The 57,272-nt window shown below is 73.9% G+C and carries 47 protein-coding genes, 1 tRNA gene and 2 pseudogenes (1 of these 50 running past the window's edge); 24 read left to right on the forward strand and 26 right to left on the reverse strand.

The window, feature by feature from the left end:
• From amrb99_RS03615 to amrb99_RS03645, 7 genes and pseudogenes are all read right to left on the reverse strand, one after another.
• Positions 1-646: pseudogene (locus amrb99_RS03615) on the reverse strand (hypothetical protein); the annotation flags it as partial.
• 423 nt (positions 647-1,069) lie between these two features.
• Positions 1,070-3,385 carry a protein kinase gene (locus amrb99_RS03620; RefSeq protein ID WP_190852201.1) on the reverse strand — a complete coding sequence of 772 codons (2,316 nt, stop codon included), beginning with the start codon at positions 3,383-3,385 and terminating at the stop codon, positions 1,070-1,072.
• 181 nt (positions 3,386-3,566) lie between these two features.
• Positions 3,567-5,483 carry a serine/threonine-protein kinase gene (locus amrb99_RS03625; protein ID WP_190852205.1) on the reverse strand — a complete coding sequence of 639 codons (1,917 nt, stop codon included), beginning with the start codon at positions 5,481-5,483 and terminating at the stop codon, positions 3,567-3,569.
• Positions 5,484-5,536: 53 nt separating this feature from the next.
• Positions 5,537-6,361 carry a serine/threonine-protein kinase gene (locus amrb99_RS03630; RefSeq protein ID WP_190852208.1) on the reverse strand — a complete coding sequence of 275 codons (825 nt, stop codon included), beginning with the start codon at positions 6,359-6,361 and terminating at the stop codon, positions 5,537-5,539.
• A gap of 156 nt (positions 6,362-6,517) precedes the next feature.
• On the reverse strand, positions 6,518-7,468 hold the full coding sequence (locus amrb99_RS03635) for an acyl-ACP desaturase (protein ID WP_190852210.1): 951 nt from the start codon (positions 7,466-7,468) through the stop codon (positions 6,518-6,520).
• A gap of 206 nt (positions 7,469-7,674) precedes the next feature.
• Complete coding sequence (locus amrb99_RS03640; RefSeq protein WP_190852214.1) at positions 7,675-8,442, reverse strand: SDR family oxidoreductase; 768 nt, start codon at positions 8,440-8,442, stop codon at positions 7,675-7,677.
• Positions 8,443-8,625: 183 nt separating this feature from the next.
• The gene (locus tag amrb99_RS03645; protein ID WP_190852216.1) at positions 8,626-9,297 is read right to left on the reverse strand and encodes an NAD(P)-binding domain-containing protein; all 672 of its coding nucleotides are present in this window, start codon (positions 9,295-9,297) and stop codon (positions 8,626-8,628) included.
• An 83-nt stretch (positions 9,298-9,380) separates the two neighbouring features.
• Between amrb99_RS03645 and amrb99_RS03650 the strand changes: the two genes are divergently transcribed.
• Positions 9,381-9,800 carry a helix-turn-helix domain-containing protein gene (locus amrb99_RS03650; protein WP_190852219.1) on the forward strand — a complete coding sequence of 140 codons (420 nt, stop codon included), beginning with the start codon at positions 9,381-9,383 and terminating at the stop codon, positions 9,798-9,800.
• On the opposite strand, the gene amrb99_RS03655 is transcribed toward amrb99_RS03650, so the two are convergent.
• The gene (locus amrb99_RS03655) at positions 9,787-10,569 is read right to left on the reverse strand and encodes an enoyl-CoA hydratase-related protein (protein WP_190852778.1); all 783 of its coding nucleotides are present in this window, start codon (positions 10,567-10,569) and stop codon (positions 9,787-9,789) included. The two genes, amrb99_RS03650 and amrb99_RS03655, sit on opposite strands and share 14 nt — an antisense overlap.
• A gap of 160 nt (positions 10,570-10,729) precedes the next feature.
• Between amrb99_RS03655 and amrb99_RS03660 the strand changes: the two genes are divergently transcribed.
• A complete protein-coding gene (locus tag amrb99_RS03660) occupies positions 10,730-13,759 on the forward strand; it encodes a DEAD/DEAH box helicase (RefSeq protein WP_190852222.1) in 3,030 nt (1,009 codons plus the stop codon).
• Positions 13,759-14,541 carry an SWIM zinc finger family protein gene (locus amrb99_RS03665; RefSeq protein WP_190852224.1) on the forward strand — a complete coding sequence of 261 codons (783 nt, stop codon included), beginning with the start codon at positions 13,759-13,761 and terminating at the stop codon, positions 14,539-14,541. Before amrb99_RS03660 ends, amrb99_RS03665 begins: the two co-directional genes overlap by 1 nt.
• Before the next feature lie 27 nt (positions 14,542-14,568).
• Here the strand turns inward: amrb99_RS03665 and amrb99_RS03670 are convergent, their stop codons facing one another.
• A complete protein-coding gene (locus amrb99_RS03670) occupies positions 14,569-15,411 on the reverse strand; it encodes a M55 family metallopeptidase (protein ID WP_190852227.1) in 843 nt (280 codons plus the stop codon).
• 12 nt (positions 15,412-15,423) lie between these two features.
• On the reverse strand, positions 15,424-16,602 hold the full coding sequence (locus amrb99_RS03675; protein WP_190852229.1) for a histidine kinase: 1,179 nt from the start codon (positions 16,600-16,602) through the stop codon (positions 15,424-15,426).
• Positions 16,603-16,719: 117 nt separating this feature from the next.
• Here amrb99_RS03675 and amrb99_RS03680 point away from each other — a divergent pair, with 117 nt between their 5' ends.
• Genes amrb99_RS03680 through amrb99_RS03695 form a run of 4 tightly spaced genes read left to right on the forward strand, consistent with a single transcriptional unit; the run spans position 16,720 to position 19,343 of the window.
• Positions 16,720-17,646 (forward strand): ABC transporter ATP-binding protein, encoded by a 927-nt coding sequence (locus amrb99_RS03680; protein ID WP_206699778.1) that lies wholly within the window; start codon positions 16,720-16,722, stop codon positions 17,644-17,646.
• Positions 17,643-18,497, forward strand: a complete 855-nt coding sequence (locus amrb99_RS03685) for an ABC transporter permease (RefSeq protein ID WP_190852231.1) — start codon at positions 17,643-17,645, stop codon at positions 18,495-18,497. The genes amrb99_RS03680 and amrb99_RS03685 overlap by 4 nt, the downstream gene beginning before the upstream one ends.
• 25 nt (positions 18,498-18,522) lie before the next feature.
• Complete coding sequence (locus amrb99_RS03690) at positions 18,523-18,768, forward strand: helix-turn-helix transcriptional regulator (RefSeq protein ID WP_151600480.1); 246 nt, start codon at positions 18,523-18,525, stop codon at positions 18,766-18,768.
• Positions 18,768-19,343: a hypothetical protein gene (locus amrb99_RS03695; protein WP_190852233.1), complete on the forward strand. Its 576-nt coding sequence runs from the start codon at positions 18,768-18,770 to the stop codon at positions 19,341-19,343. Before amrb99_RS03690 ends, amrb99_RS03695 begins: the two co-directional genes overlap by 1 nt.
• On the opposite strand, the gene glgP is transcribed toward amrb99_RS03695, so the two are convergent.
• Positions 19,340-21,985: an alpha-glucan family phosphorylase gene (glgP, locus tag amrb99_RS03700; RefSeq protein ID WP_190852235.1), complete on the reverse strand. Its 2,646-nt coding sequence runs from the start codon at positions 21,983-21,985 to the stop codon at positions 19,340-19,342. The two genes, amrb99_RS03695 and glgP, sit on opposite strands and share 4 nt — an antisense overlap.
• A gap of 55 nt (positions 21,986-22,040) precedes the next feature.
• A complete protein-coding gene (locus tag amrb99_RS03705; RefSeq protein WP_190852237.1) occupies positions 22,041-22,550 on the reverse strand; it encodes a VanZ family protein in 510 nt (169 codons plus the stop codon).
• Between the two features lie 238 nt (positions 22,551-22,788).
• Between amrb99_RS03705 and amrb99_RS03710 the strand changes: the two genes are divergently transcribed.
• The 4 genes and pseudogenes from amrb99_RS03710 to amrb99_RS03725 form a co-directional block, all read left to right on the forward strand.
• Positions 22,789-24,807: an alpha-1,4-glucan--maltose-1-phosphate maltosyltransferase gene (locus amrb99_RS03710; RefSeq protein WP_190852239.1), complete on the forward strand. Its 2,019-nt coding sequence runs from the start codon at positions 22,789-22,791 to the stop codon at positions 24,805-24,807.
• Positions 24,808-24,896: 89 nt separating this feature from the next.
• A complete protein-coding gene (treS, locus tag amrb99_RS03715; RefSeq protein ID WP_190852783.1) occupies positions 24,897-26,660 on the forward strand; it encodes a maltose alpha-D-glucosyltransferase in 1,764 nt (587 codons plus the stop codon).
• Positions 26,661-26,662: 2 nt separating this feature from the next.
• On the forward strand, positions 26,663-28,120 hold the full coding sequence (locus amrb99_RS03720) for a phosphotransferase (protein ID WP_347256517.1): 1,458 nt from the start codon (positions 26,663-26,665) through the stop codon (positions 28,118-28,120).
• An 18-nt stretch (positions 28,121-28,138) separates the two neighbouring features.
• Positions 28,139-28,579, forward strand: a pseudogene (locus amrb99_RS03725) (SDR family NAD(P)-dependent oxidoreductase); the annotation flags it as partial.
• A 56-nt stretch (positions 28,580-28,635) separates the two neighbouring features.
• On the opposite strand, the gene amrb99_RS03730 reads toward amrb99_RS03725, so the two are convergent.
• Positions 28,636-29,394 carry a UTRA domain-containing protein gene (locus amrb99_RS03730; RefSeq protein WP_190852243.1) on the reverse strand — a complete coding sequence of 253 codons (759 nt, stop codon included), beginning with the start codon at positions 29,392-29,394 and terminating at the stop codon, positions 28,636-28,638.
• Between the two features lie 198 nt (positions 29,395-29,592).
• On the opposite strand from amrb99_RS03730, the gene amrb99_RS03735 reads away from it, so the two are divergent.
• The 3 genes from amrb99_RS03735 (at position 29,593) to amrb99_RS03745 (ending at position 32,821) form a co-directional block, all read left to right on the forward strand.
• A complete protein-coding gene (locus amrb99_RS03735) occupies positions 29,593-29,802 on the forward strand; it encodes a hypothetical protein (protein WP_151540147.1) in 210 nt (69 codons plus the stop codon).
• A gap of 389 nt (positions 29,803-30,191) precedes the next feature.
• Positions 30,192-32,423, forward strand: coding sequence for a 1,4-alpha-glucan branching protein GlgB (gene glgB / locus amrb99_RS03740; RefSeq protein WP_190852245.1), 2,232 nt, complete (start codon positions 30,192-30,194; stop codon positions 32,421-32,423).
• Between the two features lie 20 nt (positions 32,424-32,443).
• The gene (locus tag amrb99_RS03745) at positions 32,444-32,821 is read left to right on the forward strand and encodes an ACT domain-containing protein (protein WP_190852247.1); all 378 of its coding nucleotides are present in this window, start codon (positions 32,444-32,446) and stop codon (positions 32,819-32,821) included.
• Here amrb99_RS03745 and amrb99_RS03750 read toward each other — a convergent pair.
• Positions 32,796-33,662: an NUDIX domain-containing protein gene (locus tag amrb99_RS03750; RefSeq protein ID WP_190852249.1), complete on the reverse strand. Its 867-nt coding sequence runs from the start codon at positions 33,660-33,662 to the stop codon at positions 32,796-32,798. The genes amrb99_RS03745 and amrb99_RS03750 overlap by 26 nt on opposite strands.
• An 89-nt stretch (positions 33,663-33,751) precedes the next feature.
• On the opposite strand from amrb99_RS03750, the gene amrb99_RS03755 reads away from it, so the two are divergent.
• The 4 genes from amrb99_RS03755 (at position 33,752) to amrb99_RS03770 (ending at position 38,269) form a co-directional block, all read left to right on the forward strand.
• Entirely contained in the window at positions 33,752-35,314 is a 1,563-nt protein-coding gene (locus tag amrb99_RS03755) for a serine/threonine-protein kinase (protein ID WP_190852251.1), read from the forward strand.
• An 88-nt stretch (positions 35,315-35,402) separates the two neighbouring features.
• Entirely contained in the window at positions 35,403-35,894 is a 492-nt protein-coding gene (locus amrb99_RS03760) for a PaaI family thioesterase (RefSeq protein WP_241755221.1), read from the forward strand.
• 120 nt (positions 35,895-36,014) lie between these two features.
• Positions 36,015-37,718 carry a signal peptide peptidase SppA gene (gene sppA, locus amrb99_RS03765; protein WP_190852255.1) on the forward strand — a complete coding sequence of 568 codons (1,704 nt, stop codon included), beginning with the start codon at positions 36,015-36,017 and terminating at the stop codon, positions 37,716-37,718.
• A gap of 53 nt (positions 37,719-37,771) precedes the next feature.
• Positions 37,772-38,269 carry a flavin reductase gene (locus amrb99_RS03770; protein ID WP_190852258.1) on the forward strand — a complete coding sequence of 166 codons (498 nt, stop codon included), beginning with the start codon at positions 37,772-37,774 and terminating at the stop codon, positions 38,267-38,269.
• A gap of 27 nt (positions 38,270-38,296) precedes the next feature.
• Here amrb99_RS03770 and hutI read toward each other — a convergent pair whose 3' ends face one another.
• From hutI to hutH, 5 genes are read right to left on the reverse strand one after another with little or no spacing between them, the layout of a single operon-like run.
• Complete coding sequence (hutI, locus tag amrb99_RS49830) at positions 38,297-39,472, reverse strand: imidazolonepropionase (protein WP_206699779.1); 1,176 nt, start codon at positions 39,470-39,472, stop codon at positions 38,297-38,299.
• On the reverse strand, positions 39,469-40,824 hold the full coding sequence (locus amrb99_RS49835) for a formimidoylglutamate deiminase (protein WP_206699780.1): 1,356 nt from the start codon (positions 40,822-40,824) through the stop codon (positions 39,469-39,471). The genes hutI and amrb99_RS49835 overlap by 4 nt, the downstream gene beginning before the upstream one ends.
• Before the next feature lie 10 nt (positions 40,825-40,834).
• Complete coding sequence (locus tag amrb99_RS03780; protein ID WP_190852260.1) at positions 40,835-42,031, reverse strand: allantoate amidohydrolase; 1,197 nt, start codon at positions 42,029-42,031, stop codon at positions 40,835-40,837.
• A complete protein-coding gene (gene hutU, locus amrb99_RS03785) occupies positions 42,031-43,689 on the reverse strand; it encodes a urocanate hydratase (RefSeq protein ID WP_190852262.1) in 1,659 nt (552 codons plus the stop codon). The genes amrb99_RS03780 and hutU overlap by 1 nt, the downstream gene beginning before the upstream one ends.
• A gap of 11 nt (positions 43,690-43,700) precedes the next feature.
• Entirely contained in the window at positions 43,701-45,245 is a 1,545-nt protein-coding gene (hutH, locus tag amrb99_RS03790; protein WP_190852264.1) for a histidine ammonia-lyase, read from the reverse strand.
• 92 nt (positions 45,246-45,337) lie between these two features.
• Here hutH and amrb99_RS03795 point away from each other — a divergent pair, with 92 nt between their 5' ends.
• Positions 45,338-46,099 (forward strand): IclR family transcriptional regulator, encoded by a 762-nt coding sequence (locus tag amrb99_RS03795; protein ID WP_190852276.1) that lies wholly within the window; start codon positions 45,338-45,340, stop codon positions 46,097-46,099.
• A gap of 33 nt (positions 46,100-46,132) precedes the next feature.
• Here the strand turns inward: amrb99_RS03795 and amrb99_RS03800 are convergent, their stop codons facing one another.
• Positions 46,133-48,301, reverse strand: a complete 2,169-nt coding sequence (locus tag amrb99_RS03800; protein WP_190852278.1) for an FUSC family protein — start codon at positions 48,299-48,301, stop codon at positions 46,133-46,135.
• 240 nt (positions 48,302-48,541) lie between these two features.
• Here amrb99_RS03800 and amrb99_RS03805 point away from each other — a divergent pair, with 240 nt between their 5' ends.
• The 3 genes from amrb99_RS03805 to amrb99_RS03815 all read left to right on the forward strand — a co-directional run bounded on the left by amrb99_RS03805 (position 48,542) and on the right by amrb99_RS03815 (position 49,953).
• Positions 48,542-49,039 (forward strand): FBP domain-containing protein, encoded by a 498-nt coding sequence (locus amrb99_RS03805; protein WP_190852280.1) that lies wholly within the window; start codon positions 48,542-48,544, stop codon positions 49,037-49,039.
• A gap of 284 nt (positions 49,040-49,323) precedes the next feature.
• A tRNA-Leu gene (locus amrb99_RS03810) sits at positions 49,324-49,396 on the forward strand.
• Between the two features lie 245 nt (positions 49,397-49,641).
• The gene (locus amrb99_RS03815) at positions 49,642-49,953 is read left to right on the forward strand and encodes a hypothetical protein (protein ID WP_190852282.1); all 312 of its coding nucleotides are present in this window, start codon (positions 49,642-49,644) and stop codon (positions 49,951-49,953) included.
• 19 nt (positions 49,954-49,972) lie between these two features.
• Here the strand turns inward: amrb99_RS03815 and amrb99_RS03820 are convergent, their stop codons facing one another.
• Positions 49,973-51,289, reverse strand: a complete 1,317-nt coding sequence (locus amrb99_RS03820) for a prolyl oligopeptidase family serine peptidase (RefSeq protein WP_190852284.1) — start codon at positions 51,287-51,289, stop codon at positions 49,973-49,975.
• Between the two features lie 162 nt (positions 51,290-51,451).
• Between amrb99_RS03820 and amrb99_RS03825 the strand changes: the two genes are divergently transcribed.
• Positions 51,452-52,249 (forward strand): class I SAM-dependent methyltransferase, encoded by a 798-nt coding sequence (locus amrb99_RS03825; RefSeq protein WP_190852286.1) that lies wholly within the window; start codon positions 51,452-51,454, stop codon positions 52,247-52,249.
• Between the two features lie 13 nt (positions 52,250-52,262).
• On the opposite strand, the gene amrb99_RS03830 is transcribed toward amrb99_RS03825, so the two are convergent.
• From amrb99_RS03830 to amrb99_RS03850, 5 genes are all read right to left on the reverse strand, one after another.
• Positions 52,263-52,925, reverse strand: coding sequence for an isochorismatase family cysteine hydrolase (locus amrb99_RS03830; protein WP_190852288.1), 663 nt, complete (start codon positions 52,923-52,925; stop codon positions 52,263-52,265).
• Positions 52,926-52,993: 68 nt separating this feature from the next.
• Positions 52,994-53,920: an ABC transporter substrate-binding protein gene (locus tag amrb99_RS03835; protein WP_190852290.1), complete on the reverse strand. Its 927-nt coding sequence runs from the start codon at positions 53,918-53,920 to the stop codon at positions 52,994-52,996.
• Between the two features lie 26 nt (positions 53,921-53,946).
• Positions 53,947-54,633, reverse strand: coding sequence for an ABC transporter permease (locus tag amrb99_RS03840; protein ID WP_190852293.1), 687 nt, complete (start codon positions 54,631-54,633; stop codon positions 53,947-53,949).
• Entirely contained in the window at positions 54,630-55,277 is a 648-nt protein-coding gene (locus amrb99_RS03845; protein ID WP_190852295.1) for an ABC transporter permease, read from the reverse strand. The genes amrb99_RS03840 and amrb99_RS03845 overlap by 4 nt, the downstream gene beginning before the upstream one ends.
• Positions 55,277-56,443, reverse strand: coding sequence for an ATP-binding cassette domain-containing protein (locus amrb99_RS03850; RefSeq protein ID WP_190852304.1), 1,167 nt, complete (start codon positions 56,441-56,443; stop codon positions 55,277-55,279). The genes amrb99_RS03845 and amrb99_RS03850 overlap by 1 nt, the downstream gene beginning before the upstream one ends.
• A 159-nt stretch (positions 56,444-56,602) precedes the next feature.
• Between amrb99_RS03850 and amrb99_RS03855 the strand changes: the two genes are divergently transcribed.
• A protein-coding gene (locus tag amrb99_RS03855) for an aromatic amino acid lyase (protein ID WP_190852307.1) crosses the window boundary here: on the forward strand, positions 56,603-57,272 show its 5' end (the start). It continues 794 nt past the right edge of the window; the window shows 670 of its 1,464 coding nt (coding positions 1-670); it begins with the start codon at positions 56,603-56,605; its stop codon lies beyond the right edge, outside the window.

Genomic DNA, 57,272 nt, shown 5'->3' on the forward strand with positions numbered 1-57,272 from the left:
CGGGCCGCGCCGGGCGCACCACCAGCCGGGACGCCTCCTCCGCCAGCCGCTCCGCGTCCGGCCGGGCCGCCGGGTCCGGGTCCGCTGCCGCCTCCACCAGCGGGCGCAGGTCGGCGGGCAGCGCGTCCGGCGGCGCCTCGTACCGCCCGGTCGCCGCGAACGCCACCGTCGCCGCCCAGGCGTGCACGTCGCCGGGCCCGTGCGCCCCCGCCGCCAGCCCGAAGTCCACCACGACCGGCGCGCCGTCCACCACCAGCACCGTCCCGGGCCCCAGCTCGCCGTGCGCCAGCCCCGCCCGGTGCACGGCGGCGAGCGCCTTCGCCAGCCCGGCCGCCATGCGCCGCAGCGCGTCGCCCGCCATCGGCCCCTGCTCCGCGACGACCTCCGCCAGCGGACGGCCCGGCACGAACCGCGACACCACGTACGGCCGCCGCCCTCCGGACTCCCCGTCCAGGACGTCCGCCGCATAGGGGCTGGCCACCGCGCGCATCCGCTCGATGTCCGGCGCGGCGCCCGGCGGGAGCAGCCTGATCGCCACATCGCGCCCGTCCGGCCCGGTGGCCCGGTGCACGCCGGACGCACCGGCCGGCCGCGCCAGCAGCCGGTACGGCCCGATGTGCTCCTGGTGGCTCGTCTCGCCGCTCATATGGCCCGCCACCCTACCCACCGCCCCACCGCCCCCGCAGCGATCCGCCACCACCCCCACATGCAGGCACGCGAAGCGAGCACAGCTGGCAGGCGCGCCGGTCGAGCCCCCCGGGGGTTTGAACCTCAACCACCGCGCGGGCAGGCACGCGGAGCGAGTGCAGCGAGCGCAGCGGGCCTGCCCGGCGGTCGGCAGGCTGTTTCGCGCGGAGCGCTAGCGGAGCGGGAAACAGCCTGCCGACCGTGACGGGGGTTCCAGGGGGTCGCCCCCCTGGGCAAAACGGGCAGGCACGCGGAGCGAGCGCTAGCGAGTGGAGCGGGCGTGCCCGACGACGGACAGGCTGTTTCGCCGCGGAGCGCCAGCGGAGTGGGGAAACAGCCTGTCCGTCGTGACGGGGGGTTCCAGGGGGTCGTCCCCCCTGGGCTACACGTAACCGGTGCGGCGGAGTTCGGTTTCCAGGGCGGCGAGGAAGGCGTCGACCTCGTCCTTGTCGTAGGTCTCGCGGAGGCGCCGGAGGGTGAACGAGCGGGCGCGGACGTCGTCGGCGCCGATGACCTCGGCGAGGCCGCGGCGGTCGCCCTCCAGCCAGTCGCGGACGCGGGCGAGGAACCCGTCGACCTCGGCGGGGTCGTACCCCTCCTTGAAGCGGGCGCGGGTGAAGCGGGCGGTGCCGAGCAGCGCGATGGCGCGGCGGACGTCGGCGAGCCGCCCCGGCATCACCGGGCGGCCCTGGAGGAGGCCCTGCGCGTGCCTCGCGTAGAGGCTCGCGGCCTGGTAGATCTCGGCGAGGCGGGGGGCGTTGGCGGGGACGCCGGTGCCGGTGCGGGCGTCGCGGGCCGCGCGGGTCGCGGCGTCGAGGGACTTGCGGGCGTGGCCGGCGGCGTGCTCGGACCAGGTGCCGCCGATGGCGTGGCTGCGCTCGGCGGCGACGAGCTCCCGCTTGGCCTCGGCGAGCGACACCTCGATCACCGAGACCGTCAGCGCGAAGCCGGCCTGCGCGAACGCGGCGCGGCCCGCGACGACCCGGTCCGCCGGCGGCGCCGGCTCGGGCGGCGGGGGCGGCTCCGGTTTCGGGGCGGGCTTGAGCCGCAGCCGGGGCGCGATCGAGCCGGGGTTGGCGAACCGCGCGGCCAGCTCCGCCGCGTCGGGCCGCTGCCCGGGGTCGCGGGCCAGCGCGTCCTCCAGCACCTCGCGCAGGTCGGGGTCGATGCCGGCGAGGTCCGGCCACCCGGTCAGGACGCGGCGGACGAACGCCGCCGGGCTCGTCGCCTCGTAGGTGCGGCGCCCGGTCGCGGCGTAGGCGATCGTGGCGGCCCAGCCGAACACGTCGGTGGGCGGCCCGGCGGGCCTGCCCTCCAGCACCTCGGGCGAGACGTAGCCGGGCGTGCCGACGGGCCCCTGGGTCAGCCGCGACGCCCCGGACAGGGACGCGATGCCGAAGTCGATCAGGATCGGGTCGCCGGACACCATCATCACGTTGCCCGGGTTGACGTCGCGGTGGACGCTCTCGGCCTCGTGGACGGCGGCGAGCGCGCCGGCCAGGCCGCCGGCGAGCCGGAGCAGCCCGTCGCGGGGCAGCGGGCCGCGGCGCTTGACCGTCTCCAGCAGGGAGGTTCCCTCGACGTAGCGGGTGACGATGTAGGGCGGGTCGGCGTCCACGTCGTGGTCGACGAGCTCGACGACGTTGCGGCTGCGGATCCGGCGCATCGCCTCGACCTCGCGGCGCAGCCGGTCCTTCGCCTGGAACTCGGCGGGCAGGAACGGGTGCAGCGTCTTGATCGCGATCATCCGGCCGTCGTCGGCGCGGGCGAGGAAGACGTCGCCCATGCCGCCGCGGCCGAGCCGCTGCAGCGGCCGGTACGGGCCGATCGGCGCCAGCGGGCGGGGCCGTTCGCCGATTTCGCGGGCCCCGGTGGACCCGGCCGGGCCGCCGCCGGTGGACACCCTCAGCCCGGCGGAGTCGGGGCGGAGCGCCCGCAGCCGCTTCACCAGCGCCTCCGCGGACGGGCGGGCGGACGGGTCGGCGGCGAGCGCGTCGGCGAGCAGCGGGCGCAGCTCGTCGGGGACGGCGCTCAGGTCGTGGTCGCCGCGGATGATCCGGACGCAGACCGCCGCGTCGTTCGGGGCGTCGTAGAGGTCGGCGCCGGTCGCGGCGAACGCCACGGTCGCGGCCCACGCGAACACGTCCGCGGACGGGCCGGCGTCGGCGCCCTCCAGCAGTTCGGGCGCGAGGTAGCGCCAGGTGCCGGACCGGCCGCCGCCGGTGTGGGTGAGCCGGGTGTCGTCGACGCCCTGGGAGATGCCGAAGTCGATCACGACCGGCTCGCCGGCCTCCAGCAGCACGTTGCCGGGCTTGATGTCGCGGTGGACGACGCCGGCGCGGTGCACCGCCTCCAACGCCTCGGCGGTGCCGACGGCGATCCGCCACAGCGCCGCGCCGGTGATCGCGCCGCCGCCGCGGACCTCGTCCAGCAGCGGCCGCCCCTCGACGTACCGGGTGACGATGTAGGGGACGCGGGCGTCCACGTCGAACTCGACGATCTCGGCGACGCGGGGGCTGGTGACCCGGCCCATCGTCTCGACCTCGCGGCGCAGCCGGGCGCGCGAGTCGGGGGCGTCGACCAGGTGGGGGTGCAGGGTCTTGACGGCGAACGTGCCGCCGCGCGGGTCGCGGGCGCGGAACACCTGCCCCATGCCGCCGGAGCCGATCAGCTCCACCGGGCGGTACGGGCCGATCATCTCCCCGCCCGCGTCCGACGGTTCGGCGGGGGGCGACCCCGGGGGCGGGGCTGCGGCGGGGCCGGTGGCGGGCGGTTCGGCGGGGAGCGCGTCCTGCGGGAGCGGCGGCGCGGGGACCGGGGCGGAGAACGGCGGCGGACCGCCCGGAGCCCCGCGCGGCGGCGGGGGGAGCCAAGCCCCGTCAGACGAACGGGAACCCGGTGACGAGGTCGTGGACATCGCTGCGCAGGCTCTCCAGGTTCTGGCTCATGCCGTCCAGCGGGGTGGTGTCGGGGGGCTGCTTCTGGGAGAGGCCGACCAGCACCGCCGCGAAGATCCCCAGGATGAGGGCGGCGGCGAGGGCGGCCTCGGTGCGCGGGAGCAGCGCCCCCCAGATCCGGGCGAGCTGGCGGCGCGGCGCGCCGCTGCCCGGCGCCAGGCAGAGCAGCCCGATCACCGCCATCGCCGAGTACGCGATCGCCCGGGACGCCGTCATGTCGGACTTGGTGAAGATCAGCACGCCGAGCAGGACGAGCCCGGCGAACACGCTGAGCGCCGCCAGCAGCGCCGTGACCATCACCGCGCCGGGCAGGTGCAGCGGTGTCCGGAACGCGGCGGCGACCGCGTCGCCCGAGCGGGGGCCGCGCCGGGTCCGCTTGCCCTCCATGCCCTGGGCGGCCTTGTCGGCGCTGCGCAGCACGAGCACGCCCACGATCGTCACGCCGACCGCGAGCAGCGGCGCGATGTTGGCGAAGCCGAGGAGCGCCACCAGGACGAGGAAGCCGAGCACCCGGTACCACCCGTAGGGCTTGCGGGCGTCCTTGTCGCGGTCGTCGCGGGCGGGTTCGGGACGGCGGTGCTGCGTGTCCTGCTGCTGCGGGTCATAGGGGCCGCCCTGCTGCGGGCCGCGCTGCAGCGCGTTCGGCGGCGGCTGGTTGGGGGGCGGCTGGGTCGGCGGCTGGTTGTAGGGGCCGTAGTTCGTCGGCTGGTACGTCCCCTGCGTGCCGTAGTTCTGCGGCCCGTACCTGGGCGCGGCGTCGTAGGGGCCGGGCGCGGGCGGCGGGACGGGCGGCGGCGCGGCGGGCGGGAGCTGCCCGACGAAGTCCTTCGGCTGCGCCGGGACGGGCGCCGGCGCCGGGAGCGGCGCGGGCGCGGGGGTCGGCCCGCCGGCGAGCCCGTCCGTGCGGCCGGGCGTCTCGTCCGGCGGCATGGCGAACTGCCGGGCGTGGTCGGGCGCGGGCCGCCCGACCGGCTGGGACGTCGCGTCCGGGCGGGTGTAGTGCTGGTCGATCCGCGTCTGGTCAGTGATCGTCGCTTCGAGGTGGATGCGCCGGGCCAGCTGGACGAGGTTCACCGCGGTGGGCCGCTCGGCCGGGTTGCGGGCCATCGCCGAGCGCAGCAGCGGCAGCAGCGCCTCCGGCACGCCGTCCAGGTCGGGCGTGCCCTGCATGATCTTGTAGAAGATCGACTCGAAGGTGCCGGAGCCGAACGGCGGGCGGCCGGTCGCGGCGTAGGCGACCGTGCCGGCGAGCGCGTGCACGTCCGACGGCGGCCCCGCGTCCTCGCCCTCGATGATCTCCGGGGCGAGGTAGCCGGGGGTGCCGATGACCATGCCGGTGGCGGTCAGCCGGGTCGCGTCCGCGCCCTGCGCGATGCCGAAGTCGATCACGACCGGCTCGCCGTCCACGATCATGACGTTGCCCGGCTTGAGGTCGCGGTGCACGATCCCCGCGCCGTGGATGGCCGACAGCGCCGACGCCAGGCCGACCGTCAGCCGCTGCAGGCCCGGCCCGTAGATCGGGCCGCCCTCCTCGACGACCTCCTCCAGCGTGCGGCCGGGCACGTACTGGGTGACGATATAGGGCTGGTCGGCGGTGACGTCGGCGTCGAGGATCTCCGCGACGTGGGGGCTGTGCACGCGCCGCATCGAGTCGACCTCGCGGGCCAGCCTGCGGCGCGCCGTGGCGTCGCCCGCCACCGCCGGCCGCAGCACCTTGATGGCCACGTTGCGCCCCTCGGGGTCGGCGCCGAGGTAGACGACGCCCATGCCCCCTTCCCCGAGGGTCTGGAGCACGCTGTAGTGGCCGATACGGTCCCCGGACGTGACTGCTCCCTCCATCGTTTCCGAAACCCTACCTTCGCCGCCCCGGCGAGAAGGATTCAACGGTCATCTCAGGCCGCCGCAAACCGGCCGCGAACCGTGATAGGGTCGTCACTTTGCGCGAGCGCCCCCGCGATCCAGCGGGCGGTCGGCCGGTCCGCCGGGTCCCGCGCCAGCGCGCGGCGCACCACCCCGAGCAGCGGCTCCGGCACCCCGTCCAGATCCGCCTGGCCGCGCAGGATCCGGAAGCACACCCCGTGCAGCGAGCCCCGCCCGAACGGCGGGCGGCCCGTCGCCGCGAACGCCGTGGTCGCCCCCCAGGAGAACGCGTCCGACGCGGTCGTGGCGCGCTCCCCCTCGATCAGCTCCGGGGCCAGGTAGGCGGGCGTCCCCACGACCATCCCGCGCCGGGTGATCTGCTCCATCCCCTCGTGGTGGGAGATGCCGAAGTCGATCAGCGTCGGCCGGTCGCCCAGCACGATCACGTTGCCGGGCGAGACGTCCCGGTGCAGCACGCCCGCGTCGTGCACGTCGGCGACGGCCAGCGCCAGCCGCCGCGCGAACCGGACGAGCCGGTCCCCCGCGAGCGGCCCGTACGCGTCGACCAGCGCGTTCAGCGGGCAGCCCGGCACGTACTGCATGACGACGTACGGCCGCTCCGCCGATACCCGGCCGTCCAGCAGCCGCGCGACGTACCGGCTGTTCACCCGCGCCTGCACGGCCAGCTCGCGGGCCAGCCGCGCGAGCGCCTCCGGCTCGCCCGCGACCTGCGGGCACAGCTCCTTGACCGCGACCTCGCGGCCCTGCGCGTCCAGGGCCAGGTGCACGATCGCGGTGCTCCCCCGGCCGATCTCGTCCAGCAGCCGATACTCACCCAGGCGCCGTTGGGTCCCCATGAACACTGAGACGCCGGAAACCGCGATCACGTTCCGGCGAAACCCGATCGGACGCCGGCGGCGGCGCGGCCGTTCCCGCGAGAAGATCACGAAACGGCCGCGACGCGGCGCGGGGCGGTGCGCTCCCGGCGCGGGCGGGCGCGGCTCGGTGCGGGCTCAGCCCTTGCGGGCGGCCTGGCGGGCGCGGCGCTCCTCGCGGCGGGTCTCGAACTTGGTCGCGGCGGCGTCGAGCTGCTCCATGAACTCGGCGAGCTCCTCGCGGGCCTTCTCCCCGTCGCCCGTCAGGTCGGTGCGGTCGAAGACCCCCCACTTGCGCAGCACGGGGCTGAGGACGTCGTCGTGGTGCAGGCGCAGGTCGTAGATGCCGGCGTTGGCGATGACGACGGACTTGCGCAGGAACCCGTCGATGCTGTGGCCCGGCATCTGGAACGCCTTGACGACGTCGGTGATGGCCCGCATCGTCTCGTTCGGGGCGGCCTCCAGCGCGGCGCCCATCAGGTTCCGGTAGAAGATCATGTGCAGGTTCTCGTCGGCCGCGACGCGCGCCATCATCTGCTCGCAGAGCGGGTCGCCGGACGCCTTGCCGGTGTTGCGGTGCGACACGCGGGTGGCCAGCTCCTGGAACGACACGTAGGCGGTGCCGTGCAGGAACGATTCGCCGTGGTCGGCCTCATAGCCGGCCTCCATGTGGTGCATCCGGGCCCGCTCGAGCGCGACGGGGTCGACGGCGCGGGTGACGGTGAGGTAGTCGCGGATGACGATGCCGTGCCGGTTCTCCTCGGCCGTCCACCGGTTGACCCAGGTGCCCCAGGCGCCCTCGCGGCCGAACACGGTCGCGATGGCGCGGTGGTAGCCGGGCAGGTTGTCCTCGGTCAGGAGGTTGACGATGAGGGACTCGCGCGCCTCCGGGGTCACCTTCGACTGCTCGATCGACCAGGGCTCGCCGTCGAGCGGCCCGTCGAAGTCGCGGCCCTCGCTCCACGGCACGTACTGGTGCGGGAACCATTCCTTGGCCATGGACAGGTGCCGGTTGAGCTCCGTCTCGACCACCGGCTCGAGGTCGAGCAGGAGGCCGGTCTGGAACTTCTCTTCGGGGGTCACGGACATGCGTTTCCTTCGCTGGACGAGTTGGAGTGCCGGACGGTGCCGCCGCGCCCGCGGCACGTTCTGGGGCGCCCGGCAGGCCGAACCTCAACCTACTCAAGCGTAGGTTCGATGGTCGCCAGTCCACCTGACCCGCGTCAAGTCACCCCCGTGACAATCAACCACGGGAGTGTTTTGTAGACCTGAGCGAAACCGGCGGCTTCCTTTTGTCACTGCGTGTCGGCCGCCTGGTGCCACATCCGGTTCACCGCGGCGCGGAGCAGCGGGCGCGGGACGAGCTTCAGCGCGGGCAGCGCGGCCTTGTACTGCGCGCCGGGAACGCAGAGCGCGCGGCCGGCCGCCACCGCGTCCAGCCCGGCCCTGGCCACGTCGTCGCGGCGCAGCCACAGCAGGTTGGTCGGGGCGTCGTCCTCGGTGCGGGTGAACCCGGGGCACAGCGCGGTCACATGGACGCCCTTGGACGCGACCTCCGCGTGCAGGCTCTCGGAGAAGGACGCGACGTACGCCTTGGTCGCGCCGTAGGTGGCGCTGCCGGGCGACGGTGTGAACCCGGCCATGGACGCGACGTTCAGCACACCGCCGCGGCCGCGCAGGATCATCCCGGGGATCGCCGCGTGGGTGAGCCGCACCAGCGCGGTGACGTTCAGCTCCATCTGCCGCAGGTGGTCCTCCACGGGCAGGTCCGCGAACGCTCCAAACGCGCCGTGGCCCGCGTTGTTGACCAGGAGCTCGACGGGTTCGGCGCGCAGCCGCCGCTCGATCTCGCCGCGCTGCGCGGGGTCGGTGAGGTCGGCGGCCAGCACCTCGACCGCGACCCGGTACCGCTCGACCAGCTCGCGGGCGAGCCCGTCCAGCAGGTCGCCGCGGCGGGCCACGATGACCAGGTCGGTGCCGCGTGCGGCGAGGAGGCGGGCGAAGCTCTCGCCGATCCCGCTGGACGCGCCGGTCACGAGCGCGGTTCGGTACGCGTGTCGCATGGCGGCAGATGCTATCGGCGATCTTCGTCCGGACCGGGCCGCCCGCCGAAATCGCATGGCGTCCGGATCCGGCGGCCCCCGCAAGCGCGCGCGGTGCCCGCCCTCAGCCAGCCCTCAGCTCGCCCACGGCCGCCCTCGGTCCGGACGCGGGACGGCCCCGGGCCGGGGCCGTCCCGCAGGCCGTCAGCGGGCGGCGGTTTCGGACGTCCGCATCGGCTCGACGTCCGCCACAACGGCGGCCGGCGGCAGCATCGCCACCGGGTCCTCCCCCGCCATCCAGAGGCCGACGAGGAACGCCGTCGTCGCCTCCAGAAGCCCGGCCCGCGCCAGCCCGCCGCCGTTCATCGGGACGCAGCCGATGTCGGACACCAGGCGGCGCGCCACGGCCAGCGCGTCCGGGTCGTCCCCGCACAGCGGGACTCCGAGGGGCCGCCCGCCGAACTCCGGCGGCGCCATCCGCCACACCGTGTCCGGGCACGTGTTGAACGCCTTCACCACCCGCGCGCCGGTCAGGTCGGCGATGCGGCGCGCCGCCGAGGGGCCGCCCTCGGTCTTCATCCGCTCGAACGGCGGCTCCATCGGGTTCGTGCAGTCGAGGAGGACGCGTCCCGCGAGGGGGCCCGCCTGCCGCAGGGCGTCCTCGACGCCCTCATGGGTGACGGCCAGCAGGACCGCCTCCCCGAACGCGGCCGCCTCCCGCAGCGTCCCGCCTACCGCGCCGCCGCCGATGCGGCCCGCCAGCGCGACGGCCTTCTCCGGCTCCCGCGCCCCGATCCGCACCTCGTGCCCCTTGCGCGCCCACTGCGCGGCGAGCGCGTCCGCCATGTTGCCCGCGCCCAGCACACCGATCCGCATGACGACCTCCCGTGTCGATTACCGTCGGACGGGACGCTAAGCGGTTCGTTCCGCACCATCCGGTGCGTATCGGGAGGGGCAGAATGGACGATCTCGAGTTCGTCGCCGACTGCCAGACGCGGCTCGGCCTCGACCTGCTGTCCGGCACCTGGACCGGCGTCGTCGTGTGGACGCTGCAGCACGGCCCGCTGCGCCCGCGCGAACTCCAGGACCGGATCGGCGGCATCAGCCAGAAGGTGCTGACGGAGACGCTGCGGCGCCTCGAGCACAACGGGCTGGTCGTCCGCCGCCGCTATGCCGAGGCGCCGCCGCGCGTGGAGTACGAGCTGACCGGCGCCGGGCACGGGATGCTCGAACCCCTCTCCGCCCTGGGCCGCTGGACCGAGCGCTACGCCGCCGACGTCCTCGACGCGCAGGAGCGCGCGGCCACCCAAGCGACGGCACCGGACGGCACCGCACCGGGCGGCACGGCGGTGCGGGAGCGCGCGCTCAGCGGCCCTTGAACGTCGCCTTGCCCGGCCCCTCCTCCATGAAGGACTTCATGCCGTCCTTCTGGTCCTCGGTGGCGAACAGCGCGGCGAACTGCACCCGCTCGATCTCCAGCCCGGTCGCCAGGTCGACCTCCAGGCCCGCGTCGACGGCCTGCTTCGCGGCGCGCAGCGCGACCGCGGGCCCGCCCACGAACGACGCCGCCCACTCCTTGGCCGCCGTGTAGACGTCGGCGTCCGGGACGACCCGGTCCACCAGGCCCATCGCGAGCGCCTCGTCCGCCGCGACGTGCCGGCCGGAGAAGATCAGGTCCTTGGCCTTGGACGGCCCGACGAGCCGCGCGAGCCGCTGCGTGCCGCCCGCGCCGGGGATGATGCCGAGCTGGATCTCCGGCTGCCCGACCTTCGCGCCCTCGCCCGCGACGCGGAAGTCCGCGGTCAGCGCGACCTCCAGGCCGCCGCCCAGCGCGTATCCGGTGATCGCCGCGATGACCGGCTTCGGGATCGCGGCGAGCGCCTTGGTGAAGTCCTGCAGCAGCCGGGAGTGGCCCGCCGCCATCTCCGCGTACCGCATCGGCGCCATCTCCTTGATGTCGGCGCCCGCCGCGAACACCCGCTCCCCGCCGTACAGCACCACCGCCGCGACCGCCTCGTCCGCGGCGACCTCGCCCGCCGCCTCGATCAGCTCCCGCTGCATCCGCGCGTTCAGGGCGTTCATCTTCGGACGGTCCAGCCGGATCGTCGCGACGCCGCCCTCCGTCTCCACCCGCACGAACTCGCCCACGAACGCCTCCAAGATCCTCTGGTCGACCGACGTCCCGAACCTAACAAGCCCGGGCGCCCCGCCGGCCACCAGCGCCCCGCCCGTCGCGGCGGCCCGGCTGTCGGACACCACTGGTAGCTTCGGGCGCGGCAGTCACATCGCACGTCACCGGGGGTCTCGGATGCTGGTCGCCCATGCCGCCTGGCATGGCGGAGCGCTCTGCCTGTGGGCCGAGCGCACCGGCCCGCACGAGCCGTCCGGCGGCGACGAGCACCCGTTCGCGACCCGCGACTTCGGCGGGACGTCCTACGAGCCGCTCCTGCGCGGCGCGTTCCGCGTCGAGCTGACGATGATGCTGCCGACCGCCGGCGACCATCCGCTGCCGTCCGCCGAGCTCGGTCCCGAACCGGTGTCCGAGGAGCCGGGGCTGCGGCCGTGGCGGGTGCCGGCGCTGGTGCTGGAGCCGTTCCCGGCGATGGCGCTGCTCCAGGCCGCCGAGCACAGCGGCGACGTCGTCCCCGGTTCCGACCTGCGGTTCCTGTGCGTCCTCGCGGACGAGGCCGTGCACCTCGCCCGGCGCGGCCAGGTGCTGCCCGCGCTGCTGCGCGAGGACGGCGACCTCGTCGCCCGCTGGCGCCCCGTCCTCGACGACCCGGCCCGGTTCCGGGCGCTGGCCCGCGCGATGCCCGCCGCGTGCCGCGCCGCCGACGGGGGCCGTCCCGCCGCCGAGGTGCTGCGGGAGGCGCTGTCCGGGCTGGTCGACACCGCCGTCCGGGGCACCGTCCCGCATCCCCTGCTGCCGGCCCGGCGCGGCCGGGTGCCCGACCGGCTGCCGCTCGCCGAGCGCTGGGCGGAGGCGCTGACCGGGCCGTCCGCCGAGGTCGCGCGGGAGCCCGGCGACGACCCCGACGAGCTGATCGCCGAGCTGGACGCGTGGGCCGCCGCCGCGCGCCGCCCGTCCGGGCCGCTGCGCGTCTGCTTCCGGCTCGCCGAGCCGGGCGCCGAGGAGTTCAACGCCGACCCGTTCCCCGAACCGGACGACGAGGAGGACACCGAGCCCGGCGACGCATGGAGGGTCGAGTTCGCGCTCCAGGGCACCGACGACCCCAGCCTCTACGTGCCCGCCGCGATGGTGTGGGCGGGCGACGCCACCTCGATCCCGGACGCGGAGGAGACGCTCCTCGCCGGCCTCGGCCGCGCGCTGCGCCTGTTCCCCGACATCGCGCCCGCGCTCGACGACCCGGCGCCCGCCGCGCTGGCCCTCGACACCGCCGGCGCGTTCCGCTTCCTCCGCCGCGCCGCGCCGATGCTGGCCGCCGCCGGGTTCGGCGTCCTGCTCCCCCAGTGGGCGGGCAAGGCGAAGCTCGGCATGAAGCTGACCACCCGCACCGACGACCCCGAGGCGTCCGCCGGCGCCGCCGCGCCGTCCGGCTTCGACCTCAAGGGCATGGTGAACTTCCGGTGGGACCTCGCCATCGGCGACGAGAGCATCGACGAGGCGGAGCTGGAGGAGCTGGCCCGGCTGAAGACCCCGCTCGTCCGGCTGCGCGGCCAGTGGGTCGAGCTGGACGAGGAGCAGCTCGAAGCCGCCCTCGACTTCCTGCGCCACCCCCGCCAAGGTCGGATGGCCGCCGCCGAGGCGATCCGCGCGATCGTCCACGCGGGCGACGACGCGCTCCCGCTGACCGCCGTCGACGCCGACGGCACCTTCGGCGACCTCCTGTCCGGCGAGGCCGACCGCCGCCTCACCCCGATGCGCACACCCGACGACCTGGACGCCGACCTGCGGCCGTACCAGGAGCGCGGCCTGGCCTGGCTGACCTTCATGAACGATCTGGGGCTGGGCGCCCTTCTCGCGGACGATATGGGGCTTGGCAAGACGATCTCCGTTCTGTCCCTTCTCGTCCACGAACGGGAGGACGCCGCCCGCCCCGGCCCCACGCTGGCGATCCTGCCGATGTCGCTGGTGGGGAACTGGCAGCGGGAGGCGGCGCGGTTCGCGCCGAAGCTGCGCGTGTACGTCCACCACGGGACGGGCCGGCACCGCGGCGAGGACCTGCTCAAGGCCGCCGCGGCCGCCGACCTGGTGCTGACGACCTACGGGACGGCGGCGCGGGACGCGGAGATGCTCGCGCCCGTCGGATGGGAGCGGGTCGTCTGCGACGAGGCGCAGGCGCTGAAGAACAGCGGCACCCGGCAGGCCCGGGCGGTGCGGAGCATCCCGGCGCGCACCCGGATCGCGCTCACCGGCACGCCCGTCGAGAACCACCTCACCGAGCTCTGGTCGATCATGGAGTTCGCGAACCCGGGGCTGCTCGGGCCGCGCGCGGTGTTCCGGCAGCGGTTCGCCGTGCCGATCGAGCGCGAGGGCGACGAGCAGGCGGCGCTCGCGCTCAAGCGGGCGACGCAGCCGTTCATCCTGCGCCGCCTCAAGACCGACAGGTCGATCATCTCCGACCTGCCGGAGAAGCAGGAGATCAAGGTCTACTGCAACCTGACGACCGAGCAGGCGTCCCTCTACCAGGCCACCGTCGACGACATGCTGGAGCAGATCGCCGAGGCCGACGACAAGCAGCGGCGCGGGCTCGTCCTGGCGACGATGGCCAAGCTCAAGCAGGTCTGCAACCATCCCGCGCACCTGCTGAAGGACGGCTCGCGGCTGCCGGGCCGGTCCGGGAAGCTCGAACGGCTCGAGGAGATCTGCGCCGAGGTCCTCGACCAGGGCGAGAAGGCGCTCGTCTTCACCCAGTACGCCGAGTTCGGCTCGATGCTCCAGCCCTACCTGGCGGCGCGGCTCGAACGCCCGGTGCTCTGGCTGCACGGCGGGACGTCCAAGCAGGCCCGCGACGACCTCGTCCAGCACTTCCAGCGGGACGAGGAGCCGGCGATCTTCCTGCTGTCCCTCAAGGCGGCCGGCACCGGCCTCACGCTGACCGCCGCCAACCACGTCGTGCACGTCGACCGGTGGTGGAACCCCGCCGTCGAGGACCAGGCCACCGACCGGGCGTTCCGCATCGGTCAGACCCGCAACGTGCAGGTCCGCAAGTTCATCTGCGTCGGGACGATGGAGGAGCGCGTCGACGAGATGATCGAGCGCAAGAAGGCCCTCGCCGAGTCCATCGTCGGCACGGGCGAGGAATGGCTGACCGAGCTGTCCGTCGCCGAACTCCGCGACGTGCTGCGGCTGTCCCCCGAGGCGGTGAGCGACTGATGGACGACGAGGGCATCAGGGCGCGCACCAAGCGCGGCTCGATCGGCGCGCAATGGTGGTCGCGCCGCTTCATCGACCTCGTCGAGTCGTTCGCCGACACCGGGCGCCTCTCCCGCGGGCGCACCTATGCCCGCAAAGGCCAGGTGTACGACCTGCGCGTCACCCCTTACGAGGTCACCGCGAAGGTCAGGGGCTCCCTGCCCGAGCCGTACGAGGTGGCCCTCGGCATCGAGGGGATCGGCGCCGCGAACTGGCGCGCCGCGGAGAAGGAACTGGCGTCCCGCGCCGTGTTCCGCGCCCGCCTCCTCGCCGGCGAGATGCCGCCGGAGATCGAATGGGTCTTCGCCGAACTCGGCCTCGCCCTGTTCCCCAGTACGGCCTCCGACCTGCACCTGATGTGCGACTGCCCCGACTGGGGCGACCCGTGCAAGCACGCCGCGGCCGTCCTGTACCTCCTCGCCGAGGCGTTCGACGACGACCCGTTCCTCATCCTCGAGTGGAACGGCCGCGGCCGCGACCAGCTCCTCACCGCCCTGCGCCGCGGCCCCGCCGCCGCACCCGACCCGCTGGCCATGGAGGACGAGCCGCTCTCGGCCGCCGGCTTCTGGACGACCCCGTCGGGCCTGGCCCGCCTGCGCGACCGTCCGCCCGCGCCGCCCGTCCCGCCCGGCTTCATCCTCCAGGTGGCGACGCCGCCCCCGCTGAAGATCCGCCGCCGCCCCCTCACCGACGCCCTCCTCCCCGCCTACGAGGCCCTGGCCGCCGACACCCCCACCGACTGACCCGCTGGGGGTGCGGCGTGGGCGGGGTCAGCCGTAGTGGCGGCCTGTGCAGGCGATGTCGCCGGCGAGGGTGGCGCAGATGCCGAGGAGGCCGACGACCTCGGCGTAGTCGGCCGAGGTGAACTCGGTGGTGCGGGAGGCGGTCAGGGTGACGCCCGGGATGAGGGCGCAGGACTGGGCGATCGACGTGGAGTTCCAGTCGATGGACAGGGTGTAGGGGGACGGGAGCCGCAGCGGGCGCCAGCCGGACGGGGCGCGCAGGGAGCGCAGGGCCGTCTCGTAGATCATCTCCTGGGCGCGGGCGGGCGGGACCAGCTCGGCGGCGTAGCGGTCGCGGCCCGCCTTGACGGCGACGGTCGGGACGGCGCCGAGGACGTCGCGGGCCTCGGCGCAGGCGGCCTCGTCGCCCGCGACGAGGCCGACGGGGACGCCGAGCGAGCCCGCGTAGCCCGCCATCAGCCGGATCTCCCCCGCGACCTCCCCGTTCAGGCGCGCGTCCTGGATCTCGCGGCCCATCCAGGTGTGGTTGAGGACGCCGCGTTCGGCGCCGGCGCGGGCGTGGTAGCCGACGTACAGGACGACGTCGAAGGAGGCGTCCAGGCCCTCGCCCATCCGCATCGCCATGTGCGGGCCCCGGATCAGCGTGCAGCGCTCGTCGATCAGGTCGGCGCGCAGGTTCTTGCCGCGGCCGTGCGAGTCGGTGACGACGACCTGGTCGGCGCCCGCGTCGAACGCGGCGCGGACCGCGGCGTTCGCGTCGCCCGTCATCAGCTCGCAGCCGCGCTCGTAGCCGCGCCCGCCGGCGCGCATCTCCTCGGGGTCGGTGAGCCCTGAGACGCCTTCCATGTCGACCGAGACGAAGACCTTCATGTGATCATCGTGTCAGGTGGGGAGGGTGGCGCGGACGGTGAACCCTCCGCCGGGGCGGGGCGCGGCGTCGAGGGTGCCGCCGAGGGCCTCGGCGCGGTCGCGCATGCCGCGGATCCCGGAGCCGGTGCCGGCGGGGGCCGGTGCGGCGGTCCCGCCGCCGTCGTCCTCGACGAGGACGGTGACGTCGCCGTCGCCGTACCGGACGCGGACGACGGCGGCCGAGGCGCCGGAGTGCCGGGTGACGTTGGTGAGGGCCTCCTGGACGATCCGGTACGCGGCGTGGTCGGCGTCCGGGGGCAGGGGGCGGGGCGCGCCCTCGGTCTCGGTGCGGACGGTGAGGCCGGCGGCGGTGGTGCCGGCGGCGAGCTCGTCCAGCCGGGCGAGGCCGGGCGGGGCGTCCGGCAGCGGGGCGTCGACCTGGCGCAGCACGCCGAGCGTGGCGCGCAGCTCGCGGAGGCTGTCCTTGCTGGCGTCCTTGATGGCGGTGAGGGCCTCCCCGGCCCGGCCGGGCTCGCGTTGCAGGACGTGGAGCGCGGCGGTGGCCTGGACGTGGATCAGCGAGATGTTGTGGCCGAGCGCGTCGTGCAGCTCGCGGGCGATGCGGAGCCGCTCCTCGACGGCGCGGCGGCTGGCCTCCGCCTCGCGGGAGCGTTCGGCGGCGGCGAGGCGGCGTTCGGCCTCGCGCAGGTAGGCGCGCCGGTTGCGGGCGAAGCCGCCGATGGCGATGACGGCGACGAACCAGCCGGCGAGCAGGAAGCTCGCGGCGTCGGCGAGGTGGTTGACCTGGTCGGCATCGTTGCCGTAGAGGGTGGCGCCCATCGCGACGGCGGCGAGCGCGGACGCCGAGGCGAGGTGCCCTTCGGCCGCCGCGGTGTAGAGCGCGATGACGAAGGTCATGATGATCGGGCCGTCGGGCGCGGTGAGCGGGTAGTAGAGGGCGCAGGCGACGAAGGTGACGACCGCCACGGTGCGGGGGCGGCTGCGGCGGAAGGCCAGCGCGCCGCAGGCGACGGCCAGTAGCGCCCACCCGTAGAGCGGCAGGGCACCGCGATGGAGCCCGTAGTCGGCGATCAGCGCGATCACGGCGAGGGCGGCGAAGCAGGCGGCGCCCAGCAGCGCGTCGGCGCGGCGGCCGCGCGGCCACCGGAGCGCGGACGCGGCGCGGTACCGGGCGAGGGCTGGTGCGCGCACGGCCCCATCCTGCCAGGTGCGGTGTCTTGCGACCTTGCGACGAGATGTAGTACTTCTACTATCAACAGATGCATGGTTACGTCGAACGATCGAAGTTCCCGTACGGAGGAGGTGGGCATGACCGGTCCGGTGATCCGGACGCGCGACCTGCGGATGCGCTACGGCCGCACCGAGGTGCTGCGCGGCGTCGACCTGGAGGTCGGGGCGGGCGAGGTGGCGGCGCTGCTCGGCCCGAACGGCGCGGGCAAGACCACCACGATCGAGATCCTGGAGGGGTTCAGGCGCCGCTCGTCCGGGGAGGTGCGGGTGCTCGGCGCCGACCCCGGCACGGCCGGCGCGGCGTGGCGGGCGCGGCTCGGGATCGTCCTGCAGGACTGGCAGGACCATCCGCGCTGGGGCGTCCGGCAACTGCTGGCGCACATCGCGGCGTTCTACGACCGGCCGCGCGACCCCGACGAGCTGCTGGAGGCCATGGGGCTGGCGGAGCAGGCCGCGCTGCCGACGGCGCGGCTGTCGGGCGGGCAGCGCCGCCGCCTGGACGTCGCGCTCGGCATCGTCGGCCGGCCGGAGGTGCTGTTCCTGGACGAGCCGACCGCCGGGTTCGACCCGCGGGCGCGCAGCGACTTCCACGAGCTGGTCGAGCGGCTCGCCCGCGAGGACGGCATGACGATCCTGCTGACCACGCACGACCTGGCGGAGGCCGAGCGGCTCGCGGACCGGATCGCGATCCTGGTGCGGGGCGAGGTCACGGTGAGCGGCACGCCGTCCGCGCTGGCGTCGGTCGTGCAGGCGGCGTCGGAGGTGCGGTGGCTGGAGGACGGCGCGCCCCGCGCCGAGCGGACGCCGGACCCGTCGCGGCTGGCGTACGAGCTGCACCGGCGGTTCGGCGGTCCGGTGCCGGGGCTGGAGATCCGGCGGCCGACGCTGGAGCAGAGCTACCTGAACCTGGTCGGCGGCGCCGAGTCCGCCGCGACCGGAGCGAGCGCGGGCGCGGCCGGAGCGAGCGCGGGCGCGGGCACGGGCGCGGAGAGGACGGCGGCGTGAACGCCAGGACGATCCGGATGGGGGTCCGGCGCGGCTGGGCCGAGCACGTCCACTCGCTGAGGAACCGGCGCGAGCTGCTGACCGGCGTCGTCGGGACCGTCGGCGTCTTCGTGCTGATGGTGCGCTGGCAGGGCGGCCACGACGCGCAGGGCACGCACGTGTCGGAGGGGCTGCTGCTCGCGGCGGGGTTCGTCGCGTTCTGCGTGTTCTCGACCGGGCTGATGAACCTCGCCATGATGATCGCCGCGGACCGGGAGGAGGGCACGCTGCTGCGGCTGCGGACGGTGCCGGGCGGCGTCGCCGCCTACGTCGTCGGGCGGGCCGTCTCGGTGCTGCTGCAGATCGTCACGTACGTGGTGTTGATGCTGGTCGCGGGCGTGGCGCTGGCGGGCCTGGACCTGCCGTCCGACCCGGGGCGGTGGCTGACGCTGCTGTGGGTGGTGGCGCTCGGCACGCTCGCGGTCGTGCCGTTCGGCGCCGCGCTCGGGACGCTGCTGCCGGGGCCGCGCAACGCCGCGAGCATCCTGTCCCTGCCGGTGATGGGCCTGATGGTCATCTCCGGGGTGCTGTTCCCGGTGATGTCGCTGCCGGAGCCGGTGCGGTGGGTCGCGCAGGCGTTCCCGCTGTACTGGGAGGGGCTCGGGCTGCGGTCGGCGTTCCTGCCGGACGCGATGCTCGCCGGGGAGATCGGCGGGAGCTGGCGCCCGCTGGAGACCGCGGGGATGCTCGGCGCGTGGGCCGCCGCGGGCCTGCTGGCCGCGCCGTGGCTGCTGCTGCGGGCGGCGCGCCGGGAGTCGGGGGCGCGGCTGGCCGCCCGCCGGGAGCGCCGGGCCGCCCAGGGCGCGTTCTGACCTCCGGGTGCGGGAGACTGGGCCGGTGGCGGACGGCAAGGCGGACAAGGAGCACGTCCACAACCGGATCGCGGTGCTGCGCGCCGAGCGCGGCGTGTCGCGCCGGGAGCTGGCGACGGCGCTGGGCGTCCACTACCAGACGATCGGCTACCTGGAGCGCGGCGAGTACAGCCCGAGCCTGCACCTCGCGCTGCGGATCGCCGCGTTCTTCGAGGTGCCGGTCGAGGTCGTGTTCTCGCTGACGCCGTTCCCCCGGCTGGGGAGCACGTGATGACGCCCGAGGGAGGGAAGCCCGGAATGTGGGAACGGTGGACGCGTCGCCGGGAGGAAGTGCTGCAGTCCGACCTGCTGCCGTCCTGGTACGCGACGCGGCGCCGGCGGCGGGCGCTCGCCGCCGCCGGTCTCGCGGGCCTCGCCATGATCTGGGCCGGGACGGTCGTGTCGTGGAACCTCGCGCCCAGCGACACCGCCATGTGGGCGACGATCGGCCTGCTGGTCGTGTCGGTGGCGACCACGATGCCGGTGGTCTCCGCGCTGAACATCGCGACGCGCGGGACGACGTCGCTGGCGGAGAGCCGGCTGGACGAACGGCAGGTCACCGACCGGCTGCGCGCCTTCACCGTCGCGCACCGGGTCATGCTCGCGGTGCTCGTCGCCGTCGTGGTCGGGGTGCTGGCCGCCGACACCGACCACGTCCCGATGGCGGCCGTCGTGGTCGGCGTCGTCGCGCTGTTCGAGACGCACATGCTGCTGCCCGTGCTCGTCGCCGGGTGGCGGATGCCGGACCCGCCGCCCGACGACGAGGACGAGGACGAGGAGCACGAGACGGACGAGGCGGCCGGCTAGCGCAGGTCGCCGTTCGTCATGCCGTGCGGCGCCGGCGGCAGCGCGACGAGCCCCATCTCCGCCCGCGTGGACAGCATCGGATGGCTCGGGACGACCCGGACGCCGTACCCGAACGCGCCGCTGCGGCCGAGCGGGACCTCGCCGGTGTAGCGCAGCCGCCCGTCGCCCGCCGGTTCGGCGCCGCCCAGCTCCAGGTAGGACGGGTCGATCAGCGCGTCGGAGTCGTCCACCCGGCCGTAGGCGACCTCGACGGCGACGTCGTCGGGGTCGAGGCCGCCGAGCGCGACGACGGCCTTCACCGTCAGCAGCGCCCCGACCTGCGGGCTCTCCCCGCCGTTGGACTCGACGTGCTCGACGGTGACGCCCGGCCACGCCTTGGCGACCCGCTGCTTCCAGCCGGCCAGCGCGCGCGCACCGGCGTACTTGTCGGCGACCATCTCCCGCCCGGACTCGGCCGCCGGGGTGTACAGGTCCAGGACGTAGTCGCGGAGCATCCGGCCGGCCAGCACCTTCGGGCCGAGGGTGGCGATGGTGTGCTTGACCATCTCCAGCCAGCGGCGCGGCAGCCCGGCCGAGTCGCGGTCGTAGAAGGTGACCGAGACGTGGTCCTCGATCAGCTCGTACAGCGCGCCGGCCTCCAGCTCGTCGCGCCGGTCGGGGCTCGCGAGGCCGTCGGCGGACGGGATCGCCCAGCCGTTCTGCCCGTCGTACCACTCGTCCCACCAGCCGTCCCGGATGGACAGGTTCAGCCCGCCGTTCAGGGCCGCCTTCATCCCGGACGTGCCGCACGCCTCCAGCGGGCGCAGCGGGTTGTTCATCCACACGTCGCAGCCCTGCACCATGAGCCGCCCGAGCGCCATGTCGTAGTCGGGCAGGAACACGATGCGGTGCCGGACGTCCTCCTCGCCGGAGAACCGGACGATCTCCTGGATGAGCCGCTTGCCGCCCTCGTCGGCGGGGTGCGCCTTCCCGGCGATGACGATCTGCACCGGCCGGTCCGGGTCCAGCAGGATGCGGCGCAGCCGGTCCGGGTCGCTCATCATCAGCGTGAGCCGCTTGTAGGACGGGACGCGCCGCGCGAACCCGATGGTCAGCACGTTCGGGTCGAGCGCGTCGTCGATCCAGGACGTCTCGGCCTCGCTGGCGCCGCGCTGCCTCCACGACTCGCGGAGCCGGCGCCGCGCGTCGAGCACGAGCCGTTCGCGGAGCAGGCCGCGGATCCGCCAGATCTCGCTCTCCGGGACGTCGCGGACCTCCTCCCAGCCGCGCCCGGACGCCATCAGCGCCGGGATCTCGCGGGCGGCGAGGTCGAGGACCTCCCGCGCCACCCACGTGCCGGCGTGGACGCCGTTGGTGATGGACCCGATCGGGACCTCGGCGGTGTCGAAGCCGCCCCACAGGCCGCCGAACATCTCGCGGCTGACCTCGCCGTGCAGCTCGCTGACGCCGTTGACGCGCTGCGCCAGCCGCATCCCCATGACGGCCATGTTGAACACGGTGCGGTCGCCGCCGGGGTAGTCCTCGGCGCCGAGCGCGAGGACGCGTTCGACGGGGACGTGCGGGTCCTCGTTGGCGCCGCCGAAGTACCGGGCGACCAGCTCGCGCGGGAACCGGTCGATCCCGGCGGGCACCGGGGTGTGCGTGGTGAACACCGTGCCCGCGCGGGTCGCCTCCAGGGCCTCGTCGAACGTCAGCGCGTGCTCGGACACGAGCTCGCGGATGCGTTCCAGGCCGAGGAACCCGGCGTGCCCCTCGTTGGTGTGGAACACCTCGGGCGCGGGGTGGCCGGTGATGCGGCAGTAGGCGCGGATGGCGCGGACGCCGCCGATGCCGAGCAGCATCTCCTGCAGCAGCCGGTGGTCGCCGCCGCCGCCGTAGAGCCGGTCGGTGACGTCGCGGGCGGCGGGGTCGTTGTCCTCGACGTCGGAGTCCAGCAGCAGCTGCGGGACGCGGCCGACCTTGGCCAGCCACACCTGCGCGTGCAGTTCGTGGCCGCCGGCCCCGGGTTCGGCGCCGCCGGCGCCGTTGCCGCGCCCCGCCCCGCCCCGGGGCAGGCCGATCGCGACGCGCACCGGGGTCCCGTCGGCCTCGCGCAGCAGGGTCAGCGGCAGCCCGTTCGGGTCGATCGGCGGGTAGCGCTCCAGCTGCCAGCCGTCCGGCGACAGCGACTGGGAGAAGTACCCGTGCCGGTACAGCAGCCCGACCGCGATGATCGGCACGCCGAGGTCGCTGGCGGTCTTGAGGTGGTCGCCGGCCAGGATGCCGAGGCCGCCGGAGTACTGCGGCAGCGCCGCGGTGATGCCGTACTCGGGCGAGAAGTAGGCGATGGACGAGGGCGCGCCGGCCAGCGACTGGTACCAGCGCGGTGCGGTCAGGTACTCGTGCAGGTCCTCGGCCGTGTCCTGGAGCCGGCGCAGGAAGCGCCGGTCCTCGGCGAGCTGCGCCAGCCGTTCGGGCGCGACCTCGCCGAGCAGCCGGACCGGGTCGTGGTGGACTCCCTCCCACAGCGCAGGGTCCACGGCGCGGAACAGGTCCAGCGTCTCGTGGTGCCACGACCAGCGCAGATTGAGGACGAGCTCCTCGAGCTGCCGGAGCGGCTCTGGAAGGACGGTGCGGACCGTGAATCGTCGGATTGCCTTCACGCAACGTCACGCTATGCAATGCGATGCGATGACGCGACAGCCGGGAGGGGTTTCGTCACTTCGCGGATCGGTCGGCGGCGAGCGCGCGGACGCGCAGGAACCCCGACGCCGCAAGGGCTCCCGCGGCCACGCCGATCGAGTTGTACGCCATGTCACCGGGATCGCACTCGCGACCCGGATCAAGAGTTTGCAGGAATTCGACCAGAACGAACCCCGCCGAGAACATCGCGGGCGCCGCCACCGGACGGCGGGACACCAGCACCCCCAGGAAACCCAAAGGTACCCATAAGGCAACATTCATGACGTCCTCCAGGCCGCGCGACCCGAAGATGCGCAGCGACCACGCGATGTCGGACACCGGGGTCGCGACGCAGTGCTCCAGCCGCCCGCCCGCGCCCGGCGCGACGGTCGCCGGCAGCGTGATCGCCAGCACGAGGCCCGTCCAGGCCAGCAGCGCCCGCGCGGGCAGCGGCGGCCACCCCGTCCGCCGCGCGACGGGGCGCCACAGCAGGGCCACCGCCCCCGCGATCAGCGCCCACAGCACCAGCGGGCGCACCAGCTCCATCGGCACATGATCGGGCACGCCGGTTCAACGATCCGCCGCGCCGCCGGGTTCGCATCCCCGGGGCGGTCCGCGGTCAAGATCCGCCCAACGGCGGCCCAGCGATCCCGGACGCTCGTCGCGTGCCGGTGGCGGAGCGTCGCCCGGACGGTCGCGCAAAGTTATCGGCGACTCGATGACAGGTGGCGCCGCTTCCCGGGCATGGACGTTTCGGAAGTCTCGAACGGGTAGGGGATGCCATATGCAGGTCGAGTCCGGAACCTCCACGCTCACCGGTATTCCGAGGCTCGGGCGGATCCCGATCCTGGACGTGGCCCCGGTGGTGGGGGGCGGCCGGTGGCCGGCGAAGGCCGTGGTGGGCGAGACCATCGAGGTGTCGGCGACGGTGTTCCGCGAGGGGCACGAGATGCTCGGCGCGGCGGTGGTGCTGCGCTCGCCGGACGGGATGGAGCAGCCGGGCGAGCGGATGTCCGAGGTCGGTGTCGGGCTGGACCGGTGGGCGGCGCGGGTGACGCCGGACCGGATGGGCCAGTGGTCCTTCCGGGTGGAGGCGTGGGGCGACCCGATCGCGCACTGGTGGCACGACACGCAGATCAAGGTCCCCCGCGGTCAGGACGTCGAGTTGATGCTCGCCGAAGGCGCGCGGCTGTTCGCCCGCGCCGCGGAGGCGCTGCCGAGCAAGGACCGCCCGACCCTGACCCGGCTGGCGGCGTGCCTGGGCGACGAGACGATCCCGGTCGGCGACCGGATGGAGGCGGCGGCCGATCCGGACGTGGCGGACGTGCTGGAGCGGCATCCGCTGCGGGATCTGCTGACGGTGTCGGAGTGGTACCCGCTGGTGGTGCACCGGCAACGCGCCCTGTACGGCGCCTGGTACGAGTTCTTCCCCCGCTCCGAAGGCGCCACCCACGACCCCATGGGACGCCGCGGCCCCCTGTCCGGAACGTTCCGCACCGCCATGAAACGCCTGCCCGCCATCGCCGACATGGGCTTCGACATCGTCTACCTCCCCCCCATCCACCCCATCGGCACCACCCACCGCAAAGGACCCAACAACACCCTGGACGCCGGCCCGTATGACCCCGGCTCACCCTGGGCCATCGGCTCCCCCGACGGCGGCCACGACGCCATCCACCCCGACCTCGGCACGATCGCCGACTTCGACGCCTTCGTCGCCTACGCCTCCGACCACGGCCTGGAAATCGCCCTGGACCTGGCCCTGCAATGCTCCCCCGACCACCCCTGGGTCACCCAGCACCCCGAATGGTTCACCACCCGCGCCGACGGCACCATCGCCTACGCCGAGAACCCGCCCAAGAAATACCAGGACATCTACCCCCTCAACTTCGACAACGACCCCGACGGCCTCTACACCGAGGTCAAACGCATCATCCACCACTGGATCGACCACGGCGTACGGATCTTCCGCGTCGACAACCCCCACACCAAACCCGTCGACTTCTGGGAACGCCTCCTGGCCGACATCGCCACCACCGACCCCGACGTCCTGTTCCTCGCCGAGGCCTTCACCCGCCCCGCGATGATGCACACCCTGGCCAAAATCGGCTTCCACCAGTCCTACACCTACTTCACCTGGCGCAACACCGCCGACGAACTCACCGACTACTTCACCGAACTCACCGGCGAAACCGCCGCCTACATGCGCCCCAACGCCTTCACCAACACCCCCGACATCCTCAACGAATACCTCCAGCACGGCGGCCGCCCCGCCTTCCAGATCCGCGCCATCCTCGCCGCCCTCCTCTCCCCCACCTGGGGCATCTACTCCGGCTACGAACTCTGCGAGAACACCCCCGTCCGCCCCGGCAGCGAGGAATACCGCGACTCCGAGAAATACCAGTACCGCCCCCGCGACTGGGAAGCCGCCGACCGCGACAACACCACCATCGCCCCCCTCATCACCCAGCTCAACACCCTCCGCAACGCCCACCCCGCACTCCAACTGCTGCGCAATCTGCGCTTCCACTACATCGACCAGCCGGAACTGCTCGCGTTCTCCAAGCGGCACATGGACGACGTGGTCCTGGCGATCGTCAATCTGAACCCGCACCAGCCGCGCGAGGCGACGGTCCACCTCGACCTCGCCGCGCTCGGCCTCCCCGACGACCCCGACCGGCCCTTCACCGTCCACGACGAGCTGGACGGCGCGACGTACACGTGGCGGAAAGCCAATTACGTCTATCTGGACCCGCACCTTCGACCGGCGCACATCTTCACGTTCCGGAGCAGCGAGAGTTGAGCGGACCGAACGAACCACAGCCTCCCTCCCCGACGCCCGGCCCGACGCCAGGCCCCGGCCCGGTGCCCAGGGACGAGCCCGTCCCCGAGATCCCCCCGGACGCGGTCCCGGCGGCGTCCGAGCCCGTCCCCGACGCGTTCAGCCCCGAGACGCCGCGCGATCCGCACTGGTTCAAGACGGCCGTCTTCTACGAGGTGTCGGTGCGCGGATTCGCCGATTCCAACAATGACGGGTACGGCGACCTGCGCGGCCTGATCTCCAAGCTCGACCATCTGGAATGGCTCGGCGTCGACTGCCTGTGGCTGCTGCCGATCTACCAGTCACCGCTGAAGGACGGCGGCTACGACATCTCCGAATACACCCGGATCCTGCCCGACTTCGGGGAGCTCGGCGATTTCGTGGAACTGATCGAGCAGGCGCACGCGCGGGGCATCCGCGTCATCGCGGACCTCGTCATGAACCACACCAGCGACCAGCATTCCTGGTTCCAGGCGTCGCGGACGGATCCGGACGGGCCGTTCGGTGACTTCTACATGTGGAACGACACCGACGACAAATACCCCGAAGCCCGCATCATCTTCGTCGACACCGAGTCCTCCAACTGGACCTACGACCCCGTCCGCGGCCAGTACTACTGGCACCGCTTCTTCTCCCACCAACCCGACCTCAACTACGACAACCCCGCCGTCCAGGACGCCATGCTGGAAGTCCTGCGGTTCTGGCTCGACCTGGGCATCGACGGCTTCCGCCTGGACGCCGTCCCCTACCTGTACGCCCGCGAAGGCACCAACTGCGAGAACCTCCCCGAAACCCACGCCTACCTCAAACGCGTCCGCGCCGAGGTCGACCGCCTCTACCCCGACCGCGTCCTGCTCGCCGAAGCCAACCAATGGCCCGCCGACGTCGTCGAGTACTTCGGCGACCCCGGCGCCGGCGGCGACGAATGCCACATGGCCTTCCACTTCCCCGTCATGCCCCGCATCTTCATGGCCGTCCGCCGCGAACAGCGCTACCCCATCTCCGAGATCATGGCCCAGACCCCCAAGATCCCCGAATCCTGCCAATGGGGCATCTTCCTACGCAACCACGACGAACTCACCCTGGAGATGGTCACCGACGAAGAACGCGACTACATGTACACCGAATACGCCAAAGACCCCCGCATGAAAGCCAACATCGGCATCCGCCGCCGCCTGGCCCCCCTCCTGGACAACGACCGCAACCAACTGGAGTTGTTCACCGCCCTCCTCCTCTCGCTGCCCGGCTCACCCGTCCTGTACTACGGCGACGAGATCGGCATGGGCGACAACATCTGGCTCGGCGACCGCGACGCCGTCCGCACCCCCATGCAATGGACCCCCGACCGCAACGCCGGCTTCTCCCAATGCGACCCCGCACGCCTGTACCTGCCGGTCATCATGGACCCCATCTACGGCTACCAGGCCGTCAACGTCGAAGCCCAGGTCAACAACCCCGGATCACTCCTGCACTGGACCCGCAAGATGATCGAGATCCGGCAGCGCCACCCCGTCTTCGGCGTCGGCACCTACGTCGAGCTGTCCGCCTCCAACCCCTCCGTCCTCGCCTTCACCCGCGAGATCGGGAACGGGGACACCAACCAGTGGGGCGGCACCGACACGGTCCTGTGCGTGAACAACCTGTCGCGCTTCCCGCAGCCGGTGGAGCTGGACCTGCGGCGGTTCCGCGGTTCGACGCCGATCGAGTGCATGGGCGGCGTGCAGTTCCCGGCCATCGGTGAACTGCCCTACCTGCTCACCCTCCCCGGCCACGGCTTCTACTGGTTCCTGCTGCCGCCTCCGCCGGACGAGCCGGGCGACGAGAGGGTGGTGTAGCCGTGCCCGGCGGTCCAGGCCAAGGAGGAGACCCGTCCCTCGTCCGGCTGCTGGCCGGCTGGCTGCCCCGGCAGCGCTGGTTCGGCGGCAAGGACAGCCCCATCGAGGACCTGTCGATCGGCACCGCGACCGAGCTGCGGACCGGGGAGCCGGGGCTGCACCACCTCGTCCTCGACGTCCGCCAGAACGGCGCCACCGAGCACTACCAGGTCCTGCTCGGCGTCCGCCGCGACCTGCCCGAGCGCCTGCGCCCCCACGAGATCGGCCTGCTCGCCGGGGCGACCGGGATCACCGGCCACGCCTACGACGCCGCCCACGACCCCGAGCTGACCCGGCCGCTGCTCGCCCACATGGCGGGCGAGTCCGTCATCGGGCCGCTGCGCTTCCGGCGCGCGCCCGGCACCGGCATCCGCACCGACCTGGACGGCACGCCGTCCACCGCCGAGCAGAGCAACACCTCGCTCGTCTTCGGCGACGCGTACATGTGCAAGCTGTTCCGCAAGCTCGCGCCCGGCGTGAACCCCGACCTGGAGGTCAACCTCGCGCTGACCCGCGCCGGCTGCGAGCACGTCCCCGCCGTGCACGGCTGGATCGAACTGGCGCCCGGCGGCGACGGCGCCGGCGGCGGCGAACCCGTCACGCTCGCGCTGCTGTCGGAGTACCTGCGCAGCGCGACCGACGGCTGGCAGCTCGCGCTCACCAGCGTCCGCGACTGGTTCGCCCAGCCCTTACCGCCCGGCCCGCCCGACGCGCAGGCCGCGCTCACCACCGACGACCCGGGCGCGGCGGGCGGCGACTTCGCCGCCGAGGCCGAGCGGCTCGGCGCCGCGACCGCGCAGGTGCACAGCGACCTCGCCCGCGCGTTCGGCGTGACGACCGTGCCCGCCGAGCGGCTGCGCGCGCTGGCCGCCGGGATGAACGACCAGCTCGACGCGGTCGCCGAGGCCGTCCCGCAGCTGCGCCCGCACGCCCCCGCCATCCGCGCCGCGTTCGGCGAGGTCGCGGCGGCGGCCGGGGGGCTGCCGTTCCAGCGGGTGCACGGCGACTACCACCTCGGCCAGGTGATGCGCACCGACAGCGGCTGGGTGCTGCTGGACTTCGAGGGCGAGCCGGCGCGGGCGCCCGCGGAGCGGCGCGCGCCCGCGCACCCGCTGCGCGACGTCGCCGGGATGCTGCGCTCGTTCGAGTACGCGGCGCGGTTCCTGATCGCCTCGGACGGGAACCTCGCGCCGGGCACGGCGGACATGCTGGAGCAGCGTGCCCGCGCCTGGGCGGAGCGGAACCGGAACGCGTTCTGCGCCGGGTACGCGGCGGCGGGCGGCCCCGACCCGGCCGCGCACGCGGCGCTGGTGCGGGCGTTCGAGTTCGACAAGGCGGTCTACGAGATCCGGTACGAGGCGCGGAACCGTCCGTCCTGGCTGCCGGTCCCGCTGCGCTCGCTGGAGCACCTCGCCGGCTGACGCGCCCAGGCCCTCGGCGAGGTGCTGGCCCTGGACCTGGACGTGACCGACGAGGCGTCGGTCCGCGCCGCGGTCGCGGCGGCCGTCGACCGGTTCGGCGGCCTGGACGTCCTGGTCAACAACGCGGGGGTGATGCTCAACGGCCCGGTCGCGAGCGCGGACACCGCCGACTGGAGGCGCATGGTCGAGACCAACCTGCTCGGGTCGATGTACGCGGTCCACGCGGCGCTGCCGCACCTGCTGGAGCGCAGGGGCACCGTCGTGCAGGTCTCCCCGACCTCGGGGCGGACCGCCACGGCCACCGCCGGCGCCTACGCCGCCACCAAGTTCGGCGTCAACGCCTTCGCCGAGGCGCTGCGGCAGGAGGTCACCGCGCAGGGCGTGCGCGTCGTGCTGGTCGAACCGGGCTTCGTCGCGGTCAACGAACTCCTCATCCGCCCGACCGACCAGACCCAGTAGCGGCGGGCCGGGCTCCGCACCGAGCCCGGCCCGCCGCCCTGCCGCCGGTCGAGGGTCTAGAGGTCGATGGAGTAGTCGAGGACGACGCGGTCGGCGGGGAGCACGATGTCGCGGCAGACCTCCATGACGGAGGCGCGCGACAGCATCCGGCGGGTGATGGCGATGACGGGCACGCCGCCGCCCATCCGGAGCGCCTCCGCCTCCTCGGGGGTCGGCATGCGGGAGCGGACGGCCTCCTCGACGCGGGTCGGCGGGTGGCCGAGGTAGGCCAGCTGCGCGAGCGTGCCGCCGGGCCACGGCTCGCGCTCCGGGTCGGCGACGGGGGTGCCGCCGACGAGGTCCCACGGCAGGTAGTTGACCGAGATCTGCTGCGGCTCGCCGCGGGCGTAGAAGACGAACCGGCGCCGCAGCAGCTCGGTGCCGGTGGGCAGTTCGAAGAGCGCGCCGAGGTCGTCGTCCGCGCGCACACGGGTGAACTCCTTGTCGAGCCGGTACTCCTGCCAGCTGATCTTCTGGTCGCGGGTGAAGGTGGTCTCGGGAACCGCGAGCGGCCTGGTCACCGCGCGGTAGCGCTCCATCGCGACCCGGCGGGCGGGCGGCACGACCCGGACCACGGTGCCGCCGCCGCGGCGCGTCTCGACGAGCCCCTCGGTGCGCAGCAGCGCGACGGCCTGGCGCACGACGATCTCCGAGACGCCGTGGGCGGCGCACAGCTCCGCCATGGTCGGCAGCCGGGTCCCCGGCGGAAGGCTGCCGTCCCGGATCCCCTCTCGCAGCGTGTCGGCGATGCGCAGGTAGGCGGGACGGTCCGGCACCGGCGTCACCTCCCCTTCGTTCAGGCGCGCCCCCGGTCAATCGACGCGGTGTTCGATTTCGCCCCCTCCTCTCCGTCACTCATATCCAGCGGGCTGCTATCCGCGGGGGCATGGTCCGCTTACGGACAGCTTGACACCTCTTAGACCGAGTAAGACTTTTGTATACAGAAGAGCCGCCTCGGGGAAAGGACGACCTTGATGGGGGACTTCGAGGATCTGAAGACGGCCATCGAGGGGGAGTTCCCGGGCTGGCAGGTCTGGCGGAGCGACGCCGGACGCTGGTACGCCACCCGGAGCGGCGATCTGACCGACGCGCAACTGCAGGCGGGATGTGCGATGACGGTGGCCGCGGACGATCCGGCGGGGCTGCGCGAGCTGCTGCTCGAGCAGGCGCGCGGGGACGGCTGAGGCGGCCGCGATGGGACGTCGCGGGGAGCGGCGCGGCCCGGTCCGCAGGCGGGGGCGGACCGGGCCGGAAGGCTCCGGTACGGAAGGTACCTGTGTCGCTCAGGTGACACAGGAATGGAGCCCAGGGCGGCGGGGTCGGTGTCACCCCTGGGGCGAGGTAGACGTGACCGCATGGACGGCGCAATCGGCGCGACCCCTGACAAAGTGTCGTGTCGTCCGTGCGGTCGCACATCTCCCGGCGCGGCGAGCGGACCGCCATCTCCGGTGAAACACCTCCTTTCGCCATGTGAGTTCGGCTGATCTCGGGGCACTCCTACAGGGAAACGGCATCAGTGTTGTTCCCGGGGACCCCCCGGACCCCGGACCCCAGGCGAGGAGGCCATGACGACATGGCACGGGTGACGCGCGCGGAGATCGACCGGCTCGTCGGCGGCGACCACCACGATCCGCACGGAGTCCTCGGGGCGCATCCCGGCCGGGACGGGGTGACCGTCAGGGCGCTGCGCCCGCTCGCGGAGAAGGTCGAGGTCGTCCTGCCGAACGGGGACCGGCACCCGCTGCGGCACTTCCACGAGGGCGTGTTCGCCGGGACGCTGCCGGCGTCGGCGTCGCTGGCCGGCGACGACGCGGACAAGGCGCCCCTCGCGGTCCCCGACTACCGGCTGGCCGTGACGTACGGGGACGGCATCGAGACCGTGCAGGACGACCCGTACCGGCACCTGCCGACGCTCGGCGAGCTGGACCTGCACCTGATCAGCGAGGGCCGGCACGAGGAACTCTGGCGGGCGCTGGGCGCGCGCGTGCGGACGTACGCGTCCGCGTTCGGGCCGGTGTCCGGGACGGGGTTCGCGGTGTGGGCGCCGACGGCGCGCGGCGTGCGCGTGGTCGGCGACTTCAACCACTGGGACGGCCGCGCCCACCCCATGCGGTCGCTCGGATCCACCGGGGTCTGGGAGCTGTTCGTCCCGGGCGTCGGCGACGGCATGCGCTACAAGTTCGAGATCCTCGGCGCGGACGGTCAGTGGCGCAGCAAGGCCGACCCCATGGCGCAGCACACCGAACACCCCCCGGCGACGGCGTCGCGCATCTACACCTCGGCCTACGAGTGGGCCGACGGCGAGTGGATGGACGGCCGCAAGGAGCACGAGTGGGTGCACGAGCCGATGAGCGTGTACGAGGTGCACCTCGGCTCGTGGCGTTCCGGGCTCGGCTACCGCGAGCTGGCGGAGGAACTGACCTCGTACGTGAAGGACATGGGGTTCACCCATGTGGAGTTCCTGCCGGTGGCGGAGCACCCCTATGGGCCGTCCTGGGGCTACCAGGTGACGTCCTACTACGCGCCGACGTCCCGCTTCGGCACCCCGGACGACTTCCGCTACCTCGTCGACAAGCTGCACCAGGCCGGTATCGGCGTCATCATCGACTGGGTGCCCGCGCACTTCCCCAAGGACGAATGGGCGCTGGCGCGCTTCGACGGCACCGCGCTCTACGAGCACGAGGACCCGACCCGCGGCGAGCATCCCGACTGGGGAACGCTGGTGTTCAACTTCGGGCGCGCCGAGGTCCGCAACTTCCTGGTGGCCAACGCGTCGTTCTGGATCGAGGAGTTCCACATCGACGGGCTCCGCGTGGACGCGGTCGCCTCGATGCTGTACCTGGACTACTCGCGCAACGAGGGCGAATGGACGCCGAACGTCTACGGCGGCCGCGAGAACCTGGAGGCCATCTCGTTCCTCCAGGAGATGAACGCGACGGTCTACAAGCGCAATCCCGGCGTCCTCACGGTCGCGGAGGAGTCGACGGCCTGGCCCGGCGTGTCCCGCCCCACCCATCTCGGCGGCCTCGGCTTCGGGTTCAAGTGGAACATGGGCTGGATGCACGACACCCTGGAGTACCTCCGGCACGAGCCCGTGTTCCGGAACTACCACCACAACGAGATCACGTTCTCGCTGGTGTACGCGTTCTCGGAGAACTACGTCCTGCCGCTCTCGCACGACGAGGTCGTCCACGGGAAGGGGTCGCTGCTCAGCAAGATGCCCGGCGACACCTGGCAGCAGTTCGCCGGGCTGCGGGCCCTGCTCGCCTACATGTGGTCGCATCCCGGCAAGCAGCTGCTGTTCATGGGCCAGGAGTTCGGGCAGGGCGCCGAATGGGCGGAGCAGCGCCCGCTCGACTGGTGGCTGCTGGACAACGCCGCCGAAGGCGCGCTGCACGTCGGGCTGCAGAAGCTCGTCCGCCAGCTCAACCACGCCTACCGCGCGGAGCCCGCGCTGTGGTCGCGCGACAACGAGCACGACGGGTTCCGCTGGATCGACGGCAACGACGCGGGCGGCAACACCCTCTCCTACCTGCGGTACGGGACGTCCGAGGACGGCGGTGAGGCGCCCGTGATGGCCTGCGTCGTCAACTTCGCCGGCAACCCGCACGAGGACTACCGCGTCGGCCTGCCGAAGACGGGCGGCTGGCGGGAGGTCCTCAACACCGACGGCTACGAGTACGGCGGCAGCGGCGTGGGGAACCTCGGGCGGGTCGAGGCGGCCGCCGAGCCCTGGCACGGCCTGGAGGCGTCCGCGGTGATGCGGGTCCCGCCGCTCGGCGCCGTGTGGCTCGTCCCGGAGTGACCGGGAACTAGGGTGGCGCCATGAGCGCCGCGCAGCACCTGCACCTCGTCCCGTCCGAGTTCCTGGTCGAGCATCTGCCGAACGCGACGTTCCCCGAGGACGACGAGTGGATCGCGCTGGTCCGCGCCCCCGAGGGCCTCACCGTCGTCCGGGAGGCGTCGCCGTTCACCGAGGCGGAGCGCTGGGTCGGCTTCTACGGCGACGCCGGCCACGGCCTGGACCTGCCCGGCATGCTCGCCGCGGTCGTCGGCCCGCTCGCCGACGCCGGGGTGCCGGTGTTCGTCGCGTCCACCTACCACGCCGACCTCGTCCTGGTCCCCGACCACCGGCTGAAGGACGCGACGCAGGCCCTGCGCGACGCGGGCCACCGCGTCAGCGACGCTCGATCCGGTCGATGAGCCAGCGGGGGCCGGTGACGTGCGCGCCGGCCTCCTCGCAGCGGGCCCGCAGCTCCCGGTCCGCGGTCACGACCAGGTACTCGGTGTCGGGCTCCGGCCTGCCGACGAGGCCGACGATGTGGTCGTCGCCGCTGCCCGGCGCCGCCACGACCCGGACGCCGTCCGCCGGCTCGTCCGCCACCGTCCGCGCCGCGCCCTCGACGACCAGCACGACCTCCGGAAAGCAGGTGTCGAACGGGACGAGGCCGGGCGGCAGCCCGCCGACGCCCTCGGCGAGGACCTTCAGCGAGTCGCGCAGCCGGGCGTTGGCGCCCGCCCGGTCCTTCCACCAGCCGTCCGGCCGGGAGCCGACGACGTTCGCGCCGTCCACGACGAGCACCAGGCCCTTCGTCGCGTCCCGCAGCAGCGGCCACGACCGCTCGAACGGCGCGAACAGCTTGCGGTCCTCGACCTCGTCCACCGGGACCCACTCGGCGCGGCGCGTCTCCCGCGACGCGGGCTTCACGGGCACCTTCTCGTCGAGCGCCCCGATCACGGACGTGAACGCCCAGCCGCCGTGGTCCTCGACGCGGGTGCCGCGCACGCGCACGAGCCCGGTGTCGAGCGTGCACTCCTCGCTCGTCTCCCGCAGGGCGCCCGTCACCCCGTCCTCATGGCTGTGCGTGGCGCCGCCGAACATCCCCCACGTGCCGCCGCCGAGACCCCACCAGGCGCGCTGCTGCAACAGGATCCACATCCGGCCTTCCGCGTCGCGGTGGTAGGCCAGCAGCCCCGCCGCGCCGTACCGTCCCCAGTGCGTGTGCCCCTGGTCGCAATCGGCCCAGCCGTCCCCATCGCCCATGAGCCGACGATATCCGCTCGTGACCGAAGTACGGTGGTGCCGTCGTTCGGGGGGCCGACGCAGGTCCCCCATGCCGGAGGAAGCCGAAGATGCCCGCTCTGCCCCTCGTCCCCGACGATCCCCGCGAGATCGGCCGCTACCGGCTGACGGGACGGCTCGGCGAGGGCGGGCAGGGCGTCGTCTACCTCGGCGAGGGGCCGTCCGGGGAGCGCGCCGCCGTGAAGGTCCTCAAGCACGCCGACGCGCGGGCCCGCGAGCGGTTCGCGCGGGAGATGGCCGCGGCGCGGCGGGTCGCGCCGTTCGCCACCGCCGCGGTCCTCGACTCGTCCGCCGAGGGGCCGCTCCCCTACGTCGCCAGCGAGTTCGTCGACGGGCCGTCCCTGCAGGAGCGCGTCGCCGAGGGCGGTCCGCTGCGCGGCGGCGACCTCCAGCGGCTGGCGGTGAACACCGCGAGCGCGCTGGCCGCCATCCACGCCGCCGGGATCGTGCACCGCGACCTCAAGCCCGCGAACGTGCTCCTCGGCCCGGACGGGCCCCGCGTCGTCGACTTCGGCATCGCCCGCGCGATCGACGCCGAGACCCGCACGCAGATGGTCGGGACCCCTGCCTACTTCGCCCCCGAGTGGCTGCGCGACGTGCCGCCGACGGTGAAGTCGGACGTGTTCGCGTGGGCCGGGACCATGGTGTTCGCGGCGACCGGGCGGCCGCCGTTCGGCGGCGGGACGACGGTCGAGGCGATGATGCACCGGATCGCCACCGCCGACCCCGACCTCACCGGGGTGCCGGACGCGCTGCGCCCGCTGCTCTCCGAGTGCCTCGCCAAGGAGCCGGACCGCCGCCCGTCCTCCCGCGACCTCGCGATGCGGCTGATCGACCCCACCTCGCGTCCCGCGGCCGACATCACCCGGCCGCAGGCGCCCTATCCGGGGCCTCCGGTGCCGGTCCCGCCCGCGCCCGGCCCGGACCACCCCGGGGGCCCGTCCCCGTTCGGCCCGGCGACGGATCCGTCCCCGTCGCGGAACCTCACGCAGCCGCACCGGCGGCCGCCGGTCCCGGGGCCGCCGCCTCCGGCCGGCGACGGGCCCGGTGGGAGCGACGGGCGCGGTGGCCGCGGAGGCGGGAGCACCCGTGTCATCGTCGGGGCGGCCGCCGCCGTCGTCCTCGCCATCGCGTGCGCGACGGCCGTCCTCCTGCTGAACAGGGGCGGGGGCGCCGACAAGCCGTCCACCACGGCGTCCCAGCGCTCACCGGCCCCGAGCGGGCGGTCCTCGTCCGCGTCCGGTGGCGGAAGCGGCGGCGGGACGGGCGGCGGCCGATCGGTGCCCGCCGCGTTCGGCGGGACGTGGGAGGGCGAGCTGACGCAGAAGGGCGGCATCACCCTGGGCGACACCGGCACCAAGGTGACGATGCGCCTGGCCGGCGGGAGCGACGGCGGGACGGCCGAGTACGACCAGTGGGGCTGCCGGACCCGGCTGACGGTCTCCGCCGTGTCCGGATCGAAGGTCGACTTCGACGAGACGGCCCTGACCAGCACCGGCGCCGACAGGTTCTGCACGGGCGGCCCGGTGTCGCTGACGCGGGTGCCCGGCGGGCTGCAGTACACCTCGACCGGCATCGGCACCACGTCCGGGACGCTCCGCAAGGTCGGCTGAACGGGCCGGTGACGAAGGGCACAGTGCCGCCCGCAAGGCGCTCCGAATACCATTCGGTGCGAGACACCGCATGATCAGGGAGCACGAGTTGAGCGTCGAGACGGGACCGGCGGCCTTCGAGGAGACCGCGCGGATGTGGGACACCCTGACGGGCGCCGAGCTGATCCAGGCCATGGCCGACGGCCGGTTCCCGCAGATCTCCGACATCAACGACCACATCGGGCAGGTCATCACGTCCGCCGAGCCCGGCCGCGTCGACATCGCCTGGACGCCCGCCGAGAAGCTGTGCAACCCGGGCGGGACCGTGCACGGCGGCTACATCGCCATGATCCTCGACAACGCCGTCTGCCTCGCGGGCAGCAGCACCTGCGAGCACTTCATGCCGATGCTCACCCTCAACCTCAACGTCGACTACCTGCGCGGCGTCCGGGCCGGCGAGACCTACACGGTCACCGGGACGTGCGTGCACCCCGGCAGCACCCGCATGGTCGCCAACGCCCTCATCAGCGACACGCAGGGCCGCCCCGTCGCGCAGGCGTCCGCCAGCGTCCTGCCCAACAGGGCCTTCGCCCGCAAGTAGGTCCCTCGCACGCAAGTAGCCCCTCGCCCGCCAGTAGGGACGCCCCTCCTCCTCGGGGCGGAGGATGCGCGGGACCCGGGGCGGACCGGCCGCCCGGGAGCGAACGCATAGGCTGGGGCCATGGTGGATCCCGGAACCGTCGTCAACGTCATCAAGCAGGCCCGGGACCGGCGGACGGCACCGCTGATCCTGGAGCTGGACCTCACCGAGGGGATCGTGGAGACCGCGCCCGCGGACCCGATCTCGGCGATCATGTCCATGCGCCGGACGAACCTGCGCGACGTGCTCGACGGGCTGCGCCGCGCCCGGTCCGACCACCGGGTGAAGGCGCTGGTGGTGAAGGTGACCGGCGGGGTCGGGCTGGCGCTCGCCCAGGAGCTGCGCGAGGCCGTCGGGGCGCTGCGGGAGGCCGGCAAGCTCACCGTCGCCTGGGCCGAGACGTTCGGCGAGGGCGGCCACGGCACCGTCCCGTTCTACCTCGCGACCGGGTTCGACAAGGTGTACCTGCAGCCGACCGGGGAGGTCGGGCTGACCGGCGTGGCGCTGGAGGAGCCGTTCTTCGCGGGCGCGCTGGAGAAGGCGGGCGTGCGGCCCCGGTTCGCCAAGCGCTACGAGTACAAGACCATGGCGAACACCTTCATGGAGAAGGCGTACACGCCCGAGCACGAGGAGTCGTCGCGGCGGCTCGTCACGTCCCTCGGCGAGCAGATCACGGCGGGCATCGCCGCCGCCCGGGACCTGCCCGAGGACAAGGTCCGCGACCTCACCGACCGCGGGCCGCTGCTCGCCGGCGAGGCGCTGGAGGAGGGCCTCGTCGACCACCTCGGCTACCGCGACGAGGTCTACGCCTTCCTGCGCAAGGAGGTCGGCGCCGACGCGCAGCTCCGCTACGTCTCCCGCTACAACCGCACGCACGGCCTCGCGCGCCGCATCCCGCAGCCGGGCCGCCAGGACGTCGTCGCGCTGATCAACGGGCAGGGCCCGATCCGGCTCGGCCGCTCCGGCCGCGGCGGCCCGCTGCCGAACTCCGGCCCCGCGATGGGCTCCGACACCGTCGGCGCCGCGTTCCGCGCCGCCGTCAAGGACGACCGGGTCAAGGCGATCGTGTTCCGCGTCAACAGCCCCGGCGGGTCCGCCGTCGCGTCCGACGCGATCTGGCGCGAGGTCGTCCTCGCCCGCCGCGCCGGCAAGCCGGTGGTCGTCTCGATGGGGAACGTCGCCGCGTCCGGCGGCTACTACGTCTCGATGGCCGCCGACACGATCGTCGCGCAGCCCGGCACCATCACCGGCTCGATCGGCGTCGTCGTCGGCAAGGCCGTCGTGAACGACCTGCTGGAGCGCGTCGGCATCGGCCTCGGCTCGGTCGCCGACGGCGAGCACGCCCGCATGTTCAGCGCCACCAAGGACTTCAGCGACTCCGAGTGGGAGCGGATCAACGCGTCCCTCGACACGATCTACGAGGACTTCACCGCGAAGGTCGCCGAGGGCCGCGGGCTGTCCCGCGAGCGCGTCCACGAGCTGGCCCGCGGCCGGGTCTGGACCGGCGCCGACGCCCGCGACCACGGCCTGGTCGACGAGCTGGGCGGCCTCGACGGCGCCCTCGACCTGGCCCGCAAGAAGGCCGGGCTGCCCGCCGACGCGCCCGTCCGCTCCTACCCGCACGCCTCGCCGCTGGAGCGGCTGCGCCCGCCGGAGTCCAGCGAGGACCGCACCGCCGCGTCCGCCCGGTTCGACGGCTGGGGCTCGCTCGGCGGCCTCGCGGCCCGCCTCGGCCTCCCGTCCGCCGGCCCGCTGACCCTGCCCGGCTCCTGGGAGATCCGCTGACACGGGAGGCCGGGAGGTCGGTCGGGTGTCGGTTGGTCGGGGAGGCGGGTCGGGTGTCGGTTGGTCGGGGTGAACAGGCGTTCGTCGAGGCGGTCGCGGGGTTCGCCACGGGGGTCGTCGTGCTGACCGTCCGGGACGGCCGCGACGACCTCGGCACGACGGTGACCTCGTTCATGTCGGTGTCGCTGGAACCGCCGATGGTGCTGGCCGGCGTGGCGTCCTCGTCGTACCTGGCGGAGGTGCTGGCCCGCACCGAGCGGTGGGCCGCGACGGTCCTCGGTGCGGGCCAGCGCGCGCTCGCGGGGCGCTTCGCCGCCGAGGGGCGTCCGAGCGCCCGCCTGCTGCTCGCCAGTGAGCCGCACCATCGCGGCGAGCACTCCGGCGCCCTCGTCCTCGAATCGGGCCTCACGGCTCTCGAATGCGAGACGCGCCAGTGCGTCGAGGCCGGTGACCACATGCTGTTCGCCGCCGAGGTCCTCGCCACGGACTACATCGCCCGTGACCGGCAGCCCCTCATCAGGGTCAACCGCCGCTACCTCGCCCTGTCCTGACGCCGCCGCGAGGCGGGCACCGGCCGGTCACCCGTGGGCGTCCACCCGGCGGCCCCGCTTCCAGACGGCGTGGGTCTGGGGCACGCCGGGACGGTAGGCGAGGTGGATGTACGACGGCGCGTCCAGCACGTGGACGTCCGCGCGCGCGCCGACGGCCAGATGGCCGACGTCGGTGCGCCGAAGGGCGCGGGCGCCGCCCGCCGTGGCGGACCAGACGGCTTCGGCCGGGGTCATGTGCATGTCGCGGACGGCCACGGCGATACAGAAGGCCATGCTGGAGCTGTAGCAGGAGCCGGGGTTGCAGTCGGTGGCGAGGGCGACGGTGGCGCCGGCGTCCAGGAGGCGGCGGGCGTCCGGGTAGGGCTGGCGGGTGGAGAACTCGACGCCGGGAAGCAGGGTCGCGACGGTGCGGGACGAGGCGAGCGCGTCCACGTCGGCGTCGCCGAGGAAGGTGCAGTGGTCGGCGGACGCGGCGTCGAGCTCGACGGCGAGGCGCACGCCCGGCCCCTCGCCGAGCTGGTTGGCGTGCAGCCGGGGCATGAGCCCGGCCTTGATCCCGGCCCGCAGGACCTCGCGGGCCTGGTCGGCGTCGAACGCGCCCCGCTCGCAGAACACGTCCACCCAGCGGGCATGCGGCGCGCAGGCGGCGAGCATGTCGGTCGCGGCCAGCCGCGTGTAGGCGGCGGCGTCGTCGCGGTACTCGGACGGGACGACGTGGGCGCCCAAGTAGGTGACCTCGTCGGCGATCTCCGCGGCGATGCGGACGGCGCGCTCCTCCTGGTCGACCGTGAGGCCGTAGCCGGACTTGCACTCGACGGTGGTCGTCCCCTGCCGGGCCATCTCGCCGACCAGGCGGCGGAGGTTGGCGCGCAGGGCGTCGTCGGACGCGGCGCGGGTGCGTTCGACGGTGGTGCGGATGCCTCCGGCGGCGTAGGGGCGCCCGCTCATCCGGGCGGCGAACTCCTCGGCGCGCTCGCCGGCGAAGACGAGGTGGGCGTGGGAGTCCACGAAGCCGGGGAGGACGGCGCGCCCGGCGGCGTCGAAGACCTCGTCGGCGGCGGGGACGCCGGATGCGGGGCCGGTCCAGGCGACGGCACCGTCCTCGATCACCAGCGCGGCGTCCCGGACGATGCCGAGCGGCCCGTCGCCCCGGCCGGGGTCGTTGGTGACCAGTTCCCCGATGTCGATGATGGCGGTGCTCAACCGGGCTCCTCGCGGGTGGCGGACTCGACGGCGGCGGCCAGCGCGCCGGGCACGTCGTCGACCAGCAGGTGGCGGCCGTCGTGCACGATCTGGCGGCCGGACACGACGACGTGGCGGACGTCGGCGGCGGTGGCGGCGAAGACGGCGGCCTCGGCGGCGTGCGCGGGACCGGCGCCCGCGGTGCGGACGGAGTCGAGCGCGACGGTGACGAGGTCGGCGTAGGCACCGGGTTCGAGGCGGCCGGCCTCGGGCCAGCCGAGCGCGTAGTGGCCGTTGGACGTGGCGGCGGCGAGCAGCTCGCCGGCGGTCCAGTGGCCGCGGACGCGGGTGCGGAGCCGCTCGTCGAGCTCGACGGCGCGGGCCTCCTCGAACAGGTCGACGACGGCGTGCTGGTCGGAGCCGAGGCAGATCGGAGCCCCGGCGTCGGCGAGGCCGCGGGCGGGGCCGATGCCGTCGGCGAGGTCGCGTTCGGTGGTCGGGCACATGCACACGCCGGTCGTGGTGGCGCCGAGCAGGCCGATGTCGTCGCCGGTGAGGTGGGTGGCGTGGACGGCGGTGCTGAGCGGGCCGAGGGCGCCCGCCTCGGCGAGGAGGCGCGCGGGCGTCACGCCGTAGGCGTCGAGGCACGCGGTGTTCTCGGCGGGCTGCTCGGACAGGTGGACGTGCAGCGGCGCCCGGTGCTCCTTCGCCCAGGACGCGACGGCCCGCACCTGCTCGCGCGGGACGGCGCGGACCGAGTGGATCGCGGCGCCCACGCGGGCGTGCAGCCGGCCCGCCTTGTCGGTCTGCTCGTAGAGGGTGTCGACGCGGCGGGCCCAGTTCCCGGCGGTGCCGTCGCCGAACCGCAGTTGCGGGCCCTTGAGGGGCTGCCCGATGCCGCCGGTGAGGTAGCAGGTGTCCAGCAGCGTGATCCGGATGCCCGCGTCGGCGGCGGCCGCGATCAGCGCCTCGCCCATCGCGTTCGGCGCGTCGTAGGGGGCGCCGCCGGGGCGGTGGTGCAGGTAGTGGAACTCGCCGACGCAGCTGATCCCGGCGAGCGCCATCTCGGCGTACACGGCCCGGGCGAGCGCCCGGTAGGAGTCGGGGTCGAGGCGGTCGGCGACCTGGTACATCTGCTCGCGCCACGTCCAGAACGTCCCCCTGTTGGTCTGGACGCGGGAGCGGAGCGCGCGGTGGAACGCGTGCGAGTGCGCGTTCGCGAGGCCCGGCAGGGTCAGGCCGGGCAGGTGCTGGGCGCGCGGCGGCGCCGGGACGCCGCGCGTCAGGCTCGTGATCCGTTCGCCGTCGGCCTCGATCAGGACGTCCGCCGCCACCCCGTCTCCGAGCCAGGCGAACTGGGCATGCCATTGCATATCGGGTTCCCTACCCGCGGGCCAGGTCGTCCAGTACCGCGGCGAGGGCCTCGACTCCGGCGAGGCAGTCGGCGGTCTCGGCGTGCTCGGCGGGCGCGTGCGACACGCCGGTGGGGTTGCGGACGAACAGCATCGCGGTGGGCAGTCGGGCCGACAGGACGCCCGCGTCGTGCCCGGCGCCGGTCGGCAGGACGGGCGCGCCGCCCAGCGTCCTGACCACCCGGTCGCGCAGGGCCAGGTTGAAGTCGACGATCTCGGTGTAGGACTCCTCCGCGAGCTCCACCGTCACCCCGTGGGGGCGGGCGGCCTCGCGCGCCGCCGCGCCGACCTCCTCCACGGTCTTCCGCACGGCGGCGTCGGCGGGCCCGCGCGCGTCGAGCCAGGCGGTGACGGACGACGCGATCGCGTTCACCCCGCCCGGGACGATCCGGGCCTTCCCGACCGTCGCCACGGTCCCGTTGCGCTCGGCGGCGTCCCGGGCGGCGAGGACCATCCCGGCGAACGGGATCATCGGGTCGCGGCGGTCGGCGAGCGCGGTCGTCCCGGCGTGGTTGCCCTCGCCCGCGAACCCGAACCGCCACCGCCCGTGCGGGACGATCGAGCTGGCGACCCCGACCGGCCCGGTGAGCGCCCGGCCCTGCTCGACGTGCAGCTCGACGTAGCAGGCGACGCGTCCGAGGAGGTCGTCGGGTCCGATCGCCTCCGGGTCGAGCCCGGCGCCGTGCAGCACCTCGGCGAACGTGCGGCCGCCGGCGTCGGTGAGGGACCGCGCCCGCGCGGGGTCGATCGCGCCGGCCAGCAGCCGCGACCCGAGGCAGGCGACGCCGAACCGGGCGCCCTCCTCCTCGGCGAACGCCGCGATCCCGATGGGCCTGCGCGGGGCCGCGCCGCGCTCGCGCAGCAGGTCGACGGCGGCGAACGCGGACACGATCCCGAGCGGCCCGTCGAACGCGCCGCCGCCGGGCACCGAGTCGAGATGGCTGCCGGTGAGCACGGCCCCGTCGCGCGTGCCGTCCTCGGGGTACCACCAGGCGATCATGTTTCCGTTGCGGTCGTGCTCCAGCGGCATCCCGCGGCGGCGCGCCTCGCCGGCGAACCAGGCGCGGCACTCCAGCTCCGGCGGCGTCCACGCGAACCGGTGATACCCGCCGGTGGCCGCGTCGCGCCCGATGGGCAGCAGCTCGGCCCACATCTCCTCGAAGCTCATCAGCCCTGCTGCATCGGGATGCGGACGCCGCGCTCGGCGGCGACCTCGGCGGCGCGGTCGTAGCCGGCGTCGACGTGCCGCATGACGCCGGTGCCGGGGTCGTTGGTCAGGACGCGCTGGAGCTTCTCGCCCGCGAGGGCCGTCCCGTCGGCGACGCAGACCTGCCCGGCGTGGATGGACCGGCCGATGCCGACGCCGCCGCCGTGGTGGATGGACACCCACGTCGCGCCGGACGAGGTGTTGAGCAGCGCGTTCAGCAGCGGCCAGTCGGCGATGGCGTCCGAGCCGTCCTTCATGCCCTCGGTCTCCCGGTAGGGGCTGGCGACCGAGCCGCAGTCGAGGTGGTCGCGGCCGAGCACGATCGGCGCGCTGATCTCGCCGCGCGCGACGAGGTCGTTGAAGACCTCGCCGGCCCTGTCGCGCTCGCCGTAGCCGAGCCAGCAGATCCGCGACGGCAGGCCCTGGAAGTGAACCTTCTCCCCCGCCATCCGGATCCACCGGGTCAGCGGCTCGTTGTCGGGGAACAGGTCGAGGATCGCCTTGTCGGTGCGGGCGATGTCCTTCGGGTCGCCGGACAGCGCCGCCCACCGGAACGGTCCCTTGCCCTCGCAGAACAGCGGCCGGATGTAGGCGGGGACGAACCCGGGGAACTCGAACGCGCGCGCGTAGCCGGCGAGCTGCGCCTCGCCGCGGATCGAGTTGCCGTAGTCGAACACCTCGGCGCCCGCGTCCTGGAACCCGACCATCGCCTCGACGTGCGCCGCCATCGACGCGCGGGCCTTGGCGATGAACCCGTCGGGGTCCTTGCCGCGCTCGGCGGCCATGTCGTCGAAGGCGACACCGCTCGGCAGGTACATCAGCGGGTCGTGCGCGCTGGTCTGGTCGGTGACGATGTCGATCGGCGCGCCGCGCCGCAGCAGCTCGGGGACGATGTCGGCGGCGTTGCCGAGCACCGCGATCGACAGCGGCCGGCGGGCCGCCCTCGCCTCCTCGGCGAGGCGCAGCGCGTCGTCGAGCGAGTCGGCCTTCACGTCGCAGTACCGGTGCTCGACGCGCCGCTCGATGCGGGACGGGTCGCACTCGACGCAGATCGCGACGCCGCCGTTCATCGTGACGGCGAGCGGCTGCGCGCCGCCCATCCCGCCGAGCCCGGCGGTCAGCGTGATCGTCCCGGCGAGCGTCCCGTCGAACCGCTTCTCGGCGACGGCCGCGAACGTCTCGTAGGTGCCCTGGAGGATGCCCTGGGTGCCGATGTAGATCCACGACCCGGCGGTCATCTGCCCGAACATCGTCAGCCCGAGCGACTCCAGCCGGCGGAACTCCTCCCAGGTCGCCCACTGCGGCACGAGGTTGGAGTTGGCGATCAGCACGCGCGGCGCCCACTCGTGCGTCCGGAAGATCCCGACCGGCTTGCCCGACTGGACGAGCAGCGTCTCGTCGCCCTCCAGGTCGGCGAGCGACCGCACGATGCCGTCGAAGGCGTCCCAGCTGCGGGCCGCCCGCCCCGACCCGCCGTAGACGACGAGCTCGTCCGGGTGCTCGGCCACCTCCGGGTCGAGGTTGTTCTGGATCATCCGGAGGGCGGCCTCCTGCGGCCAGCCCTTCGCGGCGGTGAGCTTCGTGCCGCGCGGCGCGCGGACGGGACGGGGACCGGACATGTGCGGGCTCCTTAGGAGAGGGGGCCGGTGACGGATTCGGCGGCGGCGACGAGCGAGCCGTCCCGGACCATGGCGGCCGCGGCGGCGATCTCGGGCGCGAGGTAGCGGTCCGGGCCGGGCGGCGGGACGGCCTCCCGCAGCTTCGCGACGACGGCGGCGGTCGCGGGTCCCGGACGCAGCGGGCTGCGCAGGTCCAGCGCCCGCGCGGCGGTGAGGATCTCGATCGCGATCACCTGCGCCAGGCCGTCGACGGCGCGGCGCAGCTTGCGGGCGGAGTTCCAGCCCATGGACACGTGGTCCTCCTGCATCGCCGAGCTCGGGATCGAGTCGGCGGACGCGGGGGCGGCGAGCCGCTTCAGCTCCGAGACGATCGCGGCCTGCGTGTACTGGGCGATCATGTGGCCGGAGTCGACGCCGGGGTCGTCGGCGAGGAACGCGGGCAGCCCGGACGAGCGGCCCTTGTCGAGCATCCGGTCGGTGCGCCGCTCGGACATCGACGCGACGTCCGCGGTGGGGATGGCGAGGAAGTCCAGCACGTAGGCGATCGGCGCGCCGTGGAAGTTGCCGTTCGACTCGACCCGGCCGTCCGGCAGCACCACGGGGTTGTCGACGGCGGACGCCAGCTCCCGCCCGGCGACCAGCTCGGCGTGCGCGAGGGTGTCGCGGGCGGCGCCGTTGACCTGCGGCGAGCAGCGCAGCGAGTAGGCGTCCTGCACGCGGGTGCAGTCGGGGCCGCGGTGCGACTCCATGATCTCGGAGGCGTCCAGCAGGGCCCGCAGGTTCGCGGCGGAGGCGCCCTGCCCCGGATGCGGCCGCAGCGCCTGCAGGTCGGCGGCGAACACCCGGTCGGTGCCGAGCAGCGCCTCGACCGACATCGCGGCGGCGACGTCGGCGGCGGTCAGCAGCCCGTGCAGGTCGCGGATGGCGAGGACGAGCATGCCGAGCATGCCGTCCGTCCCGTTCAGCAGGGCGAGGCCCTCCTTGGCGCCGAGCTTGACCGGCGTGATGCCCTTCTCCGCCAGCGCCTCGGCGGCGGGCTTCAGCTCGCCGTCCGCGTCCCGGACCTGCCCCTCGCCGATCAGCGCCAGCGCGACGTGTGCGAGCGGCGCGAGGTCGCCCGAGCAGCCGAGGCTCCCGTGCTCGAACACCTGCGGCGTGATCCCGGCGTTCAGCAGCTCGGCCAGCGTCCGCGCGGTCACGGGCTGCACGCCCGTCCGGCCGGTCGCGAGGGTGCGCAGGCGCAGCAGCATCAGCGCCCGGACGACCTCCCGCTCGACCTCGGCGCCCGACCCGGCGGCGTGCGAACGGACGATGTTGAGCTGCAGCTGCGCCCGCATCTCCGGCGGGATGTGCCGGGTCGCGAGCGCCCCGAACCCCGTCGAGACCCCGTAGACCGGCAGCGGGCGCGCCGACAGCTCCTCGATGTGCGCCCGCGACTCCCCGATCAGCGTCAGCGCCTCGTCCGTCAGCGAGACCGCCGCGCCGTCCCGCGCCACCGCCACGACCTGCTCGAACGACAGCGGATCCGGACCGACCCGAACACTCGTGTCTCCCATGACGAAACCCATACCCACGATTCCACCCGCCCGGTGCGGGCCGGGGCGGCCCCGGACGGGCAGATCTGTCTCGGATACGAGACAATTCGGGGATGAGCCAGGTCCCGGCCGCCCGCCGCGCGCTGGCGGTGCTGCGCCTGCTGGCCGCCGCGCCGGGCCCGCTGCCCGCCTCCGCGATCGCCCGCGCCCTGGACCTGCCCCGCTCCAGCACCTACCACCTGCTCACCGCGATGGCCGAGGACGGCTTCGTCACCGCCATCCCCGAGGAGCGCCGCTGGGGCCTCGGCGTCGCCGCCTTCGAGATCGGCTCCGCCTATCTGCGCCACGAGCCGCTCGAACGCCTCGCCCGGCCGCTGCTGCGCCGCCTCGTCGACGGCGTCGGGGAGATCGCCCAGCTCGGCGTCCTGCACGGCGCGGAGACCCTCTACCTGCTGAAGGAGCAGCCGCCCCGGCACGCGACGCTCGTCACCGACGTCGGCGTGCGGATGCCCGCCCAGCTCACCGCGAGCGGCCTGTCGCTGCTCGCGCACCTGCCGCCCGCGCAGGTCAGGGCCCTGTTCCCCGGCCGCTTCGTGAACCGCACCGGGCGCGGCCCGGCGTCCCTGCGCGAGCTGCGCCGCGTCCTCGCCGAGGACGCGCGGCGCGGCTGGTCGTCCGAGGACGGCTACATCACCGAGGGCTTCGCCAGCATCGCGGCCTGCGCGTTCGACCACACGGGGCACCCCACCGCCGCCGTGGCGCTCACGTTCCGCCGCGACCGCCACCCGCCCGAGACCTGGCCCGACCTCGCCGCCCCCGTCCGGGCGGCCGCCGCCGCCCTGACCGGCCGCCTCACCGGCCGCCCGCCCTCCTGACCCAGTCGTCGAAGGGCGCGGACCGGCAGGGGCTCAGCAGGTGCCGGCGAGGCGGCGGCGGGAGCGGAGGGAGGCGAGCTGGAGGCGGCGTTCGGGCGCCACCTTCGCGTACTCCATGCCCATGACCCGCATGCCCCGGCGCTCGGCGAGCGTGGCGAGCGCGTCGTCGGCGAGGGCGAGGAACTGGAGGCGGTGCCGCAGCGCGACGGCGTCCAGGTCGTGGACGAGGGCCTGGTCGAGGCGGTCGACGGCCTCGCCCGAGCGGCGCCATACCCCGCCGGTCTCGCCCGCGAACGCGCCGATCAGCGCGTCCAGGGAGAGCGCCATCCGGGCGGTGACCGCGTGCAGGATCCGCTCGGCCTCCGCCGGGACGGCGGGCGAGGCGGCGGCGATCTCCCGGACGTAGCCGGTGACGGTGGTCAGCGCCATCAGCGTCTCGGCGTCCACGTGGCCGGATCCGCCGGTCGGGCGGCGGACGATCGGCCGCAGGATCGCGTTCAGCCGGAACAGGGCCTGGTCGACGGCGCGGGACGCGCTGCTCAGCCGGACGTCCCCGGGCTCGCGCGGCTGCGCGCCGGCGTCGGCGATCAGGTCGCGCACGGCCGACAGGTGCCCGCGGACCGCTTCGTCGATCATCCTGCGGGTGCCGACGGGCAGCAGGACCAGCCCGACCAGCACGGCCGTGAGGGCGCCGACCATGTTCTCCGCGAGGCGCAGCAGGATCAGCGAGGTGTGGAAGTCCGTCGTGAACGCGTAGAGCTGGACGAGCGCGACGACCAGCCCGATGACCCACCAGGTGTAGTGCGAGGCGATCAAGTACGCGCCGGCGGTCAGCCCGGCGACGACCAGCAGCAGGCTGATCCACGGGTGCGCGGCGCCGAGCAGCTCGAACGACGCGACGCCGAGCGCGCCGCCCGCGACGGTGCCGAGCGCGCGCTGCCAGGTCTTGCGGACGCGCTCGTAGGTGGTGTTCGTGCCGGTGAAGATGATCATGACGCCGATCGCGGCCCAGTAGAAGCGCCGGCCGCTGATCAGGTCGCCGATCGGCACCGCGATCGAGATCGCCACCGCCACCTGCAGGGCGGTCCGCAGGTGCGGGGAGACCCGGAGCCGCCGCCACGCGCCGCCGGGGCCGTCCGAGGCGAGGAGCCGCTCCGCGACCGGCCCGGACCCGAGGACGGCCTGCCCGGCGCTCAGCACGACCGGCGACTGGAACGGCGCCCCGTCGCCCCGGTCCGGCGCGGCCCGCCCGGCGTCCACCCATTTCCGGGACGTCCGGGACAGGTCGGTCAGCAGCACGGCCAGATGGTGGACGAGCGAGGAGGTCCCGACGTCGGCGGGCGGGCCGCCGGCGCGCCGCCGGTCCAGCCATCCGACCAGGTCGCGGGCCGCGCGCTCGTCGAACTCAGTCCCGGTGCCGCCGGCGGAGTAGGAGCGGAGCGCCGAGGTGACGCGGGCGCGCAGGCCGGCGGGCGGGTCCAGGGCGTCCAGTTCCCTGACCGCGCGGCCGACGGCCTGCACCGCCAGCTCGGTCTCGAACAGGAGCCGGTGCAGGCGCTCGGCCTCCCCGGTGGTGCCGGGCTGGGCGAGCAGGCCGTCGGCGACCAGTGCGGACTCGTTCAGCCGGGACTGCCGGCGGCGGAGCCGGCGCAGCGCGCGCTCGCGGTCCGCCCCGGCGTCCAGGAGGTCGGCGGCGGCGCCGGTCACGTCGGCGGCGCACGCGAGGAAGGCCCGCTGGATCCGCGCCAGCGCCTTGGCGGGGGCGGGGCGGCACAGCGCGAGCCGGGCGGCGATCGACGCCGCCAGGCCCGCGGCGGCGATCGCGGCCATCGGCCCGAACTCGGTCAGCGGCATCGGCAGCAGCAGCCCGCTCAGGTACCCGGCGAACAGGACGGCGCCCGCGTCGTTGCCCCACGGCGCGAAGCGCGCCGCGTAGAACTGCGCGAACAGGACCGGGACCAGCGCCGCCAGGCCCAGGAACCGGTGCGGGTGCAGCGTCATGCTCAGGTAGAGGGCGGCGACGAACGGCGCGTACACGGCCGCCGCGCGGGCCGTCGCCCGTCCCGTGCCGTTGTCGGCGATCAGCAGCGAGGTCAGCATCGCCGGCAGCGCGCCGAGCATCAGCCCGAGGAACGCCGGTTCGCCGAGGGCGCCCGCGACGCCGTACCCCGCCGCCATCCCGGCCGGGAGGCCGACCAGCATCCGCCGCGCGGCCTGGAGGCGCGCCAGCCCGAGATCGCTCGCCAGCGCCCACCTCTCCAGCCGCCGCTGCAGGCCCCTGACGCCCGTCCGTCCGTTGTCCGGCAGCAGTTCGCGTTCCTCCCCGAAGAATCCTTAGCCACGCTCACTATCTATCGATCATAACCGCCCCGGGCGCATGCCCTCGCACCTAGGAAGATTAAGAATTTGCCTAATAGGTCTAGGCAGACTACCGTCGCGGGCATGAGACCCCTGACCGAACGCGACATCCGCACGTCCTTCGTCAACTGCTCCAAGGGCGAGGCCAAGCGGCTCGGCCTGCCCAAGGACTTCGCGGACCTCCCCTGGGACGACCTGGACTTCCTCGGCTGGCGAGATCCCGGGGCGCCCGAGCGCGCCTACCTGGTCGCCGACCGCGACGGCCGCCTCGTCGGGATCGCGCTGCGCGGCACGTCCGGCACGTCCCGCGGCTTCACCGCGCGCAGCCTGTGCTCGGTCTGCCTCACCACGCGGACCGGCGGCGGCGTCGCCCTGATGACCGCGCGGCGGACCGGCGAGGCGGGGCGCCAGGGCAACACCGTCGGCCGCTACCTCTGCACGGACCTCGCCTGCTCGCTCTACGTGCGCGGGAAGAAGCAGGCCGCGGTCGGCGGGGACCTCGACGAGTCGCTGACCCTGGAGGAGAAGGTCGCCCGAACGCGGGCCAACCTGCACGCCTTCCTCGACAAGGTGGCCGCCTGACCGGCACTCCCCGCCAGGACCGCGGGGCGCCGGCCGGGGGCGGGGAGCCGGGCATTATCGCCATTCGGCGACCGGCCGCCCCATCGGTCGGCCTTTTCCGGCCTCGGCGGGATATCCGCTGAAGTCGGGCGAACTTCTAGGGCAAGATGATTCCATGCTCGATCGCGGAATCCACGGAAAGCCGCGCCGTGGCCACGGTGGGCATTGGAATGGTCACGAGACGCGGCCGCGGCCGGTCACCGGAACGCGGCGCGGGCGCACGACGGCCGGTGCGGCCGGCGCCCGCCTCCGTAGCCCAACGGTAGAGGCGAACTCCTTAAAAGAGTTGAGGTGTCGGTTCGAGTCCGACCGGAGGCACCTGGGATCGCCGCGTTCCGCGGTGGTCGTCCGACGACCGCCGCGAGCCGGCTGGCGGCGGTGGACGGCGCGCTGGGGCTGAAGGCCGGAACCGGCACGGAACGCAGGCGCCTGGCGCTCGCCGCCGAGCCGGTGCCCTGGCGGGACGCAGGCTCCCGAGACCCGCATCGGAGGCGGAGCCGACGGCGGCGCCGCCCTGGCCGTGCGCCTCGTCCGCTCGCTTCTCGGTACGGCGCCCGACGTCCGTGACCAGGCATTCCGGCTGCGGCATCGCGAAGAGCACCGGCTACGGGCTGAACACCGGCTACGGGCTGAGCACCGACGCGGTCGGAGCGGCGGATCGGAGCGCAGTTCCGGCAATTCGCCGACCACGCGCCGGCGTGAATTCGGCGCCGGTCTGGCGGTATGCCCGCGACATGGGCATGAAAGTGTATTTCCAGACCGACATGCCTGCGCTTTCAGCGCCGCTGAAGCGCTATCTCGGCGATATCGACACCTCCAGTCCCTGGCTGTGGTCGGTAACGCCGGCCGGGACCACCGCTCCAAGATCAAGGTGACGGCGTTCCTCTCCGGCGGTCAGCCGAGCCGGAAGCGGGACACGAAGTTCCAGATGACGGCATTGGCGTCGATGTCCTGGGTGGTGCCGCCGAGCAGCGGCCCGAGGTAGGGCGTACCGCCGGGCCAGTTATGGCCGCCGCCCTTGACCTGGTAGAGGATCACCGGCGCGGCGGCCGGGCAGCCGTTGTAGGCGTGCTCGGTGACGGTGGTGCCGTCGGACGGGTGCGTGTCGGGCAGGTCGGTGTCGGTCGTGGTGGTCCCGCAGCCGTTGTTGCGAGCCCAGAAGGGGGCCGCGGCCGTCGCGGTCGCATACGGGACGATCGGGTCGGCGTCACCGTGGATCATCAGAACGGGGACGGCGCGCCCCGGGTGGCAGGCGGCCTGGTCCTGGAGCTGGCCGGAGACCGGGGCGAAGGCGGCGAACCGCTTGTTCTCGCAGGCCAGCTTGCTGGTGAAGAATCCGCCGTTGCTCATGCCGGAGGCGTAGAGGCGGCGCGGATCGGCGTGGAAGCGCCGGACGAGGACGTCCTGGAGCGCGGACACGAAGCCGGGGTCGTCGACGTCCCGCCCCGGCTGGCCGCCGGCGACGCCCTGCCAGCCCGTGCCGTGGTGCTCGGGCGTGATCATGATGAAGCCCCGGGTCCGGGCGTAGTCGGCCATCCGGCCGAAGAACTCGGCGAACAGCGGCGTCTCGAACAGGCCCGGGAAGTGGAACAGGGCCGGGAGGGGCCGGCCGTCGTAGCCGTCGGGCAGCCGGAGGATCGCCACCCGCCGCTGCCCCGCGTGGAGGAGGTGGATCGCGTGGTCGCCCGGGTCGGGATGGCGGTCTTGGACGGTGAAGCCGACCGTCCGGGTGGACGAGCGGCCGCCGGTCCGCACCGTTCCCCGCCCCTGCCAGGTCACGGTCCCGTCCGACGGGGCCTGCACCCCGCCGGCGATGTTCGCGGAGACCTGCACCCCGGCGGCCGGGTCCTGGAGATCGAACGTCCCGGACAGGCCGGCGAGCGAACGCGACAGCGCGAACCGGACGGTGGCCTTCCCGCCCTTCGCCCCGCGCAGCGTCCCCTGCCCCTGGACCTTGGTCGTGTTGTAGTCGGGTGTGGCGTCGAGGACGGCGATCCCGCCGGAGAGCAGGCCGCCGTCGAGCCGGTAGGCGGGCGCGCCGCCGATGGTGATCGTGATGCGGTCGGGAGGCAGGGCGTCCGCCCGCGCGGCCGGCGGAGCCGCGACCGCGGGCACCGCGAGCGCGGTGCAGGTCAGCGCCGCCGCGGCGGCCAGGTTCCGGGCGCGGAAGAGGGTCGGGGTCCGACGGGCGATGAGGGGATGCGGGCGCATGGCCGTCCTTCCTGCGGGCGTCCCCCGGTCGCCGCCGCGTACCGCCGGGTCCGGTTCCCGGCCGTCATGGCCCGAGAGTAGGGACGCGCGCCCCGCCGGCGCTGCTCATGAGAACGACACCGTGGCCCCCGTCCTTTGCGCACCCGGTGACAAAATGGAGCGATGGCCGACGACCGCTCGCTGCGGACGACCTTCGACAAAGCCGCCGCCCACTATCAGGCCGCGCGCCCCGACTACCCGGCCGGGCTGTACTCCGACCTGGTCGCGCTCACGGGGATCGAGCCGCCCGCGCACCTGCTCGAAGTCGGCTGCGGCCCGGGAAAGGCCACGCTGCCGCTGGCACGCATGGGGTTCCGGATCACCGCGGTGGAACTCGGCGCCGCTCTGGCGGCCGAGGCGCGCCGGCGGCTCGCGGGCTTCGCCGACGTCTCGGTGATCACGGCGCCGTTCGAGCGGTGGGAGCCGCCGAGCGGCGTCCACGTCGATCTCGTCTACGCGGCCACCGCCTGGAAATGGGTGGATCCGGACGTCAAGTACGCCAAGGCCGCTTCCCTCCTCGCCCCGGGCGGCCGCCTGGCCGTCTGGAACGCCGAGCACGCCTTCCCCACGGGATTCGACCCCTTCTTCACCGAGATCCAGCGGGTCTACGACGAGCTCGGCGAAGGCGACGGCGCTTCCTGGCCGCCGCCACCGCCCGAGGCCCGCCGGGACCCCGCCGCCGCCGAGTTCGAGGCGTCCGGGCACTTCACGGCCGTCGGGACGCGGCTTCACGTCTGGGCCCGCCGCTATAGGGCGGACGAGTACATCGCGCTGCTCGACACCTTCTCCGGTCACATCGCCATGGAGCCCGCCAAACGACGGCACCTCTACGGCGAGATACGCCGCCGGCTCGCGGCCCGGCCCGACGGGCGGGTCACCCGGCACTGGTCCGCCGTCCTCACCGTGGGCCGTCGCCGCTGACCCGCGCGGACCGCTACGGCGCGGGCGGCGCGTTGATCAGGGCGAGGACGTCGGAGGTGGGGCGGACGTCGCCGAAGGAGCGGTAGACGGTGTTCAGCGTGGCGTTGTGCTCCGCGTCGCGGCGCGCCGCGTTCGCGTCCGCGACCATGATCACGCGGAGGCCGAGGGCGGACGCGTCGCGCGCGGAGGACTCGCAGCACACGTTGGTGACGGTGCCGGTGATCAGGACGGTGTCGGCGCCCCGGCCTTCCAGGAGGTCCGGCAGGGGGCACCGGCCGGGGAAGAAGGCGCTGGGCGCCGTCTTCTCGACGAACAGGTCGGACGGGCGGGCGTCGAGGTCCGGCCAGAGGCGGCCGGGCAGCGGGCCGGTCCCGCCGCTGGTGCGGTAGAGCTCGGCCGTGGCGGGGCCGTAGAACTCCTCGGCGACCGGAGTCCGCTCGGGGGCCCCGGGCAGGACCCACGCGACCGTGCCGCCCGCCGGGCGCAGGGCGCCGGCCAGTGCGCCGATGTTCGGCACGATGCTGCGCGCGTACCGGTTGCCGGACACGAAGAAGGGCACCATGTCGATCACCACGAGCGCCGTGCGGGACGGCGCGAGCCGGTCGAACGCGAACCGGCGACCGCGCCGGGCCTCGTGGCGCGCGTACTCGCGCGGGTCGATCCGCCAGTCGTGCACCGGTTCCTCCGCTCCTGAGGAAGGCGGAAGCCCGCCGCGCGGTGCGCGGCGGGCTTCGCGGGGGCGGGTCAGGCGAGGCCGTTCTTGGTCAGCCAGTCCTTGGCGACCTTCTCCTGGTCGTCCTTGTCGATCGCGATCCGCTTCATCATGTCCAGCAGGTCCTGGGTGGTGAGCTTGACGGAGACGGCGTTGAGCGCCGCCGTGGCCTGCGCGTTCACCGCGGACTTGTTGACCAGCGGCGTCACGTTCTGCGCGCTGAAGACGTGCTGCGGGTCCTCCAGCACGACGAGCTTCTTCTGCACGATGGTCGGGTCGGTGGTGAACAGGTCCGCGGCCTGGATCTTGTCGTCGGCGAGCAGCTTGACCAGGGTGGCCTGGGCGCCCGCGTCGAACGGCTGGAACTTCTTGAAGTCCAGGCCGTACACCTTCTTCAGGCCGACGAGGCCCTGCTGGCGGGTCTTGAACTCCGACGGGCCGCCGATCGTGAGCTGGTTCGCGACCGGCTTGAGGTCGGCGATGCTCTTCAGGTGGTACTTGGACGCGGTCTGCGGGTTGACCGTGACCGAGTCCTTGTCCTCCGCCTGCGCCGAGGTCAGGACCTCCACCGAGGAGGGCAGCTTCGCCTTGAGGGCGGCGTTGACCTCGTCGGTCGTGGACGCGGTGCTGGTCTTGTCGACCGAGGTGGTCAGCAGCGCGCCGTTGTACTCGGGCATCACGCCGATGCCGCCCTTGACGACCTGGTCGTAGTAGATCTCGCGGGCGCCGATGTTGAACTTGCGGGTCACCTTGAGGCCCTTGGCCTCCAGCGCCTGCGCGTACAGCTCGCCGATCAGGTTGGACTCGGGGAAGTTGGCGCCGCCGACGGTGATGGTGCCCTTGGCGGCGCCGCCGCCGGACAGCGGGTTCTTGTCGTCGCCGCCGCCCCCGCCGCCGCAGGCCGACAGCGTCAAAGCGGCCACGAGGCCGACGGCCGCGCCACGGATGATGTGCTTCATGGGTTTTCCTTCTGTTGAAAAAAGGGTCAGGAGGAACGGGCGGAGCCGAGCAGGCCCGGCGAGACGACGAGGCGGCGCAGCGCCGCGAAGACCAGCTGGACGATCAGCGCGAGCAGCACCACCAGCACCGTCCCTCCCACCACCAGCTGGTAGTCGTTGCGGGCGAGGCCGTCGATGATGTAGCGGCCGAGGCCGCCGAACCCCGGGTAGGCGGCGATCGTGGCGGTGGCGACCACCTGGATCGCCGACGTGCGCAGCCCGAGCAGGATCAGCGGCAGCGCCATGGGCACCTCCGCGCGCCACAGCACGCCCCAGCCCGTCATGCCCATGCCCCGCGCGGCGTCCTTGGCGTCGGGGTCGACGCCGCGGATGCCCTCGAACGTGTTGACCAGGATCGGCGGGACGGCGAGCGCCACGAGCGCGATCAGCACCGGGGTGATGCTGTAGTCGACGACGACGATGAACAGCACGAGGCCGAACGTCGGGATCGCGCGGGCGATGTTCGCGACGCTGACGGCGGCGAACCCGCCGCGTCCGGTGTGCCCGACGAGCAGGCCGAACGCGAGCCCGATCACCGCGGCGCACAGCAGCGAGACGCCGCTGTAGTACAGGTGCTGGAGCAGGCGGTGGGGGATGCCGTCGTCGCCGTGCCACTGCGCGGACGCGGTCAGCCAGTTCCAGGACAGGTCGATCTGGTTCCACAGCTTGTTCATGACGTCCCTCGCGCTCTGGCCCAGGGGGTGAGCAGCCGCTGGACGGTGACCAGGATCGCGTCGGTGACCAGGGCCAGCACGACGATCAGCACGGACGCGGCGACGATCTGGGTCTGGAACTGCAGCTGGTAGCCGCGGATGATGTCGTAGCCGAGCCCGCCCTGGCCGACGAGCTGGCCGATGGCGACGAGGCTGATGGACGACACCGCGGCGACCCGGACGCCGGCGATGACGATCGGCACGGCGATCGGCAGCTCGACGCGCAGCAGCCGGCGCAGCGGCCCGAAGCCCATCGCGGTGGCGGCCTGCCGGACGGGCTCGGAGACCGAGCCGAGGCCGTCCACGACGTTCGGGATGAGCACCGACAGGCTGTAGAGCGTCAGCGGGATCATCACCGTCGACTGCGAGAGCCCCGTGTACTGGATGAACACCATGAACAGCGCGAGCGACGGGATCGCGTACAGCAGGTTCGAGACCGTCAGCAGCGGCGGGTACAGCCAGCGCCAGCGGCGGCACGCGACCCCGGCGGGCAGCGAGATGAGCAGCCCGAACAGCACCGGCAGCAGCGCGAGCCGCACGTGGATGAGGGCGTGGTCGCCGAGCGTGCCGGTGTGGTCGCCGATCCAGCCCCAGTCGATGTCCATCAGTCGCCGGCACCGCCCTTCGCGGGCGCGGGGTCCTCGGCGGGGGCCTTGTCATCGGCGGGGACCGGGTCGGCGGGGTCGTCCCCGTGGAAGCCGTGGGTGGGGACGGCGAGCAGGTCGGCGCCGCCCGCGGTGCCGAGCACGGCTCCGGAGCCGTCGACGGCGACCGCCAGCCCGGCCGGGGACAGCACGGCCGCGTCGAGCGCGGCCCGCACGGAGTCCTCGCCGGGGCGGAACGTGGCGCCGAGCGGCGCGAGCGGGGCCTCCCCCAGCGGGCCGGTGACCTGGCCGGGGCGCACCCAGCCGAGCGGGCGCCGGTCCCCGTCGACCACGAGCGCCCAGTCCAGGGCGGCGGCGTCGGCGGCGTCCGCGGTCGCCGGGCGGATCGCCTCCTCGCTCAGCGGCAGGCCGCCGGTGGCGGCGAAGGACAGGGTGCGGATGCCCCGGTTCTGGCCGATGAACCCGGCGACGAAGTCGTCGGCGGGGTGGGCGAGGAGGTCCTCGGGCGCGTCGACCTGGACCAGCCTCCCGCCGGTCTGGAACACCGCCACGCGGTCGCCGAGCTTGATCGCCTCGTCGATGTCGTGGGTGACGAAGACGATCGTCTTGTGCAGCTCGTCCTGCAGCCGCAGGAACTCGTCCTGCAGCTCGGCGCGGACGACGGGGTCGACGGCGCTGAACGGCTCGTCCATCAGCATGATCGGCGGGTCGGCGGCGAGGGCGCGGGCGACGCCGACGCGCTGCTGCTGCCCGCCGGACAGCTGGAACGGGTAGCGCCGGGCCATCGAGGGGTCGAGGCCGACCCGCTCCATCAGCTCGTGCGCGGCGGCGCGGGCCTTCTTCTTGTTCCAGCGCAGCAGGTACGGGACGGTGGCGATGTTGTCCTCGATGGTGCGGTGCGGGAACAGCCCGGCGTGCTGGATGACGTAGCCGATGCCGCGCCGCAGCTCGGCGGGCTTGCGCTCGCGGACGTCGCCGCCGTCGATGAGCACGCGCCCGGCGGTGGGCTCGACCATGCGGTTGATGGTCCGCAGCGCGGTGGTCTTGCCGCCGCCGGAGGTGCCGACGAACACGGTGATGCGCCCGGTCGGGCATTCCAGGCTCACGTCGTCCAGGGCGACGGTGCCGTCCGGGTAGCGCTTGGTCACGCCCTCAAAGGTGATCAAACGATTCACGTCCTCGTTGGGCGTCGCAACGCCGATGATCGACTTCGGCCTTCTCCCCAACCGTAACCAATGTGTACCGTCTCGTCAGAGTCCCGCCTTGTCCGGAACGTCGGTTCTTGAGGATAACTACCTGAAATTAGGGGAAAGTAGCGTAGCCCCGTGGAGAACAGCCGAATCGTTATCGACGGGACCTCGCTCACCTGCTCTGAGGTGGTGGTCGCGGCCCGCGAGGATGTGATGGTCGCCATAGCGCCGGACGGGGTGGAGCGGGCCCGCGCGGCCTGGCGGGTGGCCCGCGAGGTCGCCGCCTCCCAGCCCGTCTACGGGCGGACGACCGGCGTCGGCGCCAACCGCGTCGTGGACGTCGAGTGGGAGGACGCCGACGCGCACGGGCTGCGGCTGCTGCGCAGCCACGCGGCCGGGGCGGGCCCGCTGGTCGCGCCGGAGATCGTCCGCGCGATGCTGACCGTCCGGCTGAACCAGATCGCGGCGGGCGGCTCGGGCGTCGAACCTGGAGCGCTCCAAGCGCTGGCGGACGTCCTCAACCTGGGGCTCCTCCCGCCCGTCCCGGTGTACGGGGCGATCGGCACGGGCGACCTGACGGCGCTGGCGTCGACCGCGCTCTGCCTGCTCGGCGAGCGGTCCTGGCTGGCCGGGCCGGAGGGGGCGCCGGAGCGCGGCCCCGGCTACCGGCTCCAGTCCGCCGACGCGCTGGCCTTCATCAGCTCCAACGCCGCGACGCTCGGGGAGGCGGCCCTCGCGGTGGCCGACCTGCGGCGGATGCTGCGCGCGTCGACGGTCGTGGCCGCGCTGTCGCACTTCGCCGTCC

The sequence above is a fragment of the Actinomadura sp. RB99 genome, from assembly GCF_014706005.1.
Classification (GTDB): Bacteria; Actinomycetota; Actinomycetes; order Streptosporangiales; family Streptosporangiaceae; genus Spirillospora.

Coding starts and splice junctions, on each gene's coding strand:
- amrb99_RS03800 (WP_190852278.1), bottom strand. CDS start 48,301: ATGCTGGTCGGCCTCCCGGCCGGGATGGCGGCGGGGTACGGCGTCGCG.
- amrb99_RS03795 (WP_190852276.1), top strand. CDS start 45,338: ATGAGCCAGGTCCCGGCCGCCCGCCGCGCGCTGGCGGTGCTGCGCCTG.
- amrb99_RS03645 (WP_190852216.1), bottom strand. CDS start 9,297: ATGCGGATCGGTGTGCTGGGCGCGGGCAACATGGCGGACGCGCTCGCC.
- amrb99_RS03835 (WP_190852290.1), bottom strand. CDS start 53,920: ATGAAGCACATCATCCGTGGCGCGGCCGTCGGCCTCGTGGCCGCTTTG.
- amrb99_RS03660 (WP_190852222.1), top strand. CDS start 10,730: ATGCTGGTCGCCCATGCCGCCTGGCATGGCGGAGCGCTCTGCCTGTGG.
- amrb99_RS03635 (WP_190852210.1), bottom strand. CDS start 7,468: ATGTCCGTGACCCCCGAAGAGAAGTTCCAGACCGGCCTCCTGCTCGAC.
- amrb99_RS03735 (WP_151540147.1), top strand. CDS start 29,593: ATGGGGGACTTCGAGGATCTGAAGACGGCCATCGAGGGGGAGTTCCCG.
- amrb99_RS03780 (WP_190852260.1), bottom strand. CDS start 42,031: ATGAGCTTCGAGGAGATGTGGGCCGAGCTGCTGCCCATCGGGCGCGAC.
- hutU (WP_190852262.1), bottom strand. CDS start 43,689: ATGTCCGGTCCCCGTCCCGTCCGCGCGCCGCGCGGCACGAAGCTCACC.
- amrb99_RS03755 (WP_190852251.1), top strand. CDS start 33,752: ATGCCCGCTCTGCCCCTCGTCCCCGACGATCCCCGCGAGATCGGCCGC.
- amrb99_RS03695 (WP_190852233.1), top strand. CDS start 18,768: ATGACGCCCGAGGGAGGGAAGCCCGGAATGTGGGAACGGTGGACGCGT.
- amrb99_RS03820 (WP_190852284.1), bottom strand. CDS start 51,289: ATGCGCCCGCATCCCCTCATCGCCCGTCGGACCCCGACCCTCTTCCGC.
- amrb99_RS03650 (WP_190852219.1), top strand. CDS start 9,381: ATGGACGATCTCGAGTTCGTCGCCGACTGCCAGACGCGGCTCGGCCTC.
- amrb99_RS49835 (WP_206699780.1), bottom strand. CDS start 40,824: ATGCAATGGCATGCCCAGTTCGCCTGGCTCGGAGACGGGGTGGCGGCG.
- amrb99_RS03750 (WP_190852249.1), bottom strand. CDS start 33,662: ATGGGCGATGGGGACGGCTGGGCCGATTGCGACCAGGGGCACACGCAC.
- amrb99_RS03665 (WP_190852224.1), top strand. CDS start 13,759: ATGGACGACGAGGGCATCAGGGCGCGCACCAAGCGCGGCTCGATCGGC.
- amrb99_RS03620 (WP_190852201.1), bottom strand. CDS start 3,385: ATGATCGGCCCGTACCGCCCGGTGGAGCTGATCGGCTCCGGCGGCATG.
- amrb99_RS03680 (WP_206699778.1), top strand. CDS start 16,720: ATGACCGGTCCGGTGATCCGGACGCGCGACCTGCGGATGCGCTACGGC.
- amrb99_RS03710 (WP_190852239.1), top strand. CDS start 22,789: ATGCAGGTCGAGTCCGGAACCTCCACGCTCACCGGTATTCCGAGGCTC.
- hutH (WP_190852264.1), bottom strand. CDS start 45,245: ATGGGAGACACGAGTGTTCGGGTCGGTCCGGATCCGCTGTCGTTCGAG.
- amrb99_RS03640 (WP_190852214.1), bottom strand. CDS start 8,442: ATGCGACACGCGTACCGAACCGCGCTCGTGACCGGCGCGTCCAGCGGG.
- amrb99_RS03705 (WP_190852237.1), bottom strand. CDS start 22,550: ATGGAGCTGGTGCGCCCGCTGGTGCTGTGGGCGCTGATCGCGGGGGCG.
- amrb99_RS03745 (WP_190852247.1), top strand. CDS start 32,444: ATGAGCGCCGCGCAGCACCTGCACCTCGTCCCGTCCGAGTTCCTGGTC.
- sppA (WP_190852255.1), top strand. CDS start 36,015: ATGGTGGATCCCGGAACCGTCGTCAACGTCATCAAGCAGGCCCGGGAC.
- amrb99_RS03805 (WP_190852280.1), top strand. CDS start 48,542: ATGAGACCCCTGACCGAACGCGACATCCGCACGTCCTTCGTCAACTGC.
- amrb99_RS03840 (WP_190852293.1), bottom strand. CDS start 54,633: ATGAACAAGCTGTGGAACCAGATCGACCTGTCCTGGAACTGGCTGACC.
- amrb99_RS03670 (WP_190852227.1), bottom strand. CDS start 15,411: ATGAAGGTCTTCGTCTCGGTCGACATGGAAGGCGTCTCAGGGCTCACC.
- amrb99_RS03825 (WP_190852286.1), top strand. CDS start 51,452: ATGGCCGACGACCGCTCGCTGCGGACGACCTTCGACAAAGCCGCCGCC.
- glgB (WP_190852245.1), top strand. CDS start 30,192: ATGGCACGGGTGACGCGCGCGGAGATCGACCGGCTCGTCGGCGGCGAC.
- amrb99_RS03845 (WP_190852295.1), bottom strand. CDS start 55,277: ATGGACATCGACTGGGGCTGGATCGGCGACCACACCGGCACGCTCGGC.
- amrb99_RS03625 (WP_190852205.1), bottom strand. CDS start 5,483: ATGGAGGGAGCAGTCACGTCCGGGGACCGTATCGGCCACTACAGCGTG.
- amrb99_RS03630 (WP_190852208.1), bottom strand. CDS start 6,361: ATGGGGACCCAACGGCGCCTGGGTGAGTATCGGCTGCTGGACGAGATC.